The sequence below is a fragment of the Acinetobacter sp. CFCC 10889 genome, assembly GCF_003268395.1.
Lineage (GTDB): Bacteria > Pseudomonadota > Gammaproteobacteria > Pseudomonadales > Moraxellaceae > Acinetobacter.
This window is the reverse complement of the sequence record NZ_LQXQ01000033.1, coordinates 1-44,088: the sequence shown is the minus strand read 5'-3', so window position 1 is coordinate 44,088 and position 44,088 is coordinate 1. Positions and strand designations below refer to the sequence as shown.

The 44,088-nt window shown below is 39.2% G+C and carries 33 protein-coding genes and 1 pseudogene; 19 read left to right on the top strand and 15 right to left on the bottom strand.

The features are described 5' to 3' along the window. A partial coding sequence (locus AVJ19_RS13230; RefSeq protein WP_111860149.1) for an MFS transporter occupies positions 1 to 906 on the bottom strand: 906 nt, incomplete at its 3' end. A gap of 181 nt (positions 907 to 1,087) precedes the next feature. On the opposite strand from AVJ19_RS13230, the gene AVJ19_RS13225 reads away from it, so the two are divergent. Then, the gene (locus tag AVJ19_RS13225; protein WP_111860148.1) at positions 1,088 to 2,935 is read left to right on the top strand and encodes a choice-of-anchor I family protein; all 1,848 of its coding nucleotides are present in this window, start codon (positions 1,088 to 1,090) and stop codon (positions 2,933 to 2,935) included. A gap of 73 nt (positions 2,936 to 3,008) precedes the next feature. On the opposite strand, the gene AVJ19_RS13220 is transcribed toward AVJ19_RS13225, so the two are convergent. Next, positions 3,009 to 3,632: a TIGR00730 family Rossman fold protein gene (locus AVJ19_RS13220; RefSeq protein ID WP_111860147.1), complete on the bottom strand. Its 624-nt coding sequence runs from the start codon at positions 3,630 to 3,632 to the stop codon at positions 3,009 to 3,011. A 357-nt stretch (positions 3,633 to 3,989) separates the two neighbouring features. Between AVJ19_RS13220 and AVJ19_RS13215 the strand changes: the two genes are divergently transcribed. Beyond that, on the top strand, positions 3,990 to 5,579 hold the full coding sequence (locus AVJ19_RS13215; RefSeq protein WP_111860146.1) for a TerC family protein: 1,590 nt from the start codon (positions 3,990 to 3,992) through the stop codon (positions 5,577 to 5,579). A gap of 277 nt (positions 5,580 to 5,856) precedes the next feature. Here the strand turns inward: AVJ19_RS13215 and ponA are convergent, their stop codons facing one another. Next, a complete protein-coding gene (gene ponA, locus AVJ19_RS13210; RefSeq protein ID WP_111860145.1) occupies positions 5,857 to 8,442 on the bottom strand; it encodes a penicillin-binding protein PBP1a in 2,586 nt (861 codons plus the stop codon). Between the two features lie 162 nt (positions 8,443 to 8,604). Here ponA and AVJ19_RS13205 point away from each other — a divergent pair, with 162 nt between their 5' ends. From AVJ19_RS13205 to AVJ19_RS13155, 11 genes are all read left to right on the top strand, one after another. Continuing rightward, positions 8,605 to 9,663, top strand: a complete 1,059-nt coding sequence (locus AVJ19_RS13205) for a pilus assembly protein PilM (protein ID WP_111860144.1) — start codon at positions 8,605 to 8,607, stop codon at positions 9,661 to 9,663. Next, positions 9,663 to 10,295 carry a PilN domain-containing protein gene (locus tag AVJ19_RS13200; RefSeq protein WP_111860143.1) on the top strand — a complete coding sequence of 211 codons (633 nt, stop codon included), beginning with the start codon at positions 9,663 to 9,665 and terminating at the stop codon, positions 10,293 to 10,295. The genes AVJ19_RS13205 and AVJ19_RS13200 overlap by 1 nt, the downstream gene beginning before the upstream one ends. Next, entirely contained in the window at positions 10,292 to 11,092 is an 801-nt protein-coding gene (locus tag AVJ19_RS13195) for a type 4a pilus biogenesis protein PilO (RefSeq protein WP_111860142.1), read from the top strand. Before AVJ19_RS13200 ends, AVJ19_RS13195 begins: the two co-directional genes overlap by 4 nt. A 2-nt stretch (positions 11,093 to 11,094) precedes the next feature. Continuing rightward, positions 11,095 to 11,622, top strand: coding sequence for a pilus assembly protein PilP (locus AVJ19_RS13190; protein WP_111860141.1), 528 nt, complete (start codon positions 11,095 to 11,097; stop codon positions 11,620 to 11,622). 20 nt (positions 11,623 to 11,642) lie between these two features. After that, positions 11,643 to 13,820 (top strand): type IV pilus secretin PilQ, encoded by a 2,178-nt coding sequence (pilQ, locus tag AVJ19_RS13185; protein WP_111860154.1) that lies wholly within the window; start codon positions 11,643 to 11,645, stop codon positions 13,818 to 13,820. 36 nt (positions 13,821 to 13,856) lie between these two features. Then, a complete protein-coding gene (gene aroK / locus AVJ19_RS13180) occupies positions 13,857 to 14,399 on the top strand; it encodes a shikimate kinase AroK (protein ID WP_111860140.1) in 543 nt (180 codons plus the stop codon). 25 nt (positions 14,400 to 14,424) lie between these two features. After that, positions 14,425 to 15,504, top strand: coding sequence for a 3-dehydroquinate synthase (gene aroB, locus AVJ19_RS13175; RefSeq protein ID WP_111860139.1), 1,080 nt, complete (start codon positions 14,425 to 14,427; stop codon positions 15,502 to 15,504). A gap of 13 nt (positions 15,505 to 15,517) precedes the next feature. Continuing rightward, complete coding sequence (locus AVJ19_RS13170) at positions 15,518 to 16,366, top strand: hypothetical protein (protein ID WP_111860138.1); 849 nt, start codon at positions 15,518 to 15,520, stop codon at positions 16,364 to 16,366. A 423-nt stretch (positions 16,367 to 16,789) separates the two neighbouring features. Further along, positions 16,790 to 21,265 (top strand): glutamate synthase large subunit, encoded by a 4,476-nt coding sequence (gltB, locus tag AVJ19_RS13165; RefSeq protein ID WP_171334215.1) that lies wholly within the window; start codon positions 16,790 to 16,792, stop codon positions 21,263 to 21,265. A 73-nt stretch (positions 21,266 to 21,338) separates the two neighbouring features. After that, positions 21,339 to 22,760 carry an FAD-dependent oxidoreductase gene (locus tag AVJ19_RS13160; RefSeq protein WP_111860136.1) on the top strand — a complete coding sequence of 474 codons (1,422 nt, stop codon included), beginning with the start codon at positions 21,339 to 21,341 and terminating at the stop codon, positions 22,758 to 22,760. A gap of 295 nt (positions 22,761 to 23,055) precedes the next feature. After that, positions 23,056 to 23,946, top strand: coding sequence for a metal-dependent hydrolase (locus AVJ19_RS13155; protein WP_111860135.1), 891 nt, complete (start codon positions 23,056 to 23,058; stop codon positions 23,944 to 23,946). 87 nt (positions 23,947 to 24,033) lie between these two features. On the opposite strand, the gene AVJ19_RS13150 is transcribed toward AVJ19_RS13155, so the two are convergent. The 11 genes from AVJ19_RS13150 to AVJ19_RS13100 form a co-directional block, all read right to left on the bottom strand. Further along, entirely contained in the window at positions 24,034 to 24,414 is a 381-nt protein-coding gene (locus AVJ19_RS13150; RefSeq protein ID WP_111860153.1) for a Na+/H+ antiporter subunit G, read from the bottom strand. A gap of 21 nt (positions 24,415 to 24,435) precedes the next feature. After that, positions 24,436 to 24,711, bottom strand: a complete 276-nt coding sequence (locus AVJ19_RS13145; protein WP_111860134.1) for a monovalent cation/H+ antiporter subunit F — start codon at positions 24,709 to 24,711, stop codon at positions 24,436 to 24,438. Next, positions 24,708 to 25,232 carry a Na+/H+ antiporter subunit E gene (locus AVJ19_RS13140; RefSeq protein ID WP_111860133.1) on the bottom strand — a complete coding sequence of 175 codons (525 nt, stop codon included), beginning with the start codon at positions 25,230 to 25,232 and terminating at the stop codon, positions 24,708 to 24,710. Before AVJ19_RS13140 ends, AVJ19_RS13145 begins: the two co-directional genes overlap by 4 nt. Further along, positions 25,233 to 27,038 (bottom strand): monovalent cation/H+ antiporter subunit D, encoded by a 1,806-nt coding sequence (locus tag AVJ19_RS13135; RefSeq protein ID WP_416240583.1) that lies wholly within the window; start codon positions 27,036 to 27,038, stop codon positions 25,233 to 25,235. After that, positions 27,038 to 27,403, bottom strand: coding sequence for a Na+/H+ antiporter subunit C (locus tag AVJ19_RS13130; protein ID WP_111860131.1), 366 nt, complete (start codon positions 27,401 to 27,403; stop codon positions 27,038 to 27,040). Before AVJ19_RS13130 ends, AVJ19_RS13135 begins: the two co-directional genes overlap by 1 nt. Positions 27,404 to 27,406: 3 nt before the next feature. Further along, positions 27,407 to 30,244: a monovalent cation/H+ antiporter subunit A gene (locus AVJ19_RS13125; protein WP_111860130.1), complete on the bottom strand. Its 2,838-nt coding sequence runs from the start codon at positions 30,242 to 30,244 to the stop codon at positions 27,407 to 27,409. 422 nt (positions 30,245 to 30,666) lie between these two features. Then, positions 30,667 to 31,293, bottom strand: a complete 627-nt coding sequence (locus AVJ19_RS13120; RefSeq protein ID WP_111860129.1) for a sterol desaturase family protein — start codon at positions 31,291 to 31,293, stop codon at positions 30,667 to 30,669. Positions 31,294 to 31,451: 158 nt separating this feature from the next. Further along, the gene (locus AVJ19_RS13115; protein WP_111860128.1) at positions 31,452 to 32,450 is read right to left on the bottom strand and encodes an AraC family transcriptional regulator; all 999 of its coding nucleotides are present in this window, start codon (positions 32,448 to 32,450) and stop codon (positions 31,452 to 31,454) included. Between the two features lie 49 nt (positions 32,451 to 32,499). Beyond that, positions 32,500 to 33,882: an AAA family ATPase gene (locus AVJ19_RS13110; protein ID WP_111860127.1), complete on the bottom strand. Its 1,383-nt coding sequence runs from the start codon at positions 33,880 to 33,882 to the stop codon at positions 32,500 to 32,502. 35 nt (positions 33,883 to 33,917) lie between these two features. Continuing rightward, a complete protein-coding gene (locus AVJ19_RS13105) occupies positions 33,918 to 35,411 on the bottom strand; it encodes a UvrD-helicase domain-containing protein (RefSeq protein ID WP_111860152.1) in 1,494 nt (497 codons plus the stop codon). Positions 35,412 to 35,556: 145 nt separating this feature from the next. Further along, positions 35,557 to 36,045, bottom strand: coding sequence for a PaaI family thioesterase (locus tag AVJ19_RS13100; RefSeq protein WP_171334214.1), 489 nt, complete (start codon positions 36,043 to 36,045; stop codon positions 35,557 to 35,559). Between the two features lie 118 nt (positions 36,046 to 36,163). On the opposite strand from AVJ19_RS13100, the gene AVJ19_RS13095 reads away from it, so the two are divergent. From AVJ19_RS13095 to htpG, 5 genes are all read left to right on the top strand, one after another. Then, positions 36,164 to 37,036, top strand: coding sequence for an alpha/beta fold hydrolase (locus AVJ19_RS13095; RefSeq protein ID WP_111860126.1), 873 nt, complete (start codon positions 36,164 to 36,166; stop codon positions 37,034 to 37,036). Between the two features lie 94 nt (positions 37,037 to 37,130). Beyond that, positions 37,131 to 38,498 (top strand): Na+/H+ antiporter family protein, encoded by a 1,368-nt coding sequence (locus AVJ19_RS13090; protein WP_111860125.1) that lies wholly within the window; start codon positions 37,131 to 37,133, stop codon positions 38,496 to 38,498. A gap of 321 nt (positions 38,499 to 38,819) precedes the next feature. After that, the gene (locus AVJ19_RS13085; RefSeq protein ID WP_111860124.1) at positions 38,820 to 39,410 is read left to right on the top strand and encodes an OmpW/AlkL family protein; all 591 of its coding nucleotides are present in this window, start codon (positions 38,820 to 38,822) and stop codon (positions 39,408 to 39,410) included. Positions 39,411 to 39,587: 177 nt separating this feature from the next. Next, positions 39,588 to 39,941 carry a lysozyme inhibitor LprI family protein gene (locus AVJ19_RS13080; protein WP_111860150.1) on the top strand — a complete coding sequence of 118 codons (354 nt, stop codon included), beginning with the start codon at positions 39,588 to 39,590 and terminating at the stop codon, positions 39,939 to 39,941. A gap of 91 nt (positions 39,942 to 40,032) precedes the next feature. Beyond that, positions 40,033 to 41,964: a molecular chaperone HtpG gene (gene htpG / locus AVJ19_RS13075; RefSeq protein ID WP_111860123.1), complete on the top strand. Its 1,932-nt coding sequence runs from the start codon at positions 40,033 to 40,035 to the stop codon at positions 41,962 to 41,964. A gap of 110 nt (positions 41,965 to 42,074) precedes the next feature. On the opposite strand, the gene AVJ19_RS13070 is transcribed toward htpG, so the two are convergent. Next, complete coding sequence (locus tag AVJ19_RS13070; RefSeq protein WP_111860122.1) at positions 42,075 to 43,211, bottom strand: hypothetical protein; 1,137 nt, start codon at positions 43,209 to 43,211, stop codon at positions 42,075 to 42,077. A 722-nt stretch (positions 43,212 to 43,933) separates the two neighbouring features. On the opposite strand from AVJ19_RS13070, the pseudogene AVJ19_RS22790 reads away from it, so the two are divergent. After that, a pseudogene (locus AVJ19_RS22790) lies at positions 43,934 to 44,052 on the top strand (dodecin domain-containing protein); the annotation flags it as partial. Positions 44,053 to 44,088: the final 36 nt, after the last annotated feature.

The following is a 44,088-nucleotide window of genomic DNA, read 5'->3' as shown; positions in this document are numbered from 1 at the left end:
CCCCATTTTAAACGCAACTTGCAACATTAACGGTAAAATAAACGGAATCGCATTACTGCCAAAACGTGCAAAAAAATTGCCCAAAATCCCAATGGCATAGATTTTATTTTTAAATAATTTACTGCGAAATAACGCATTTTGATGGGTATGTGCATGATAAGCATAGATCAGTGCAGCGAGCAAACCTGTGATCAATAAAGCAAGACTGAAACTTTTTGACACTTCACGACTTGCGATATTTTCAATGCCCAAAGCCATACCCACCATCGCAATGACCAATAAAACAAAGCCACTCAAGTCAAATTTCTTCACTGAAGGTTCGGTGGCATTCGGCATGGCTCTAAAGGTCACAAACATGCCCAACAGCCCAATGGGTAAATTGATCAGAAAAATCCAATGCCAAGACGCAAATTCGACCAACCAACCCCCTAAAGTCGGTCCCATCAGTGGTCCCATTAAACCTGCCAAACTCATTAAACTCATGGCAGATAAAAACTGCTCACGGGGAATAATCCGCAACATTGCCAAGCGCCCGACAGGCAACAGCAATGCACCACCAATACCTTGCAGTACTCGAAAGGCAATTAAGACATTAAAATCATTGGAAAATGCACAGCCAAGAGAGGCGAGGGTAAAAATCACAATCGCAGCAAAGAAAGTATTGCGTACCCCAAAACGATCTGCGAGCCAACCACTGAGCGGAATACAGGCTGCAACCGACAATACATAGCTGATGACCACCCCATGCATACGTAAGGGATTTTCCTGCAAACTTTCTGCCATAGAGGGCAGTGCAGTGTTAATAATCGTAGTGTCCAAACCTTGCATGAAAAAGTCGATGGACACCAAAAAGACCAATAGGTAAAACTCAGGCTGTAATTTTTGATGCGATGGCGTGGCGGTCATAGCTCTGCAAAATTTGGATTTTTCAATATTCTAAAGTAAAGCTGATGTGAAATCTGTAGAAAGCATGTTTTGTTTTTTGGTCAATAAACTGCAATTATTTTGTCACTAGGCTGTCATAAAAATTTCATTCAAGTTGCATAAATTACTCAAAATTTAAACTCAACAAAAATGGAAAATTTGAATGAAATTTAAGATTTCAGCACTGTGTTTCGCAATGCTTTCGATGGGGCTCATGGCATGTAATGATGATAACGACAAGCACAATGACAATAATACTCAGCCACCTGTTGTAGAGGAAGTAACCCCTACAACGATTAGTTTAAGCCGTTTAGGCAGTTATGAAACAGGTGTGTTTGAAGAGAGTGCAGCAGAAATTCCTGCTTATGATGCTGCTTCAAAACGGATTTTTGTTGTGAATGCCAAAAAAGGTGTGATTGATGTATTGGATGCTTCAAATCCTGAAAAGCCTATACATATTGGTGAATTGTCTGCACGTGAGCATTTAGCAAACTCAGAAGTTAATTCTGTGTCTGTGAAAAATGGTATTGTGGCACTTGCTGTGCAAGCTGAAAAGAAAACTGATACAGGTATTGTGGCATTTTTTAGTGCCAAAGATTTGAAATTTATTAGTAAAGTCAATGTGGGTGCATTGCCTGATATGTTGACATTTAGCCCTGATGGAAAAACAGTTTTGGTGGCAAATGAAGCTGAACCCAATGATGACTATAGTATCGATCCAGAAGGTTCAATCAGTATTATTGACCTGACAAATATTAATCAACCTATTGCAACGATTGCTGATTTTAAAGCGTGGAATAGTAAAAAGACGGAATTGATCCAGTCAGGTGTGCGTATTTTTGGACCAAATGCAACGGTTGCGCAAGACCTAGAACCTGAATACATTACGATGAGTGATGATGGCAAAACTGCTTGGGTAACTTTACAAGAAAATAATGCGATTGCCAAAATTGACATTACAAGTAAAAAGGTCACAGATATTTATCCACTTGGTTTTAAAGATCATGGACTTGCAGCTAATGCTCTGGATGTCAGTGATAAAGATAAGAAAATCAATATTCAGGCATGGCAAGGTGTGCAGGGCATGTATCAGCCTGATGCAATTTCACATTATCAAGCCAATGGTTCAACGTATTTAGTCACAGCCAATGAGGGTGATTCACGTGAATGGTTGGCAGATGAAACTGCTTATTTTGCAGGAGATGCAAGCAAAGGCTATGTTGAATCCATTCGCATGAAACATTTATTTAATAAAAAAGGTTTCAATGCAGAGGGTGACTATCCTGCACATTTACAACAAATTGTCATCGGTGCAAAAGGTGCAAAACTTGATCCAACGGTCTTTGCGTATTGTGGTGCAACGGCAACTGAAGCGGGTCAATGTCGTGATGATGAGCAATTAGGGCGCTTAAATATTGCATGGAATATGGGTTATGAGATCAATGCTGATGGTTCTCCTAAACTGGATGCCAATGGTTTACTGACATATAACAAGCTTTATGCTTATGGGACACGTTCATTCAGTATTTGGGATGCACAGGGTAAATTGATTTGGGATTCGGGCAGTGAGTTGGAGCGTAAAGTGGCAGAACTGTTTCCGAACTATTTTAATACTGATCATGCGGTTGTGGCATTTGATGACCGTAGTGACAATAAAGGTCCTGAACCTGAAGGTTTGACTGTTGGTAAAATTGGCAAAAAGACCTTTGTATTTATTGGTTTAGAACGTCAAAGTGGCATTATGGTTTATGATATTAGCAATCCGCAAAAACCGATGTTCGTACAATATTTTAATGATCGTAACTTTAAACAAGATCAAGTTTTAACAGACAGTAAAGGTCAGCCGATTTTGGACAAGAAAGGTCAGCAGATTTTGATTGAAAAAGCAGATTTGGGTCCTGAAGGCTTAACTTTTGTGGCAGCGAAAGACTCACCTAATGCTAAACCGATGTTAATTGTGGGGAATGAAGTTAGTGGTTCAACTGCAGTCTATCAGATTAATTTAAAGTAAATTGCTCAAAATATTGATATGTAAAATTAAAAAATCGAGCTTTAGCTCGATTTTTTATGCGTAAAAATTTGGTTTAGATCACAAATTTTTTTGGTGTTTGTAAATTACGAATCGCAGAAAAAATTTCATCTTCAGTTTCACAAACGATCAATTTTGCACGATGCTGTGGTGGTAAAAAACCTTCCTGAACCGCATGATCAAGCTGTGCAATCATATGATTGTAAAAACCATTCACGTTATATAGCATCATTGGTTTTTGGTGTTGATTGAGCTGTCCCCAAGTGGCAACTTCAAGTATTTCCTCAAATGTACCTAAACCACCTGGTAGGGCAACAAAAGCACTGGCACGTTCTGCCATCATGGCTTTTCGAGAGTGCATATTTTCCACAATGTGTAATTCAGTTAAATTTTTATGAGCAACTTCATAGTCCAACATGAACTCTGGAATCACACCAACGACTTCACCACCATGTTCCGTAACAGTATCTGCGACTTGTCCCATTAAACCAATACTTGCACCACCATACACAATACCAAAACCATGTTCTGCAATACCTTGTGCTAGATGGATGGCTTTTTCTTTATAAATCGGGTTATTGCCAAAACGTGAGCCACAATAAAGAGCGATTAAAACCTGTGTTGCTTTATTTTCAGTGGAGAGTGTTGGATCAAGTGGGTTGATTAATGCATTATTCATAAATTATTTTTCACCTTCATCATCTTAAATCTTTATTTTTCATTATGATTCTACGGCATAAATATGACAAGGTTGCATGAAGTTGTGTTTTGTTTGCAATGTTTTGTAATGCTCTGTGTTGAATTTACTTGCGTGGAAAGTGATTTATAGCGATTGTGAAAAAAAAGATGAATTCCTAATGAGTCTTGATATAATTGACATCTGTTTTACAACAAACAAATGAATCAACATGGGTAGTGGTTGTCATCGCTCCGAAAATACATATTCTTCTCATATAACAAAAGCATTCCATCACTTGAATCTAAACTGCATTTTATTCAAAAGCATAATGCCACTTTGCATTAGAGAGGTGCAGTCATGATTTTAGAATGGATGTCTGATCCTTCCGCATGGGTGGGATTAGCAACGCTTGTGGTCCTCGAAATCGTTCTTGGTATTGATAACCTTGTTTTTATCGCTATTCTTGCGGAAAAATTACCACCAGAACAGCGTAATAAAGCACGTATTTTAGGATTAATGCTCGCACTCTGTATGCGAATGGTGCTATTAGCATCTATAGCGTGGGTGATTACGCTGACTAAGCCGCTATTCCATATTTTAGAACATCCATTTTCAGGGCGTGATTTGATCCTGTTGTTTGGTGGTGTATTCCTCTTGTTTAAAGGCACAATGGAGCTGCGTGAACAGTTGGAAGGACATGGACCAATCAAAGAGGAAAATCCTGTACACGCTGCTTTCTGGATGGTAATCGTTCAGATCGTGGTACTTGATGCGGTGTTTTCACTCGATAGTGTGATCACCGCTGTGGGAATGGTGAAAGAACTCTCAGTGATGATGATTGCTGTAGTGATTGCTGTAGGAATCATGCTATGGGCATCAAAACCTTTGATGGAGTTTGTGGGTAAACATCCAACTATCGTGATTTTATGCCTGTGTTTCTTAATGATGATTGGTTTTTCGCTCATCGTGGAAGGTTTTGGTTATCACATTCCAAAAGGTTATTTATACGCAGCGATTGGTTTCTCGGTCATGATTGAGTTCTTTAACCAAACTATGCGTAAAAACCAAGAAAAAACGGTGACTACCACAGATTTACGTTTCCGTACTGCTTCAGCAGTGATGCGTATGCTTGGTGGGAAAAGTATAGCAAATGCGGATGGTCAAAATAATAAACCTGAAGATGTTTTGGCAACACAAGCCTTAGCTGATGAGATTTTTGACTCGGAAAATAGTGCCTATCATAGTGTGATGGTACAAGGTGTTTTAGGTTTGTCTGAACGTCCTGTTAAATCCGTAATGACACCACGCCCAGAGTTGGAATGGTTAGATTTGGATGATGATGAAGCCAGTATTAAAGAAAATTTAATGTCAATGGCACATTCTCGTTTGATCTTGGCACATGGTGAACTGGATAATATTGCTGGGATTGTTCCTACACATAAAGTATTGAACGACTATATTGAAACAGGAATTTTAGATTTTGAAAAACATCTACGTGAGCCTGTGATTGTGCATGAAAATGCACAAGTCTTGATGGTGATGGAGCAATTACGTCAAGCACCTTTACAAATGGCGATCGTACTGAATGAATATGGCTCTATCGAAGGGATTGCGACACCCATTGATGTATTGGAAGCCATTGCAGGCGAGTTTCCTGATGAAGATGAATTAGAAGCCGCAGCCGAAAGCTTGGAAGATGGTTCACTGATGTTAGATGGTTCAACAGATATACGCCATGTGTCTTTGCTTTTAGGGCGTGATTTGGTCGATGAGTCGGAACAATATTCAACTCTTTCAGGTTATATCTTATTTCACTTGGGGCGTTTGCCTGAAAGTGGCGTAAAGTTTGAAGCCGATGGATATATGTTTGAAGTCGTTACGATGGATGGGCATAAGATTGATAAAGTTCATATTGTGGCATTGGAAAAGTCACAAGATGATGATTGATCAAAACTTTTAAACCATGTTCTATTTAATAAACTGCTTCGTGCAGCTTATTTTTTGTTTGAAAATGGGAGATATTCGAAGCTTAGATTTGCTTGTGATGCTACGGTAAATCAGCTTTCCTTAAAAAGAATGATTGGCAAAAATAGATAGATTGAAGTACATACTCATTTTTGTGTATTCGCAGATACTTCTTTAGTCATGCAATTTCCCATTTATTTTGAATAATAAAAAAGAGCGTATATTGAATACGCTCTTTTTTACACCAACTTAGAGAAGTTTATTGCACTTCGTTAATCAGGTTCTCTAAAGAATCATGAGATTCTTGACGAGGTGTAGGGTTTTGAGGACGTGGGGTATTCATTGCAGGTGGTGCTTGACGAGTAGGTGTAAGCACACGTTCTACATCATTATTTTCACCCGGTAGATCATCAAAGTCATTTGATGGATTATGTGTCGGTGCAACAGGTGTAGGACGATAAATCGGGCGTGCAAGAGGTGGAGATGTACGATATTCATCTTTCTTCGCTTGCGTGTTATCTTCACTTGCAAGATGACCACGTTGCTCTCTAGAAATTGGATCTTTAGCATCTTTATCTAAATGCACCCAAGCTGATGGCGTACCTTCAAGGGCTTTACCCATAAAGTTACTCCAAATTGGTAATGCTGCGATTCCACCATATTCACGGCGACCTAGAGTAGATGGCTTATCGAAACCTACCCATGCGATCGTTACTAACTTACCATTAAAGCCTGCAAACCATGCATCTTTAGCATCATTGGTTGTACCTGTTTTACCACCAATATCACTACGACCAATTTTCAATGCTGCACGACCAGTACCGTGCACGATGACATCACGTAAAATATTTGCCATATCATAAGCAGATTGTGATTTTAAAATGCGTTGTGCTTGGCGATATTGGCTTTGCTCTTCTTTGCTCAGTTCTTTTTGCTGTGGTGTTTTAGCTTGTTCATCTAAGCTTTGATTGGTCATTTCAATGACTTCATCATCTGGCGTGGTTGCTTCTGCATCGACTTCTACATCTTTTTCATTGATACAAGAAATACATGCATATTCAGGTTTTGCCTCATAGATGGTTTTACCATACGCATCTTCAATACGACTGATAAAATGGGGTTGCACACGATAACCACCATTGGCAATAGCTGCATAGCCTGTCGCCATTTGTACAGGAAGTACCTGTGGTGTACCTAGTGCAATCGTGAAGTTACGTGGAATTTGATCTTCTTGTAAACCAAAGTCCATCAACAATTGACGAGCACGTTCGACACCAACACTTTGTAATAGACGGACAGATACAGTATTTCGAGATAAATACAATGCTCGACGTAATGGGATCATCCCTAAATAACGACCATCAGAGTTTTTCGGTGTCCAACGTCCGATAGTAATCGGATTATCATTGACCATACTATATGGGGTCATACCACGTTCAAGTGCTAAAGCATAGATAAATGGTTTAATGGTTGAACCCGGTTGACGCCAGCCTTGTAAAGCACGGTTAAATTTGGATTGATAGAAGTTATAACCACCAACAACAGCTTCAATCGCCCCATCATTTGGATTAATGGCAATCAATTGTCCCTGAACTTTTGGCACTTGAACCAATGCCCATGCAGTTTTTTCTTCATTCGGTCTTAAACGGATAATATCTTTCACTTTGACAATTTGTGATGCACGGCTATAACCACCGCCGACACTATTGGCATTACGATATGGACGTACCCATGACATACCAGACCAAGGTACAGTGACTTTAGAACCATCTTGCATTAAGGCATCAAAGCTATTGGCATAGACTTTGACCACCTCAGCAGGATAGGTGTTGGCATAAGGTAAAAATTCATTGAGTGGTTTGTCATGTGCTTCAGGACCACGCCAACCATGACGACGGTCATAGTCCTCTAAGCCTTTTTGCACAGCATCTTCAGCATATTGCTGACGTTTACTATCAATCGTGGTGTAGACCTTATAACCTGAATCTACTGCAAGATCACCAAATTTTTCTACAAGCTCAGAGCGAACCATTTCACCAACATAGGGAAATTTATTGTTAATACCACGATCAGGCATGCTCAAACTTACGGGCTCAGCCACAGCTTTGTTGTATTGTGCTTGATTGATATAGCCGAGTTGTAACATACGCCCTAAAATCCAGTTACGGCGTTCTAAAGCACGTTCAGGATTTGCAACAGGATTGTATTTTGAAGGTGCTTTTGGCAAACCAGCAATCATCGCCATTTGCGCAATGCTGAGTTGGTCTAAGCGCTTGTCATAATAAATTTTTGCAGCTGCTGCGATGCCATAAGCATTTTTACCTAAGAAAATTTTATTGACATAAAGTGTCATAATTTCTTCTTTGGATAAATTTTGCTCAATTTTTCGTGCTAAGAAAACTTCTGTTAATTTCCGCTTTAAGGTACGTTCAGGGGATAAATAATAATTTTTCGCCACCTGCATGGTGATGGTCGATCCCCCAGTTTGTGCTCCCCCAGTGACAGATTCACTGACAGCACGCCCCAAACCTTTAAAACTTACACCGCTATGTTCAAAAAAAGATGAATCTTCAGCAGCGAGGAACGCATGGATAAAGTTTTTCGGAATTTGGTTGTACTCAACAGGTACGGAAAGCTTGCCACCATATTCAGCAATTAATTGATTATCAGCAGTATATACCTGCATAGGTTTAAGTAATGGCGCCTTTTTTAAGGAGCTCATTTCTGGTAAAGATGGTGCAATGTAAAGGTACATTCCATAAAAACCCATCGGGATTGCTATTAAAATAATGATAATCAGCAAAAAAAATGGATGAACATACCCTGATCGAGATAGCTTTTTCATAACAAGTAAGTTTTAATAAGAGCTAATAGCAAACTAATTGATGGTCAGTATAGCTTTTCGTTTAGCAGATTGTTAGATGACTTATTGTATCTATAAAAATTTTAGACCAATTGCAATCAGTTTGTGACGTTTTTTGGGGATAAAAATAATAGGAATTCTATCGTGCTTAGAATAAGTCGTAAGCAAGTTAAGGGGCTTATAGGGGTGGATATCAGTTCAACCTCTGTAAAGATATTAGAACTCTCTGTTAAGAACGGTCGTTATTGGGTGGAAAGCTATGGACTGAGTCCATTGTTAGACGGAAGCGTGGTTGAGAAGAATATTCTTAATCCAGAGGCAGTATCGGATGCTTTAGAGCGTGCGATGAATATTGCTAATCCTCAATCCATGAATGCGGCTGTCGCAGTGACTAACTCTATGGTGATTCAAAAAGTCATCGAAATGGATGCGGACATGAACGATGAAGAGCGTGAAGTTCAAATTCGTATGGACGCAGAGCAGTACATTCCATTTCCATTGGATGAAGTCAGTCTGGACTTTGAAGTTTTACCTGATAAGTTACCTAACCCAAATCGGGTGAACGTGGTACTTGTAGCAACACGTACTGAAAATGTCGATTCACGTGTTGAAGTACTAGAGATCACAGGTTTAACAGCAAAAGTTGTAGACACAGAAAGTTATTGCATGGAGCGGGCTTTTGAAGTGTTCTCAGATACTTTACCTATTGGTGCCAATATGGTGGGGATCTTAGATATTGGACATACCATGACGACACTGTCTGTGATGCAAAACGGTAAGATTATTTATACGCGTGAGCAAGTCTTTGGTGGTAAACAACTCACCCAAGATGTGCAAAGCCGTTATGGTCTATCGTTTGAGGAAGCAGGGCGTGCGAAGAAAGACCGTTCATTACCTGATGACTATGAAACAGAAGTATTGATTCCATTTTTGGAAGCAGTAGTGCAACAAGCAGCACGATCTTTACAATTCTTTTTCTCATCGTCACAATTTAATGAAATTGATCATATTTTATTAGCAGGCGGTAATGCTAATATTCCTGGACTTGCGAAATTATTACAACAAAAATTGGGTTATCGAGTCACTGTGGCAAATCCATTCTTACAAATGGGTTTTTCACCACAAATTGATTTGAAAAAAATAGAAAATGATGCACCTTCATTAATGGTAGCATGTGGCTTAGCAATGAGGAGTTTTGATTAATGGCAAAGATTAATTTACTCCCATGGCGTGAAGAACTAAGAGAACAACGAAAAAAGCAATTTGTTGCGATTAGTATTGGGATCGCTGTATTGGGGTTGATCGTCGTATTATTGGCTTGGATGTATTTTAATCAACGATTAGATGACCAAGAGCAAGCAAATCAATTGGTTGTAAGCACTAACCAAAATTTGGATACACAGTTAAAGACGTTAGATGGATTGCAAGAACAACGTAATGCGATTATTGAACGTATGAAACTGATTCAAGGTTTACAAGGTCAACGCCCTGTTACAGTACGTTTAGTAGATGAGTTGGTGCGTGTTGTTCCACCTGCGATGTATATTACTAAATTTAGTCGTACGGGTGATAAATTTACGATTGAGGGTAAAGCTGAAAGTCCAAATACTGTTGCAGATTTACTCCGTGGTTTAGAAGCATCAGAATGGTATCGAAATGCTTTCATGAATTCGTTCTTGGCAGCAGAAGAAAATAAAAATAAACCAGCGACATCGGTTGTGCCGAGGGCTGAAGAATCTTATGGAAGTTTTGTTGTAAGTGTCGATATTGGGGAAATTGCACAAGCAGCTAAACCTGATGCCGAACAAGCGCAAGCAGCTGGGGGTGCTAAATGAGTCGTCAAGAACTTGATAAAATAGATTCAGTTAAAGATGCACCACAAAAGAAAAAAATGTCAGTCGACAAGTTTTTTCAACAATTTAATACTTTAGATCCAAATAACTACGGAAGTTGGCCTGTATCGGTCAAAATTACCTGTTGGCTGTTTATTCTTTTCGTGGTGTGTGCGGTTGGTTATTTTCTTGTGATCAAGCCAAAGCTTGATGCAATTGATTCAGCACGCGTACAAGAACAAACATTACTCAATGAATTTAAAGAAAAAGACTCAAAACTGAGAAATCTTCAACAATACCAAGCGCAACTGCAACAAATGCAAATGGATTTCACACAGCAGTTAGAACAGTTACCGAAAGAAACTGAAATACCTGGTTTGGTTGAAGATATTAACGTGACTGGTGTAAGTTCTGGTTTGAAGTTTAAAAATATCAAATTGGAAAATGAAGTTCAGCAAGAGTTTTTTATTGAACAGCCGATTTCAATTGAGGCAACAGGTGATTATCATTCTTTCGGTGGTTTTGTGAGCGGTATCGCAGCGTTGCCACGGATCGTCACTTTGCATGATTTCACAATTACTGCAGAAGCAGCAAAAGATGCAAAATCTGATGTACCTTTAGTGAATTACGCTTTGAATGCAAAAACATATCGTTATATTGGTACAGATATAGAGACAACTGCTGCGACAAATACAGCACAAGATGCTAATACAGCTGCAACACCTGCTGCAACAGGTTCAACAACAGCATCTGATTCAAAAAGCTCTTCACAAACAACAAGTACAAAGGGGAGAAAATAAGCATGAATTTATTTAAATTGATCAGCAGTCTTTCTCTTGTTGCTTTATTGGTTGGATGTGATTCACGTATTGACGCTGTTAATCAACAGATGGCAGCGATTCGCAGTCAACCGCCACAACCGATAGAACCAGCACCGACATTTGATGCTGTACCAAGCTTTAATTATTCAGCGCAGCAGTTACGTAGCCCTTTTTTACCAAGTTCATTGGCAAACGAGTTAAAGATTATGTCTGGGAAGCGGGTCTATCCAAACTTCTCAAGACAAGCGCAGCCTTTAGAAAGTTATGCACTTGAAACTTTGAGTTTTAAAGGCAGTATGAAATCAAACTCAGGACAAATAGTTGGTCTAATTCAGACACCTGATAAAGAAGTAGAGCGTGTACAAACAGGCAACTACTTGGGGATGAATCAAGGGCGAATTATTTCAATCACTCCAACACGAATTGATCTTTTAGAGATTGTACCAGACGGGCGAGAAGGTTATATCGAACGACCACGTAGTCTTGTATTGATCGGTCAATTAGATTGAGAATGGATGAAGGAATAAAAATGAAAAATAGCATTAAAAATTTTTGGGGTGGGGACGGCATATTTATGAACACTTATTTACGTCAATTTTCAATGGCGGCAGTATCAATTGCGGTGATGCAAGCGGTTGCAGCGCAAGTGACAATGACCAATGTAGTACCAATGCAATTGCCAGGACAAGGTACAGAAATTCGTGTGATGTTTAATGGTTTACCACCACAGCCACAAGCGTATCAATTAGAATCACCTTCACGATTAGTGCTCGATTTTAATGATACAAAGCAAGGCTTAACTCAAACAGCAATTCCTGTATCTACATCTGAGGCATCTTCAGTGAATATTGCTTCAGATGCGCAACGTTCACGCCTAACTGTTAATTTAAACAATAAAAGTACTTTCACGACGCGTGTAGAAGGCAATACTTTTATTTTAAAAGTAAATAATGCTAATCAAGCAGCTACATTGGAAAGTTTTGCACCAACAGCAGTAAAAGCAGCTCAGGGCGTATCTGATATTGGCTTCCAACGTGGCAATAAAGGCGAAGGTCAAGTCAGTATTAATCTTGCTGGTGTGAATACACCTGTAGATGTTCAACAACAGGGCAGTAAAGTGGTGGTACGTGTACTGGGTAATAAAATCCCAACACACTTGATTCGCCGTTTAAATGTGAATGATTTTGCGACACCTGTGGCAACGATTGATGCACATAATGATGGTAATAATGGGGTCATTACCATTCAGTCAACGGGTAGCTACGAATATATGGCATATCAGGCTGAGGATAAACTTACGGTCAGTTTGAAACGTCCAGAAGATACACGTCCAAACAAACCAGCATCAAGCCAATCTTATACAGGTAAGAAAATTTCCTTAGATTTCCAAGACATCGAAGTACGCCGTGTATTACAGCTTTTGGCTGATTTCACAGGAGTCAATATGGTGGCTGCGGACTCTGTACAAGGTAATATCACTTTGCGTTTAAAGGATGTGCCTTGGGATCAAGCACTTGATATTATTCTTAAAACGAAAAATTTGGATAAGCGTCGCAGTGGTGATGTGATTTGGATCGCACCTGTACCTGAGTTAATTAAATCTGAAGAAGATGAAGCCAAAGCGATTGCACAAAGTATTAAACTTGCACCAATTCAAACAGAATATGTTCAGTTGAGCTATGCCAAAGTAGCGGATGTATTAAAGTTGCTAGAAGATTCTAGAAAAAATATTGGTAATAGGGGGGCTGATGATAGAGGATCGAATACCGACTCTTTAGCTTTAGAAAGCTTACTCAGTTCACGTGGCAGTGTAGTTGCAGATACACGAACCAATACCTTGATTGTTAATGATACTGCAACCAATATCGATAAAGTTCGTAAAATGGTGGACTTACTCGATGTTTCTGTTAAACAAGTGATGATTGAGGCACGTATTGTTCGTGCATCTACAGGTTTCTCTAAAGAAATGGGTGTGAAGTGGGGTATTTTATCACAAGGTGTAACACGTAATAGTGATTTACTTGTTGGTGGTAGTGACCAAACACTTTGGGATTTAAAAACACCAGATGATGATGGTAAATATACAATAGATCGTACAAATGGTAATAATTTAAATGTGGACTTAGGTGTTGCTAATGCAGCAGGTAAGATTGCGTTTGGTTTGATCAGTTTATCCGATTTTATGTTGGATCTTGAGCTTTCTGCTTTACAAGCAGATGGTTATGGTGAAGTCATTTCCACACCAAAAGTCATGACCGCAGATAAACAAAAAGCCAAAGTATCTTCAGGTCAACAAATTCCATATACTACAACAACGAACTCGGCTGCTGGTTCAACTGCGACCACTGAGTTTAAAGATGCATTATTGAGCCTTGATGTAACCCCAAGTATTACCCCTGATGGTAAGGTTCAAATGCAACTCAACATTACTAGTGATTCACGTGGTGATACAGCGCCGAATGGTGAAGTGATTTTAAATAAAAATGAAATCAATACCAATGTGCTGGTAGATAATGGTGAGACTGTTGTGCTTGGTGGTATTTTTGAACAAGAAACATCGAATCAAACCAGAAAAGTTCCTTTTTTTGGTGATATCCCTTATATCGGACGTTTATTCCGTACAGATGCCAAAGTTGAAAACAAACGTGAGTTGTTAATCTTTGTGACACCTCGAATTATTAATGACAGTCGTAACAGAAATCATTAATATACTTTCAATGAAAGCAATTCAATAGGTGACTCCTTGCCAAGCAAAGAGTTTGAAACCCTACCAAATATCTATTTGGTAGGGCCAATGGGAGCAGGAAAAACAACTGTTGGTCGACATTTAGCAGACTTGTTGGGGCGTGAGTTTCTTGACAGTGATCATGAGATTGAACGTAAAACAGGAGCAACTATTCCTTGGATTTTTGAGAAGGAAGGAGAACATGGATTTCGTGCTCGTGAATCCATTGTGATTAATGAGTTGACGACCAAAAAAGATTTAGTGCTTGCCACAGGTGGTGGTGCTGTTACCCAAGCGATCAATCGAGAATATCTAAAACATCGTGGTATCGTGATTTATTTATATACCCCTGTAGAACTTCAATTACAAAGAACTTATCGAGATAAGAATCGTCCTTTATTGCAAGTGGAAAATCCAGAGCAAAAACTTAGAGACCTCCTTAATATTCGTGATCCTTTATATCGAGAAGTTGCACATTATATTATTGAAACAAATCAAGGTGCTGCACGTGATTTAGCACAGCGCATTTTACAAATGATTATTTCTAAAGATATTATTTAATACTGGTTGTTAGGCATAGATATTCATGCAAACTTTACATGTTGAACTTGGTGATCGTCGTTACCCAATTTTCATTGGCAGTCATTTAAATCCTCAAGAATTACTTGAACCTTATATTAAAGGTCAACAAGTCATGTTGGTGACAAATACCACTGTACAAGCATTATATTTAGAACATTATGTTCACTCGATTGAAAAATTAGGTAAAAAAGTTGCAACGTGTGTGTTGCCTGATGGTGAAAAATATAAAAATATTGAGCATTTAAATTTAATTTTTGATGCTTTATTGGAAAATGGTTTTAACCGTGATGCAACAGTACTTGCATTGGGGGGTGGAGTGATTGGTGATATGGCAGGATTTGCTTCTGCCTGTTTCCAACGTGGTGTGTATTTTATTCAAGTACCAACCACTTTATTGTCACAAGTTGATTCAAGCGTGGGTGGAAAAACAGGGATTAATCATCCACTGGGTAAAAATATGATTGGTGCATTTCAGCAACCCCAAGTGGTTTTGGCGGATATGGCACAACTTGGTACTTTACCTCCACGTGAGTTGTCAGCAGGTTTAGCAGAAGTGATCAAATATGCACTGTTGGGCGATGCAGAATTTTTAACATGGCTAGAACAGCATATTGATGGTTTACTTGCGCAAGATGCTGATTTATTAGCAGAAGCGGTTTATCGTTCATGTGCACATAAAGCACGTATTGTGGCAAATGATGAAAAAGAGCAAGGCGAGCGTGCTCTACTGAATTTAGGTCATACCTTTGGTCATGCGATCGAGTCTTATTTAGGTTATGGTGAATGGCTACATGGCGAAGCTGTGGCAACTGGTATGGTAATGGCAGCTGATTTGTCTCAGCGCATGGGCTGGCTCAGTACCGATGATCTGGAACGTACAAAAAAAATCATACAGCGTGCCAAATTACCTATAGTATGTCCTAAAATTCCACTTGATGAATTTTTAGCATATATGTCACATGACAAAAAAGTGTTAAATGGTCAATTGCGTTTGGTGTTGATGAAGCAACTCGGGCAAGCAGTAATTACCAAAGATTTTGATGTAGAGTTGATGAAACAAGCAATTCTCGCTAACCAAGCATAATAAGGTTCAGGCAATGGCAGCAATTCGTTCAAATTGGCAGAATATCCAACAGTATATTTGGTTAATTATGGGGTTGCTGTGCTTTCTTGCTGCACTGATTTTCTGGGCAATCACTGATACCAAAGAGTTGGTTGAAGTAAGCAACCCGATCGAAGAAACTCAAGTGCAAATCCAACCTGAAAAAGTGGCAGCAACGACCCATCTTGGTGCATTAATGGATGAAGTGCGCCCACTTGAAATGACGACACGTGTTGTTGCTTCAGGGAATCATGAGCCTGAATTTCGTGGTACAAAATTTTTTGATGAAAATAAGAAAAATTATATTGTAGAATTATTTAGATCATCAAATGAAGATGTTATTCGTGGTTTTTTGCTTAAACAGGCTGATCGTAAGAATTTGATTTATTTTCGTTTAAGTGCAGAAGATCAGGCAGAACAATATGTAATGGCATATGGTGTTTATAAAAATGATGATCAAGCCAAAGCAGCCTTACAACAACTAACAGTATTAAAACTACCAAATACAATTCAACCACATGTGACTAATTTGGAACAATACGCAAGTTTGGTCAATGATTTAGGTTCAGAAGAGATGCTTGGTGGTAATAAGTTATATAATATCAATTTGAAACCTGCAGCATTGCCGATTATTGATGAGTCATTATTAGCAAAGCCTAAACCTGTTGTACCACCATCTTCTAGTACAACAAGAGTGGTAGCACCAACAACATCGGCTACAACCAATAGAGAAACAGTAGTTACTGAACAAAAACGTACAACGAGTACTTCTGCTACTACAACATCAACCCCAACAACAGAAAGAAAACCAACAACGCATGAAATTAGTGACCCATTTAACTAAAAGGTACTAAAATAGAGCGAATTTGGAGTGAAATAAAAGCATTTGCACAAGAATGGTGCAATGATGTATAAGAGAAGTAGACAAGAAATATTGAATAGAAGCTTTATTTTTATTAGATTTGCGTTGATTAGTGAATAAAAATAAGTTTTGGCATATTTATTGCTTTATTGGTGCACTGGTGAATGAAATTGTCCCTATTTTGGCGCAAGTAGATTGCATCAGTTGATGATTGAAGCCAGTTATATTGCTTTAAATAAGTGCAGAGTTGAGAAGTAAAAACTATTTGCAATTTAATTCAAAACTGACTGGAGTAGAGAGAACCGACAGTGTATGACTAATAAATTAGTCAATACTTTCACTGGTTTTAGATATTAGATTTTTTGCCCTTATGGGCCTTTGTTAAAAGAAGGGTACGCTATGCACATGCCATCGCCTAATACTGTAGCTCCCGCTCAAGGTTTATACCAACCGGATGAGTTTAAAGATAACTGTGGTTTTGGTTTGATCGCCCATATGCAGGGTGATGCAAGCCATGATCTCGTCAAGACCGCAATTCATAGTTTAAGTTGCATGACGCATCGTGGTGGTATTGCTGCAGACGGTAAAACCGGTGATGGTTGTGGCTTACTCTTGGCAATGCCAAAAGCATTTTTCCGTGAAGAAGCAAAAAAAATCAGTGACATTACCCTGAGCGAAATTTTTGCAGTTGGAACAGTATTTTTAAATTTAGATCCAGCCATTGCGGCACATGCAAAACAAATATTGACCAAAGAGATTGAAGAAGAAGGTTGTCGTGTCATCGGTTGGCGTGTAGTTCCAACCAATAATGATGCATTGGGTTCGATTGCAATGCAGTCTTTACCTGCGTTTGAACAAATTTTTGTCAATTGCCCAATGGGTGTGACTGAAGCAGAATTTAACCGTAAATTGTTTATGGCACGTCGTCGTGCTGAGCAAAAAATTACCAATGATCCATACTTTTATGTGACCACTTTATGTTCAACCGTGATCAGTTATAAAGGTTTGATGATGCCTGCTTATATTGCAGATTTCTATACAGACCTTGCGGATGAGCGTTTGGATTCACATATTGTGGTATTCCATCAGCGTTTCTCAACCAATACTTTACCACGTTGGCCATTGGCACAGCCGTTCCGTTATTTGGCACACAATGGTGAAATCAACACCATTACTGCAAACCGTAACTGGGCAGCAGCACGTACCCCTAAATTTGAAAATCCACTTTTACCAGGCTTAACTGACTTAAATCCGATTGTGAATCGTACAGGTTCAGATTCTTCAAGTATGGATAATATGCTTGAAATCTTGGTCGGTGGTGGAATGGACTTGTTCCGTGCGCTGCGTATGCTTGTTCCACCAGCATGGCAAAACGTGGAAACTTTAGATGCTGACTTACGTGCTTTCTATGAGTTCAACTCAAAACATATGGAAGCATGGGATGGTCCTGCAGGTCTGGTCATTCAGGATGGTCGTCATGCGATTTGTATGCTTGACCGTAATGGTTTACGTCCTGCACGTTGGGTGATCACGAAGAATGGTTATATTACACTTGCATCAGAGATCGGTGTTTGGGGTTATGAACCTGAAGATGTGGTATCCAAAGGTCGTGTTGGTCCAGGTCAAATCCTTGTAGTAGATACCTTTACAGGCAAAATGCTTGACACTAAAGATGTCAGCAATCACCTGAAAAAAATGCGTCCATATCGTGAATGGTTGCGTGAAAATTCAGTGCGTGTGCAAGGAAGCCCTGAGCTTGAAGAATATTTATGTGATCAAGGTTTAAAAGGTGATGCTTTAAAATCTGCACAAAAAATGTTCATGGTCACCTTTGAAGAACGTGACCAGTTACTACGCCCAATCGCTGAGAGTGGTCAGGAAGCGGTAGGTTCGATGGGTGATGATACGCCAATGGCAGTATTGTCACGCCAAGTACGTCATGTGACTGATTATTTCCGTCAACAGTTTGCCCAAGTGACTAACCCGCCGATTGATCCATTACGTGAATCGATTGTGATGTCATTGGAAACCTGTTTGGGGCGTGAGCAAAATGTATTTGAACAAGGTCCTGAACATGCAGACCGTTTGATCATTTCAAGTCCTGTCTTGTCTAATTCAAAAATGCACCAAATTCGTACACTCGGTCGTAAGGGTTACGAAATTGCAGATATCGATCTGAACTATGCTGAACATGAAGGTTTAGAAGCAGCAATATCGCGTATTTGCGAAGAGGCAGCACAAGCGATTCGTGATGGCAAAACGCTATTGGTGATTTCAGACAAGAAAATCCGTGAAGGCTTCTTACCTGCCAATGCTGCGATGGTGACAGGTGCGATTCACCACTATTTAATTGAAGTGGGTTTACGGACTGATGCCAACATTATTGTTGAAACGGCTTTGGCGCGTGATGCGCATCAGTTTGCGGTGATTTTAGGTTTTGGTGCAACTGCGATCTATCCATATTTAGCTTATGACGTGATTAATGATTTGATTGCTAAAGGTGAATTGTTGGGCGATCCAATCCATGCACAAGCTAATTTCCGTAAAGGTATTGAAAAAGGTTTATTGAAAGTTCTCTCGAAAATGGGGATTTCAACAGTTGCATCGTATCGTGGTGGTCAGTTATTTGAAGCGGTCGGTCTTTCTGATGAAGTGGTTGCAAAATGTTTCACAGGTGTGCCAAGCCGTATTAAAGGTGCGACTTTTGTTGACCTTGAAAATGATTTGAAAAAATTAGCAGATACTGCGTGGAAATCACGTAAGCCAATCGAACAAGGTGGCTTGCTGAAATTTGTATTTGATAAAGAATATCATGCGTTTAATCCTGACGTGATTAATGCTTTGCACAAATCAGTTCGTTCAGGCAACTATGCTGATTTTAAAGAATATGCAGAACTTGTAAATACACGTCCGATTGCAACCATTCGTGATTTATTAAAACTGAAAACAGACAATTCAATTCCATTGGAATCGGTTGAGTCTGTTGAAGAAATTTTGCCACGTTTTGACTCTGCGGGCATGTCTTTGGGTGCGTTATCACCTGAAGCACATGAAGCGATTGCGATTGCGATGAACACCATTGGTGGGCGCTCGAACTCAGGTGAGGGCGGTGAAGATCCTGCACGTTATGGCACAATCCGTAATTCAAAAATCAAACAAATTGCATCAGGTCGTTTTGGTGTAACGCCTGCGTATTTAACTTCTGCAGAAGTGTTGCAGATTAAAGTCGCACAAGGTGCAAAACCGGGTGAGGGTGGTCAGTTACCGGGTGGTAAAGTGAATGGCTTAATTGCACGTTTACGTTATTCTGTGCCGGGTGTGACCTTGATTTCACCACCACCGCATCATGATATTTATTCAATCGAAGATTTATCACAATTGATTTTTGACTTAAAACAAGTCAATCCGCAAGCGATGGTTTCAGTGAAATTGGTCTCTGAGCCGGGTGTGGGTACGATTGCTGCAGGTGTTGCGAAAGCCTATGCTGACTTCATTACCATTTCAGGTTATGACGGTGGTACAGCGGCTTCACCATTATCTTCAATTCACCATGCAGGTTCGCCTTGGGAATTGGGTCTTTCTGAAGCACATCAAGCGTTACGTGTGAATGATTTACGTGGCAAAGTCCGTGTGCAAACCGATGGTGGTTTAAAAACAGGCTTAGACGTTGTGAAAGCAGCGATTCTCGGTGCGGAAAGTTTCGGTTTTGGTTCTACACCAATGATTGCTTTGGGTTGTAAATATTTACGTATTTGCCACTTAAACAACTGTGCAACCGGTGTTGCAACACAGCAAGATCATTTACGTCAGGAACACTACATCGGTGAACCTGAAATGCTGATCAACTTCTTCCATTTCATCGCAGAAGAAACGCGTGAATGGTTGGCAGCATTGGGTGTGTCATCATTAAAAGATTTGATTGGTCGTACTGATTTACTCGAAATGTTACCGGGTGAAACTGAAAAACATGCCAACCTTGATCTTAGTGCATTGTTGGAATCGCATCCTGCGGCAGAAGGTAAAGCACAATATTGCCAAGTTCAAGGCAATGCGCCATTTGATAAAGGTGTTCTTGCTGAGAAAATGGTGGCAGAAATGTTGCCTGCGATTGAGGCAGGTACAGGTGGTGAATATTACTTTACAGTGGGCAACTGTGACCGTTCGATTGGTGCGCGTATTTCAGGTGAAATCGCAAAACGCTATGGTAACTTGAGCATGGAAGCGCATCCTGTGAAAATGCATTTAACAGGGACTGCGGGTCAGTCTTTAGGGGTGTGGAATGCGGGTGGTTTGCATATCAGCCTTGAAGGTGATGCAAATGACTATGTCGGTAAAGGTATGGCAGGTGGTCGTGTGTCGATCTTCCCACCAAAAGGTTCACCATTCCAAACCCAAGAAACTGCAATTATTGGTAACACCTGTTTATATGGTGCAACAGGCGGTAAACTATTTGCAGCAGGTACAGCAGGCGAACGTTTCGCAGTGCGTAACTCAGGTGCATTTGCGGTGATCGAAGGTGCAGGCGACCATTGTTGTGAATATATGACAGGCGGGATCGTGACTGTACTCGGTAAAGTTGGACACAACTTTGGTGCAGGGATGACCGGTGGTTTTGCTTATGTACTTGACTTGGATAATGATTTTGTAGATTACTACAACCATGAATTGATCGAGTTAAACCGTATTTCTACAGAAGCGATGGAAGAGCACAAAGAATTCTTACTTCGTATCTTGGATGAACATATTGCTGAAACGGGTAGTGCTTGGGCGTATAAGATCCGTAATGAGTTTGATTTTTACAGCCGTAAATTCTGGTTGGTAAAACCGAAGGCTGCAAATTTACAGACTTTGTTAAAAACAACCAAAGCTGATCCACAATAATTCTACTACTGCTGATATATAGGCAGGCACAGCAGATCAATCAAACTGTTTGTGCCTACCCACGGAGAGAGACATGGCTGAGCGCCTAAATAATGACTTTCAATTTCTGGATGTCGCACGCCAAGACCCTGAGAAGAAAGATCTCAATGTCCGCAAAGCAGAGTTTGTGGAAATTTATAAACCTTTTACGGCGGAAGTGGCAGCCAATCAAACCCATCGCTGTTTAGGCTGTGGTAATCCCTATTGTGAATGGAAATGTCCTGTACATAACTACATTCCAAACTGGTTAAAACTGATCGCAGAAGGACGTATTTTCCAAGCAGCAGAATTATGCCATCAAACCAACACATTGCCTGAAGTCTGTGGTCGTGTCTGTCCACAAGACCGTTTGTGTGAAGGTGCATGTACCTTAAATGACGGCTTTGGTGCTGTAACCATTGGTAATGCAGAAAAATATATCAATGATACTGCATTTGCCTTGGGGTGGCGTCCTGATATGTCGTCTGTGAAATGGACGGATAAAAAAGTCGCAATCATTGGTGCAGGTCCTGCGGGCTTGGGCTGTGCTGATATTTTGGTACGTAATGGGGTTAAACCTGTAGTTTTCGACAAACGTCCTGAAATTGGTGGTCTTCTGACATTCGGTATTCCTGAATTTAAAATGGAAAAAGATGTGATGAAGCGTCGTCGTGAGATTTTCTCAGGCATGGGCGTGGAATTCCGTTTAAATACTGAAATTGGTACAGACATTACCATTGACCAATTGCTTGCAGATTACGATGCGGTGTTCATGGGCATGGGTACATATACCTACATGAAAGGCGGTTTTGCAGGTGAAGATCTTGATGGTGTCGTTGATGCACTTGATTTCTTAATTGCCAATGTTAACCGTACCCAAGGTTGGGAAAAAGATCCATCTGAGTACATCAGTGTAGAAGGTAAAAAAGTCATCGTTTTAGGTGGTGGTGATACCGCAATGGACTGTAACCGTACTTCGATTCGTCAAGGTGCAACTTCAGTAACCTGTGCATACCGCCGTGATGAAGAAAATATGCCGGGTTCACGCCGCGAAGTGAAAAATGCGCGTGAAGAAGGCGTTGAATTCCAATTTAACCGCCAACCGATCGAAATTGTCGGTGAAAATGGCAAAGTTACGGGTGTAAAATTCGTGACGACACAGTTGGGACAACCTGACAGTCGTGGTCGTCGCAGCCCTGAACCTGTACCTGGTTCTGAAGAAATTTTGCCAGCCGACTCAGTTTTATTGGCTTTCGGTTTCCGTACGAGTCCTGCAGATTGGTTTGCAGGCGCAAACATTGGCTTGGATGGTTCAGGTCGTGTGGTTGCAGCGGAAAAGCAAGAATACAAATTCCAGACATCCAATCCGAAAATCTTTGCGGGTGGTGATATGGTGCGTGGCTCTGACTTGGTGGTAACTGCCATCTGGGAAGGTCGTCAGGCAGCAGAAGGTATTTTGGATTACCTTGACGTGTGATTGGAAGATCACGTTTAAATTTCAAAGACCCATTTCCAAGACCCGCAGCAATGCGGGTTTTGTTTTTTACGATGAAATGCAGGGTAAGATGTAAATAAATATACACTTTAAATATTTATAATTTATATTTAAATTCAATAATTTACTGTTGTATTTTAAATGAATTATTTGTTAGTAAATTGGCTAAAATGACTGAATTAACTTTTCTGCCAATTGTGTGATTATTTTGGCAATATACAATTTTGAGTGATCTGTCAGTATAGGTTTTAGTTCCAACAAATGTAGGATTATCCCGATGACAGTTGCACAAGTGGCGAAAGAAAAATCATATTTAAACCGCCCAAAAGCGATTGGGATTAAAGTACGTAAGCCTAGCTTTAACCCGAAAAATATTCGCAGACATTTCTTTGCAAATTCTCCAGTAATGTCACATTTGCTCACAGCATTGTCTTCGACATTCCCGATCGGGGAGCAGTTCTTTGTGCACAGCGTACGAAATGTGCGTGAGAAAATTACTGATGAAAAATTGCAGGCACAGATTGCGGCATTTATTGGTCAGGAAGCGATGCATTCCAAAGCGCATTCCGATTTTAATGATGCATGGCGTCGTGATGATTATAATTTAGATAGTTTCCAAGCTTGGTTAGGTCGCCGTGATGCTTTTATTAAAAGTGTGCATCCAAAATTACAGCTTGCAGTAACTGCGGCTTTTGAGCATTTCACAGCATTATTGGGTGGTTATATTTTACGTCATCCTGAAGTGTTGCAAACTTTGGATGATGATGCGATCAAGCTGTGGGTTTGGCATGCGATCGAAGAAATTGAACATCGTGCAGTGGCTTTTGATGTATATCAAACGATTTATCATGATGATAAAACTCGCCGTACTGTGATGCGTAATGTGACTACAGGTTTTGCAAGTTTGACTTTTTATTCTGCAACACGTTTGTTTATGCAGGATTGGAAAAAAAGCTTACCGAAAGTGCCGCAAAATCTTTATGGTATTTATATGATTTCTAAGATGTTGATTTCATTGATTCCTGAGTATTTGTCTTATTACAAAGCAGATTTTCATCCTGATGAAATTGATTATTCAAAAATCGTGGCTTATTGGAAAGAAAAACTTGCTGATGAGTATGGTATGGAAAGTTTCCAAGAAGATGTACATCCACAACTTTACAGCTAATAAATTTACTGTAAAAAAGCAATGTTGATCATTGGCTTTTTTATATAGAGAAAATTTAAATACGTTGTTTGATTATTGAGTAATCAATCAAATTTCATCATCAAATTGTTTAATTTTACGTTGACGTTGCCAAGGTAAAGGGCGATCGAGTGCTTCAGGTACATCGCCTGAGGTGGAGCGTAAGCGTAGGTGGATTGCTGCTTGTGCAATGAGATTGGCAGATACAGGCGCAGTGACAAAAGAAAATAGGGTAATTAACAATTCTGCAAATCCAAAACGCCCTTGAAAAGCTGCATAAATCATGGCTGCCAATAAAAAACTGCCCAAACCTAAAGTACTAGATTTGGTTGGGGCATGCAGACGCATAAATAAATCAGGAAGTTTTACCATGCCAATTCCACCGACTAAGAGGAAAAATGCGCCGATGATTAAAAAGAATGAAACGATGATTTCCATGATCAGTTGCATATTCATTTCCATTTTTTGCTCCTAATCAATCACATGACCAGTGGTGAAGTAACGTGCTAATGCTGCGGTTGAAACAAAGCCAAGCATTGCGACCAATAAAGCACCCTCGAACAAATTGGTACTTGCCCAATAGATTCCGAGTAATACCACAAGACAAGTCGCATTTAGAAATAAGGTATCGAGTGCAAGCAAACGATCAACAATCGATGGACCGATGATTAAACGATGCAGACAAAATAGCATTGAAATAGTCAATGCAACTAAGCAAATTCCTAAAGCATAAGGCAAAATGGTCATGCATCATCTCCTTGTGTTGCGTTAAAAATGGCAATTAAAGGGGTTTCATAACGGGCTTTAATGTCTTGAATTTCAGCTTCAGGATCATCTGAACTGAGTGCATGTACCAAAATATCACCACGTTCTTGGTCAATTCCTGCAGTGACAGTACCAGGTGTTGTGGTAATGATCATTGCAAGTAGGGTATTGACATGTTCATGATCGGTTTCTAAAGGTACACGATACCATTTGGGGTGTAGATTTTTTGTTGGACCAAGCACTTGTTTTGCAACACGAATATTGGAAATAAGAATATCCCACAACACGACAAAAAATAGTTTAGTTGCCAGTACCCAGTGGATATTCGGTGTGCGTACAATAAAAGGTTGAATCAGTTTAGGGATAATGATCCCTAAAACTAAAGCACAAAAAATATCAAACAACTCAAAACTATGTCCAAGCATGAGCCAACTTATAGCCACGACTAACGTCACAAAAGGATGGGGAAAACAACGGTCAAGGAATGAAACTTTATTGTCCATTTATTGCTCCTCCATTGGCTTGAGTTTGCTGTCATCGAAAGGTGTTAACTCTTGCGTTTGTTGCTGAATTTGGCGCTGTTTATAGTCAGAAATATGTTCACCTTGCATGGTTTTAGGTGAAACAATGTAAGGAATGAGATGTGCATTGGCATCAGGACTTTCACCACCATACTTGGTTTCTGGTAAATAGTTCGGATCAAAAGGTTGCACACTAATCACGTTATTTTGAATATCTGTTTTTAAAATGGTTTGTTGATACAGTTCAGCATTTTTTAGCTGCTTCGCTGTTAACTCCAAATAATGCACGATTGGTTGAGCACACAGCACATACATGATCAAACCAAACAATAAAACATAAATAGTTTTATCATTTCGAGCGGGTGCTTTTTCAGGTAATTGCTGATAAGCCGCAAAAGCATCTTCTTTAGGATTATCTTCAGGTTTTGTTGCACGCCAAAACAGCACAAAACCTGCTCGTGTGAATGCTAGAATACTGAGTAAGCTGACCAATAAGACAATGATAATAATCCACAATTGATAAGGTGAATCTGCGGTTGCTTGTAAGATTAAAACTTTGCCTAAGAAACCACTAAATGGTGGTAAACCTGCCATCATTAAAGCAATGATAAAGAAAGTGATTGAGGCAGCTTTTTCTTGCTTCATTTTGGGTGCAATTTTCAAATGATCTTTGAATGCGCCACGCTGTGAGGTGATCCAACCACAGAGTAAATAGAAGGATGCAGCGATGATGGTACTGTGTACCATGTAATACAAACCTGCTGACCATGCAGTTTCATTAAGTAAAGCAATCGCAACTAAAATCGTTCCAACTGAAGACAAAATCATAAAACCGACAAAACGTCTTAAACGTTCAGCACCAATTGCCGAAATTGCACCATATAAAGAAGTGACTAAACCGATGATGAGCAAATAATTACTGAAAATTTGCTGTGCCCATGCATCCTGAAAAACAGTACCATTGACCCTTAAAATTGCATAAATCCCGACTTTGGTCATGATGGTAAATAATGCTGCAACAGGCGTTGCTGCTACTGCATAGGTTTTGGGTAGCCAAAAACCAACAGGTAACATCGCTGCCTTGATACCAAAGACAACAAAGAGCAATAGTCCGCCTGCAACTGCTAAAGTATGTTGATCATTTTCCAATGTTGGAACGATCCGTGCCACATCTGCCATATTGAGGCTGCCAACGCTGCCGTAGATCATCCCTAAGCCAATGAGGAACAGTGCTGAAGCTAAAAGGTTAATGGTGACGTAATGAATACCAAGTTGGAAACGTGCTTTACCTTGTCCATGTAATAACAAGACATAAGATGCCATCAGCAAAATTTCAAAAAAGACGAATAAGTTAAATAAATCGCCAGTTAAGAATGCACCACACACACCCATGAGAAGCAAATGTGACATGGCATGAAAATAGCGTCCACGTTCATCCCATTCTTTACTTGCAAACCAAAGTAGGGGCGTGGCAAGCGCATAGGTCAGTACCAACATCAGGGCGGATAGGCGATCTAAAACCAGTACAATACCAAAAGGTGCAGACCATTCACTGAGTTGGTAAACAAAAATTTGCCCAGTATTGGCTTGGTATAAATAATACAGCGCAGTCGCAAAACCTAAAACAGCAGAAATTAAACTGATACTACGTCGCCATGGTTGACGCCAGTCATTTGCTAAAGAGCCAGAACCAGGATTGCCCAGTAAAATCAGAATAAAACCTGTAAAAGCAGGAATTAAGATACTAAAAATAGGCGTATGAGATAGCCAAAAATCAAGAAAATTCATTATGGCGCATCCTCACGAGAGTCAAAATTGCTTGGCTCATCTTTGGAGTCCACATGATCTGTCCCTGATTCATAGCGACTACGTAATGCCAATTGTACAATATAGGCGGTGGTGGCAAAACCAATGACAATCGCAGTTAACACTAAAGCTTGTGGTAAAGGGTCTGTTACTTTACTAGCGTTGGTGAGTACAGCGGGTGCATTGATATTGATACGCCCCATGGCAAATAAAAATAAATTTACAGCATAGCCGATCATGGCTAAGCCCAATACCACAGGAAATGTACGTGCACGCAGCAATAAATAAATCCCTGTTGCCACCAATAGACCGATGGCTGAAGCGAGTAAAAATTCTAAACTGATCATGGGTTACTCCTTGGGTACAGGGCCAGAAATACTCGAATTTCGAGAATCGCCAAGAACAGAAATGAGCAACATGGTTGCACCAACCACACAGATATAGACACCTAAATCAAAAGCGGCTGCTGATGCGAGATGGAATTTCCCAAAAATACTGGTTTCTACATAAATATGTGCACTGGTCAAGAAAGGACGTCCCCATAACCATGCAGCAAGCCCTGTTAAACCAGCAATGACTAAGCCTGCGCCAATCCAAACTTCATATAGACGACCTGATTTTGCACGTAATAATTGCTCAGCTTTGTCTTGACCTAAGCCAATGTATTGAATCACCAGTGCCATTGAGGTAATTAAGCCCGCAATAAATCCACCACCCGGCAAATTATGTCCACGAAGGAAAATATATAAACTCACAACCAAAGCTAAAGGTAATACCCATGAAGCAGTCATACGAAACATCAATGGTGAAGGATTAAAACGGAAAGTCAAACCTTGTGTCATGGTTGTACCATGTGCACGCATCCCGTCCATCAGACATAGTGCACCAATGGCGGCAATACCAAGTACGGTAATTTCACCGAAGGTATCAAAGCCACGGAAGTCAACCAAGATGACATTGACAATATTTGAGCCACCACCTAAAGGTATAGATTGCTGTGCAAAGAACCAAGAAATCGAATTATGATCACGGGTTAGAATTAACCATGCAATCCAACCCACACCTAAGCCACCACCAATTGCTAAAATAGCATCACGCCAACGGCGTGTACGGCTTGATTCATATGGTGTAAGTTGTGGTAATAACGATAAACTCATGAGCAATAATACAGTGGTTACCACATCAACAGTAATCTGCGTCAATGCTAAATCTGGTGCAGACATAGTTACAAATACCATGGTCACCACTAGACCAATAGCACCACTGATCAGGACTGCTTTGATACGTTCATGATGAAACCACAACATCATCCAACATGCTGAGAATAATAAGAGCCACAGCACAATCGCGATAGCAGGTGCATAGGTGAGTTCACGCGTTCCTGTACTGAGTCCTTGATTCAGCATTGGTGTGGCAACCAAGACTATACTAAATGCCACGATCCAAAATAAATATGTTTGCAACGAGCCTGTTTCGGTAGAACGTTTAATTTTTTGTGCAAAGCGTAATAAATATTTAAGAAAATTTTCAAAAATTAAATAGCCTTGCAAGCGTCCAAGTTTGGGATCAAGGTCAATTTCACGAATACGACTGCCTTTTGCCAAAGCGAAATAAAAGATCACGCCACCAACGAGGGCAATTGCACTCATAAGCAAAGGCAAATTAAAACCATGCCAAATGGCTAAATGGACGCCTGAAAAATCTGCCAATTGTGTGCTGGCACGTGTGCCCGCATTGACAATATTTTCAACCAAGAGAGCAGGAAATAAGCCGACTGCAATACATAAAATCGCCAATAAAATTGCAGGTAGACGCATACCAATCGGGGGTTCATGTGCATCTTTATTGGGAACATCTTTGCCCAAATCACCATCGAAAAATACGCCGTGTACCAAACGGGTCGAATAAGCCACTGCAAATAGACCTGCCAAAGTCGCCACAATTGCAGCGAAAACAACGTAAGCTCCTGATAAATTTGCCAACAATTCAGTAAAGAACATTTCTTTGGACAAGAAACCATTGGTCAATGGAACGCCTGCCATTGAAGCAGCCGTGATCATGGTCAATGTGCCAGTAAACGGTAATAGCTGCCAAACGCCACTGAGTTTTCTTAAATCCCGTGTGCCTGATTCGTGGTCAATAATTCCTGCAATCATGAACAATGCAGCCTTAAACGTTGCATGGTTAATGATGTGGAATATCGCTGCGGCAACCGCAAGTGGCGAACCAATTCCCAATAAACAGACGATCAAACCAAGATGACTGATGGTGGAGTAAGCAAGTAAACCTTTTAAATCTTCTTTGAAAATGGCAAAGAATGCTGCCATGCACAGGGTAAACAGACCGATTGTGGTGACAATATTATGAAACAGGGCAGAACCGACAAAGATGGGTAATAAACGTGCCAACAGGAAAATCCCTGCTTTGACCATGGTCGCCGAATGTAAGTAGGCTGATACAGGTGTTGGTGCAGCCATGGCATTGGGTAGCCAAAAATGAAACGGAAACTGCGCACTTTTGGTAAATGCGCCAAGTAAAATCAGTAATAAAATTGGTACAAACAGATGACTGTTTTGAATGGTCTCTGTCATTGTTAAAATTTGGTCAATTTGATAGGTTTGGGTGACTTGCCCCAATAACACAAAACCACCCAGCATGGCTAAGCCACCCATGCCTGTAATGGTCAACGCCATACGTGAACCACGTTGTGCAGCGTCATAATTGCTCCAATAACCCACCAATAAAAAGGAGGAAATACTGGTCAGCTCCCAAAATACCAATAAAATAATCAGGTTATTTGACAGTGAAATGCCCAACATGGCTGCCATAAACAGCATGAGCAAAAAATACAATTTACTGAGAGAGTTTTTAGGGCTGAGATAAAAATAAGCGTAAATATAAATCAGTGTACCGATGCCAGTAATCAGCAGGGCGAAAATCAAACCGAGCGCATCAAGGCGGAAACTTAAATCAATCCCAACTTGTGGCAACCATTGCCAGCTTTGAGAAATTACAGCACCTTGAAAGACTTGCTTTGCCTGAGTCAGTAACAAGATGAAACTGGTTAAACTGACTCCAATCGCCCCTAAAGCTGTAGCCCCTCGCGAGACATGTTTCAGCCATGAGACAAGGGTCGTGCCGAGTATGAGCGGTAGCAATATGATAATCGGTAGCACACGTATATCCATTGTCGTGAATAGGTCATGGAACCTATCGTGAATCTTATCTTTCAAGGATTTGAGGAAAGCAAAGAACCATCCAATAACTTAAATCTTGAAAGCCGAAATATTGTAGAAAAACAAAAAAATAAGTTGTGTTGCGCAACTTGATAAAACGATTGAAAAATCGATATGAATTGAAAAATTTAATTCATATTGATTTTTTTATCTTATTACATGAAGAGTTGAACATCAATTTATTTTGTCAGTTTTTACACAAACACAGAGGATTATACGTCTTATACGACATTTGTTTTGTGGGAAAATTATTCAACAAAGTCTAAGTCAAGCTGATGTGTGACAAGTTGGCAATTTGTGCAAAGATGAATACCACTTATGGAATATTCATCATTTGAGAAAAGAAAGTTTTTCGTTAAAAGCTTGCACAGACATTAAGCAAGTGCAACTTCGATCCCCTTTTTAGTATTTTGAATATCCTGTTGGGTATTTTGCTCAATTTGAGCAAATGCTTTGGGAAATACACGGCGTGCTACGCGATTCACCCGTTTTTCCAACCATTGTGGCATGTCAATCGCCAATGGATTGGTTTCAGTTACAGAAGCATCCGTCATGACTCGAGTGCCCATGATGTAGTCGAACCACGGTTTAGTCACACACCAATTGGCATTTTGATTGCTGGTCATGTGATGATCATAGTGCCAAGGAATACGTTTTTTGGCGTACTCAGGGTCTAAGTGTGATTTGGCATGGGTTTTCCAATAGTTCCAAATGCCATAATACAGACCTGCGGTAAAAAATGGTGCAACAGGCAAAAGTGGTGTAGCCGCTACGGTTAAGGCGATCAATGCAGTTTTTTCATTATAAATTTCAGCATTTTTAAACATGGATTCAGCATAGCCTTCATCATGAAAGCCATTTAAACGAGCACGTTTATGATGTGCAATATGCGTGAAGAAAGGACTGTTACGATGTTTCATTGGAAACTCATGTAACCAAACTTTATGGGCATACCATTCAAATCCATTTGCTGCCAATAAGCCTAAAGGAAAACCTAACATTGCAAATACCTAAACATTAAATTGATTTTTATGTAGTTTAGAATGAGTTTTTATTTTTCTTTTGACTGAAATGGCAGCGGATAAATTGCCGATTCAGTCAAATGTGAATTGCATAGGATAAAAGTTTTAGGTTTGAAAATATTTTCGGCATAAAGACATTATTTCTGTTTACGTTGCCGATAAGTACTCGGTGTTTCACCTGTCCAACGCTTAAATGCCCGAGAAAATGCCGAAGGTTCAGAAAAACCTGTTAAATAAACAATTTGATCTAAACTTTCTTGAGTGTTTGCCAATAACTTACGGGACAGTTTTTCCCGATATTGTGCCAAGATTTTTTCATAACTGGTTTGAATCATCTGTAAATCCGCCCGTAAAGTTCTTGGGTTTTTTCCAAGTCGTGCTGCGATTTGTTCCTGATCAAACTGACCTGACTCTAAAATTCCACTGGCTAAGATATTTTCGATGTCAGTGATTAACTGATACTTTTCTAAAATTTCGAGTTGTTGCTCAGCCATATTTTCATGAATTTTCAACAACTCAGGTTCAGCTGCAGGTGAGGCTAGATTTAATAAATCAGCATTAAAATAGATCGCACCTTCGTGACAACCCAATTGAACTGGACAGTGCCAAACAGCTTCATATTCTTCTGCATGAAGTTCAAGTGGATAAGCTAACTCAATCCGTTGTACCTGAAAATTTTGCTCAGATATATATTTAAAAAACTGAATCAATAAATTGATCGCACAGTCTTGATAATGTCGTACAGCATGATTAAACCCTGTCAGTTTTGCGATGCCATCTTTTTGGGTCAAACTCAGTGAAAAAGCATTGCTCAGCACCGCTTGATACTTAAGGGTTCGTACCAAGCCTTCGCCAAAAGTTTCACTGCTGAGAAATAAATACTCAATCACTTGCCCACGAAAAACAGGCATTTCTGCACCCACATGCAAGCCAATATAAGTATCTTGGCTGATTTGTTCTGCTGCCTGCCAAAAGCGTTGCTGTGTTGAATTGGCACGGCGAATACTTTTATCAGGCATTTGATCGGGCAAATGTACACTGGCAAAAATGGCGGCCGTATCAAGCTGCATCTTTTGCATGGCTTGATAGGTCATCCATAAAAAAATGCCTGCATCACTGTTTTTTTGTTGTTTCATGTACCACTATATGAATGTAGAGTTGTGTCTAATGTAAAAATTGTTGTCACTAAAGTAAAGTTTCCTGTGAAGTGCGATCATCATCAATATGCAATAATTCACGTAATTGTTGCTGTTCTTGTGCTGACATTTTTTGAAATTGTGCAAAACATTGATCTACGACTGACACAGTTTCAGGCATCACATCAATTGCAGTATGTTCAGGTGTTTTCTCATGTAAATTTGCATAAAGTTGTGCTAAATCCGCATGATATTCCTCAAGTTTAATCTCATGAATACGTTGTTGGTCGAGCTGAAAACATTGCATATTTTCAGTAGGCTCTAGTAAATGTTCGTGTAGGGTACTGGCAATAATTTGAATTTGTGGGAAAGCCTGATGTAAACGTGGCAAAATAATTTGCGCATGATCTTGGTCAAGTTCCGCATCAATATGATCAATTAATAAAATCCCATCTCCTTCTAAACACGGATACAAACTTAAAGGATTGAGTAAGCATAAACGCCGTACTACATCACCGACTAAGGCAATCCAGTTTTTGGTGCTATTGGATAGTTGTAAAAAAGGTAAGGTTTTATGGTTATAAGTCACCATTAACTGTAGTTTTGGTTTGTATTCAATAAAAATATCAGTTATTTCAGGTATTACCGTATTTAAACTACTTTTTAGTGCTTGCAAACTCGGTGAGTGTAAATGTGTACGTGCTTGAAACAGTGCATTGTGAAAATCAGCTGTACGGTCGGAGGTATCATCAGATGCTGTTGATGAAGTATTTTCTTTTAAAATTTGCTGAAATAACTGTGCCGATTGTGCATTTTCAATATCACTCACCTCCCGAAACCACTCAAAAAAGCGTGCAAAAGTGGTAAATGGAATCGCTGTTAACTCATAGGCAGCGGTAGTTTGCATCACTGCGGGATTATTTTTACTGAGTAAGTTAATTTCATTAATAAAACGCTCAGCAGGATAATAGGCGATTAAAGGTAAACCCTGCAAAGGATCTTGTTGAATAGCTTTTAGATATAAACCGACCAATTGTTCAAGCTGTTGTAGTTCTGGGCGACTAATACCGATGCCATTGGCATTTAATGTTTTATACAGTTGCCATGAACAAATCGAATGATCTTGTGTACTTGAATCACTACTTTCAGGCAATGTACCTAATTCAGCTGGAATTTTAATGGAAATATCAAGTTTGGATTGCAAGCGATTTTGCATAATATCTTGATCAAGCATGACCACGCCAGGGGTGCGTAGGTCTTTAAAGCGAGCTGCAAACCATGTTAAAGACTGGTAAATATTTTTTAAAATCGCTGTTTTACCTGAAGCTTGAGTACCTAAAATTAATGCAATGGGTTGTTGCTCAGGGTGCAATTCTAATTTTAAATCTGCAAAATGATACACATGGCGCAGATGGATTGAGAGAAGTTTCATAATATACCTGCAAATATTTACTAGAATTTTAAAACTTATGCAGTTGCTTGGTGTTTTAACGGAGTTTTGATTTTTAACTGTTGAATCAGATCATAGATATGATGAATATTTAAACTCAGTTTTGCACGGGTACATGCCACGTAGAGTAAACGCAGTTCTTCATCACTGATTTTATGTTCAAGTCCATTGATTTTAAATTGGTAATCATCCTCGATATGCACACGATTCCACTCCAAACCTTTGGCTTTGTGTGCAGTCGAAATGACATAATCAGCTTGCTCTATTGGGGTGATTTTGGCAAGTGCTTTTTTTAGAGGTTCTGTACCATGATCATCAACCAATTTGACTAAAGGCTTGATATCACTACCATCATTTGTTTCACAATATTCATGTACATCATGCCAAGAATTAAACCAAGCCAGTTCAGGAACATCTGTCACACGTTTACCTTGCTTCAATAAACTAGCCGCATCAACAAAACGATTCAGGCGAGCATGGTCCGCTTGTAGACTCACTTTGTCGCCTTGCACCAAACCTGACAATAACAATTCCATCGCTCGTGCATTGGTACGACATAAAATTGCATCACGCATTTTGGTATGTGGTTTGTTGACCACAGTAGATTTAAGGTCTGGATTACCAAGTAAGGGCACGGTTTCTTTTAATGCGCCCAAAAGGCTGTTGGCAACCTCAGCAACAGATTCACCAAAACGGAATGAAGTGGTCAGACGTGACTCAGGTAAAGGCATTTGTTGCATAGCATTGACTGCACCACGCCATGCGTAAATTTGTTGATGGGCATCGCCTACATAAATCACTTGGGTACTACGTTGACGCAATAAAATACCCAGCATCAATGGATCAGCATCTTGTGCTTCATCAAACAAGACATAATCAGCAGGAATGATCGGGTCAGACAAAGCCCATAATTTTAAATAAATATCGTGTCTAATACCTGCTTGATGATTTTGATCTATGGATTCTAACCACCGCCGTTCAACCGCAGGATAGAGATGTTGTTGCAGACTTTCGACATCATCAGGATGCAGCCAACTTGGAGCTTGGATATGGCGAGGTGCAGGATATTGTGAACTGGTTGAGCAGAAATAACTGACTGCATTGGCAACAAGACTTGCCAAGCGACTTGGCATGAGTGCATATTTTTCATAACGCCCGCCCATCATACGGCGCAGCGTAATGGGCATTAAATGATATTCTTTGGCAATAAAACTTGGGCTAAGTCGTGGTAAACGCAACTTGTCCGTCACGCCTCGTGGAACACTACGAAATGCTAAAGAATGAAATGTACGACAGTCAACATTACGATGAAATTTATGTTGTGCTTCAGTGGCAATGGCTTTGTTAAATGCCAAATACATACCACGACGCTGCGGCATTGCATCACTGATCAGTTTTAAAGTCGTGGTTTTCCCTGTGCCTGCATAGGCAATCACTTTAAAGGATTGTCCTTTTTGCGCTTCAGCAATCGCAAAACTTTGTTCTGAGGTCGGTTTAAAAATATCAGGCACAGTGTTAAAAAATCTTTTAATGATGCAAAAATGGAATACAGCATCATAGCAAAAATTAACCAAGAAGAATGCTAAAATTTGATGAGTGCAAATAACGCTGAATAATACTGAAAGTAATATTTTTTAATTCATAATAAATATCAAATTATTGCTGAAAAGCACGAGGTTTTTTTCTACGGATATAAATGGTTTTATGGACTTCAGCGATCCTTGAGCCTGATTCATCAAAAATATTCAGCACATAAGTACGATGTACAGGTGCAAAATTTTCAGCCAAAGCTTTGACATGTTCGATTTCTGCAAAATCTAAACGAATGTCAGCAGAAACTGTACTGCGACCAGGCAGTAAAAACTGAATAGTTGCAGATTTGTCCCACACAATATATTTATCACCCAAATGATGCATCAAGATCAACATATAAAATGGATCGATCATTGAATACAAACTCCCCCCAAAGTGTGTACCCACAATATTTTGATTTTTATGGGTTAAAGGCATTTTGACACGGACATAATAATTTTTTAGATCAATCTTTTCGATCTCAATACCTGCACCTTTATAAGGTGAATAATGGTTGAGAAAGAATTTAGAAATAAAAGGGATTGTCTGTAGTTTCTTGATAACATTGATCATGGTCAATTCTAGTTCGATATTTTTAGCCCATAATAAATAATCAATTGTGATGTGACATTGATCAAAATACGCAGTACAGTCATTGCAAAGTCAATGTGAAAACAAAAAAGGTATTCAAATGCAAGCACAAACTCATTGGGTTTCAACGCAAGACCAACAAAAACTTTTTGCAAAAACATGGGGTAAGCCTGAAAACCCTGCATTGGTTTTGGTACATGGCTATCCAGATAATCAAGAAGTATGGGAGCCGATTATTGAACAGTTGGTCACAGAATTTTACATTGTGACCTATGATGTGCGTGGTGCAGGGCAGTCTTCAGTTGCCAAACGCATCCGTGATTATGCTTTACCCCGTTTGTCTTTGGACTTGGAATGTGTGGTGAATGCACTGCTGCCGAATCGTACTTTTCACTTGGCAGCACATGATTGGGGTTCAATTCAGACATGGGAATCTGTCACTGAAACAAAATTTAAAGACCGAATTTTATCTTATACCACTATTTCTGGACCTTGTTTGGATCATGCAGCATTTTGGATGCGAGATCAATTTGCCAATCAAAAGTCAAAATTCTTTAAACAATTGATTAAGTCTTGGTACATTGTGGCATTCCAACTCCCAATCCTTGCACCAACCGTTTGGCATTTCTTTAATCCAGAACGTTGGGGTATGCTACTCAGCCAAATGGAAAAAACCAAAGGTTTGCCACTGAATCAAAATATTTCCAAAGATGGTGAGCATGGGATAGCGTTGTATCGTGCCAACTTTGCGCCACGTCTGATCAAGCCACGTCAGCGTCATGCAGTATGTCCTGTACAAGCTGTGGTGCTAAAGCGAGATAAATTTGTCAGCCCTGAATTAATCGATGAAATGCCAAAATGGGTGACAGATTTTGAACGGGTAGAAGTAGATGCAAACCATTGGGCGGTATTAAGTCGTCCACAAGAAATTGCAGGTTATATTGCTGCATTTGCGAATAAAAAGCACAAGTAATATTGTAAAAATAAGTTGAATAATAACTCGATAAAAGGGGCAGTTTTACGCAGATTCTCTGTTAAAATGCCCCTTTTTCTATTCATCTCATCTTATGATCGCAATTATAGCTGCTATTGTAGTCATGTTTGGACTATCTCTAGCTCGTGTGCCTGTGGTTTTTGCTTTAATTATTGGTGCAATGACAGGCGGACTTTTAGCAGGGCTTGGCTTACAAGGAACTTTAGAAGCTTTTAATAATGGTTTAGGTGGCGGTGCGAAAATTGCACTGGCTTATGGTGTGCTAGGTGCTTTTGCTGTTGCTTTGGCAAAATCGGGTTTACCTGATTTGTTGGCATATAAACTGATAAAAATGCTCAAAGCTGATGCCAATGTCTCAGCTCAGAAAACAGTAAAGTATGTAATTTTCTTTACCATTGTTTTGGCAGCAATTTCTTCACAAAACTTAATTCCTGTTCATATCGCATTTATTCCTGTACTCATTCCACCTTTACTAAGCGTATTTAACCACTTGAATTTAGACCGTAGGGCTGTTGCATGTTTGCTTACTTTTGGTCTATGTGCGACGTATATGTTAATTCCTGTTGGATTTGGTGCAATTTTTCTCAATGATATTTTGGGGCAAAATATTAATACTTTTGGTAAGCCTTATGGCTTCACTATTAGTTATGATCAAATTCCGAAGGCAATGGCAATTCCTGTATTAGGCATGTTTGTCGGTTTATTATTTGCATTATTTGTCAGTTATCGTAAACCAAGACATTATCAAGATGTTCAAGTTGAAGATAAATCACAGAAAATATCTGATGCCGTGAAAGCGGGACAGGATGGAAAACCTCAGATTGCAACTTTTACATTGATTATGGCATTTTTTGCAATCATAGCCACATTGTCAGTACAGTTATATTCAGAATCCATGATTTTGGCAGGTTTAGTTGGTGTTGCGATCTTAAGTTGTGCAGGCATTTTTAAATGGAATGAGGCAGATGATGTCATTGTTTCAGGTATGCGAATGATGGCTTTGGTTGGCTTTATCATGATCTCTGCGCAAGGTTTTGCTTCCGTGATTGAAGCCACTAATCAGGTTCCAGCATTGGTACAAGCATCAGTTGAGTGGATTGGTAACAGTAAGGCTTTAGCAGCATTTTTAATGCTTTTGATTGGTTTGTTAATTACTTTAGGCATTGGTTCTTCATTCTCTACAGTACCGATTTTAGCGATTATCTATGTACCTTTATGTATTCAATTTGGTTTTAGCCCTATGGCAACCATTGCCATTATTGGTACTGCCGCAGCTTTGGGTGATGCGGGTTCACCAGCTTCAGATTCAACATTAGGTCCAACATCAGGCTTAAATATGGATGGACAACATGACCACATGAAAGACAGTGTTGTTCCAACCTTTATTCATTTTAATATTCCATTACTCATCTTCGGGTGGATTGCAGCAATGGTGCTTTAAGTTTAAATATATTCTTGGCATATATGATGACTTGTTTTATTATTCTTATTTATAAAAATGAGAATTATTTTCAAAAAGAAGTCATCATTTAATATAAAAATTAAAATAGTATAATTTCATTATAATGCTATTAAAATGATTATGAAGTGTAGTTACTGTATAGAATTAAAACCAAGTATATTGCTAAGGATTAAAATATAATATTTAATTTTTCAGTGACTTAAAAATAATATTACAAAATATTTTAAAATGAGACTTGCATCAAATATAATTGATGTGTTTAATATTTAATATAATTATTTTTTTACTTGGGGTTGAAGAATGTTAAAACAAATTGCTCTTATTTCATTAATGGGGATGTCAACAGTCGCTTTTGCTGAGGCTGGTTTTCAGGTAAAAGTCGGTGGTTCTTTGATTTCACCAACACAAGATACAAGTACTGCATTAGGTGTTGTTAAAGCAGACAATGAATTGGCATTTACACCGTCTGTAGAATATTTTTTAAATGATAATTTTTCTGCTGAATTGTTATTGGCTACACCAATTGGTCACGATGTATTACTTGATGGTGGAAAAGCTGCAAAAATTAAACACCTACCACCAACAGTAACATTCAAATACAACCTTAAAAACTCTTCACCATTTACACCTTATATTGGTGTGGGTGGTACAGCATTTGTTGCTTGGGATGAATCTGGTGCAGCAAAAGATGTAAAAGAAGATTTTGGTTTTGCTGGTCAAATTGGTGTGAATTTTAAACCCGCTGATGCAAAAAACTGGGGTGTTTACTTTGATGCACGTTATGCTCAACTTAGCCCAGAAGTGACTTTAATTGATGAGTTGGGTGGTGGTAAATTTGATTTAGACATCGACCCTATTGTTTATACACTGGGTTATAGCTACAAATTCTAAGTTTTAGAATATAGCGATTATGTGTGAAAACCTCAGATGCGTCTGGGGTTTTTTATTGTAGTCTGAATGGAAATAAGTGTATAAAAATAACCAGATTGGGATAAAAGATCATATTCAAAATCAGATAATTTTCTTATGCTGATTGAACATGAATTGGAAAAAGAGCACTGTCAAATGATGAGATTATTTTTATATAGCACGATGTTTTTCAGTGGCATGTTTTTCGTTTCCAATGTTCATGCAGCCAGTTTTAAATGTGAGAATGCACAAACACAAACACAAACAGAACATACCGTATGTGAACATCGAGTGTTAAATGATGCTGATGTCAAAATGGCAACCACCTACAATATTATTCGCCGTTTGGTACCAATGGGTACACGTGGTGCAATCCAAGACCAACAAGTGAAATGGTTGCAACTGCGTGATCAGTGTCGAGACAATGTCTCTTGTTTAACTGATGTGTATAAAATGCGTCAGCAAAAACTCGATATATATATGGAACGGGTTTATAAGCAAGGACCATTTTAATTATTTTTTAATTTTCCTATTGAAATATTCTTAAGTCACTCCATTTCTAAAGCATTCAATAAAAAAGTGTTATGAATTTAAGGAGTGATTTATGAGTGAACAGAATCCACAGCAGACAGCGCAAAAACATAGCTTCCAAGCGGAAGTGGCTCAACTTTTACATTTGGTGACCCATTCTCTTTATTCAAATCCTGAAATTTTCCTCCGTGAATTGATTTCCAATGCGTCAGACGCATGTGACAAATTGCGTTTTGAAGGGATTAACCATCCTGAATATTATGAAAATGATCCTGACCTGCATGTCCGTGTTAGCTTAGACAAAGATGCGAAAACCATTACCATTTCAGACAATGGGATTGGCTTAACTCAACAAGAAGCGATTGATAACCTCGGTACGATTGCCAAATCAGGCACCAAAGACTTTATGTCGAAGCTGTCAGGCGATCAAAAAGCTGATGCGCAATTGATTGGTCAGTTCGGTGTAGGTTTCTATTCAGGCTTTATCGTTGCTGAAAAAATTACGGTTGAATCACGCCGTGCGGGTGAACCTGAGTCTGATGGTGTACGTTGGATCAGTGGTGGTACAGGTGATTTCGAAGTTGAAGTAATCAATAAGGCTTCACGTGGAACAGATATTATTTTGCATTTGCGTGATGACGCACTTGAGTATTTAGAGTCTTATAAAGTTAAGCAAATCATCAATAAATATTCTGACCACATCAGCTTGCCAATCGAAATGCAAAAAGAAGTATGGCAGGAAGAAGAAGTTGCTGAGGGTGAAGAGCCTAAAGGCGGTCAATATGTGAAAACTGATGAGTGGGAAGCGATTAACTCTGCAAGTGCTTTATGGACACGCAATAAATCAGAAGTAACCGAAGAGCAATATGTTGAGTTCTATAAGAATTTAACCCATGACTTTGAAGCGCCATTGGCTTGGGCACATAACCGTGTCGAGGGCAGCACTGAATACACTCAATTGCTTTATATTCCAAATAAAGCAGCGAGTAATATTTTCACGCGTGAAGCCAAAGCAGGCATCAAACTGTATGTGAAACGTGTATTCATCATGGATGAAGCGGATAATCTGATTCCAAATTATTTACGTTTCGTACAAGGTGTGGTGGACAGTGCTGATCTTCCACTCAACGTCAGCCGTGAGTTATTGCAAGAAAGCCGTGATGTGAAAACCATTCGTGAGGGCAATACCCGCCGTGTTTTGACCACTTTGGATGGCTTAGCAAAATCTGAAGATGCAGCGGATCAAGAGAAATTCAAAACTTTCTATGCTGAATTTGGTTCAGTGATCAAGGAAGGTTTGGGCGAGGACATGGGTAACCGTGACCGTATTCTTAAACTTTTACGCTTCTCTACTTCGACCAATGATGAAGTTTCAACTTCACTTGAAGCCTACAAAGCACGTATGAAAGATGGGCAAAAAGCCATTTACTACGTGACTGCGGACAGCTTGGCAGCAGCGAAAAACTCACCACAACTTGAATTGTTCCGTAAAAAAGACATCGAAGTATTGTTAATGGCGGACCGTGTTGATGAATGGGCAATGGAGTTTGTTCATGAGTTTGATGGTACACCGATGCAAAACGTGGCAAAAGGTGCAGTCGATCTTGGTGATTTGCAAGATGCTGAAGAGAAGAAAGCCCTTGAAGCAGCGGCAGAGCAATTTAAACCTGTGGTCGATAAATTGTCTGATTCACTCAAAGCCAAAACCAAAGAAGTCCGTGTAACGACTCGTCTTGTTGATTCTCCTGCGTGTTTGGTGACAGGTGAAGGTGAGCTTTCACCACAATTGGTGCGTATGTTGAAACAAGCAGGGCAAGCAGTGCCTGAGTCTAAACCGATTCTTGAAATCAACCCTGAGCATCCTTTGGTGAAAAAATTGGAAAGTTCAGCGCAGTTTGATGATTTAGCCAATGTGATTTTCGATCAAGCCGTGATTGCAGAAGGTGGTTTACCTGATGATCCTGCGGAATATGTAAAACGTATTAACAATTTATTGCTGAAATAAGTCGTAAAATGTTGCTGGAGAGCCTATCGTAACGATAGGCTTTTTATTGGGCTTAAAAGTGGATAAGTCTAAACTTATCCACAATTGTTTAAATATTTACCCATATAAACTTAAAATAATGCCTCAAGCCGTACCAAGGCACTTGGATAATGGCCCTTGTCTTCACGATGATCATTGAAATAGTTTAGGTCACCTTGCACATAGAACCATTCACGCCATACAGGTTGACGCCATGACACAAAAGGTCCCCAACTGTTTAGACGCAAATCATCATTATTATAAAAACCACCGGTATACATACCGTAGTTAAAACGATTACCTTTAAAGAATTGATGCTGACGATAGGTACGGTTATCCCAAGTTAAATCATCATCTTGTTCATCGGCATAGGTGATATAGAACTGATTAGATAAAAAAGCCTGATCTGGACGAGCATGAGTCAGTTCTAGGTTTGTCCGTAAATAATTTTCACTGTCGATGCCATAGCGATAAATTTGTTCAGCATGAAAAGTGAAATCATTCCCCAATTCCCAGTCCTTTTCAGCTTTTAATCGGGCGTAAATATCATCGCCAGAACGAATACCTAAGTCAGCATCGACATCAAAAGGTAAGCGTTTAGACAGTTGTGACCAACGCAGCGCAATGGAACTGTTGTCATCTCGGATACGTTTACTGTCTACGGATTTATCAGGATCCCCACTTGGGTTTTCATTGGTAATTGCAATATTGTTATTAATTTCATTGTCTAGTGAGTCATCACCAAATACAAGGCTTAAGCGATTTTCTAAGGCAGGCAGTTTAATTTTGCCTCGAATACGGGGCTTGATTTCATAACCATCATGCTCATTCCAACGGTTATCGAGCAAAATTCGTAAGGTCGCAGAAGCAGGCTCATCGGGATCAGTTTCACCAAACCAGTTGTTCATGCGAGTGGCTGTACGATCTGCCCAATTGCGAATGCCTTTTTGTTGTTGATCCACCCATGTGGCATTTTCAGTATCTTGAGTCGGTGGAACAGTGATTTCATCTGATTGAGCAGGTAAAACAGTTGGTGTCATATCCAATAATTTAGGGATATATTCTAAAACATTAAAATCACTCTCAAGCTGAGGTGATGGAATATAAATGGGTACAGTCGTTGTTGTATTGGAGGTTTCATTTTCAGCATAGCTATATATGCTACTAAAACAGCCTAATAGCAGTATAGCGGCTTGATAAAATGGAACTGGGTATATGATTTTTTCCATAACGTTCCGTCTTTGACTATTTAATTTAAAATAAATGACTTAATACAGAGCTTACTGTTGGTTTGATGGTTGTCTAAAAATTATAGTTGATTTTTCAAGGAAATCATCGGCATGAATGCACAAGTTGCTTTCTCGTTACAAAAATTAAAATTTAATGACATTTTGGGGTACGAGATGAAAATATGTATCTGAAGCAAAGAAAGAGTGCAAAAGCAATAATAGTAGATGTCAGAAACTAAAAATCCTCCATAAAGGAGGACTTCTAGTCTTATAAAATAAGAAAATATAAAAAGAAACTTACAGCGCACGAATTCGTTAAAACTAAATTCTGAGATATAGAATATATCAAGTTGGCTGATATGGATAGTCCCGAAAGTAATGAACACAATAAGTTGAATGGCATCAAGTGACAATTTTTATCAATTATTAAGCAAATTTAAAAATATATTTAAAATGCATATTATAAAAAAATGCTTGATTTCATAGCATTTTTCATTAAAAAATACTTTTAAAGTTATTGTTATTTAACAAAATTTTGTTAAAAACTGACCGAAAATTGTCATAAAATAATTAATTCATTTGTCTAATAAATAAACAACTCATATATATAAGATGATAAAACATGCGTATATCTAGGTTTATGTGACGATATTATGGTGAAATAATGCTTGTTTTTTACTCTAAATTAAACAATTCTAGAAATGGTTTATACGGGCATTTAGAAAGTCACTGAAACTGTAAAAATATACAAGGTGCTTGGATCAATGAAAGAATATTGATGAAGGGCAGTAAGATCACAAAGTATTATGTAAATCTTAAAATTAGTTTCTTGGTAGAATAAGCCGTTTCATCCTGATTTAAAAAAACGGTGGTGTAT

Excerpts from the sequence above, each read along its gene's own strand:
- AVJ19_RS13100 (WP_171334214.1), bottom strand. The coding sequence starts at position 36,045 with ATGATCAATGTTATCAAGAAACTACAGACAATCCCTTTTATTTCTAAA.
- pilQ (WP_111860154.1), top strand. The coding sequence starts at position 11,643 with ATGAAAAATAGCATTAAAAATTTTTGGGGTGGGGACGGCATATTTATG.
- aroB (WP_111860139.1), top strand. The coding sequence starts at position 14,425 with ATGCAAACTTTACATGTTGAACTTGGTGATCGTCGTTACCCAATTTTC.
- AVJ19_RS13195 (WP_111860142.1), top strand. The coding sequence starts at position 10,292 with ATGAGTCGTCAAGAACTTGATAAAATAGATTCAGTTAAAGATGCACCA.
- AVJ19_RS13115 (WP_111860128.1), bottom strand. The coding sequence starts at position 32,450 with ATGAAACAACAAAAAAACAGTGATGCAGGCATTTTTTTATGGATGACC.
- AVJ19_RS13200 (WP_111860143.1), top strand. The coding sequence starts at position 9,663 with ATGGCAAAGATTAATTTACTCCCATGGCGTGAAGAACTAAGAGAACAA.
- AVJ19_RS13110 (WP_111860127.1), bottom strand. The coding sequence starts at position 33,882 with ATGAAACTTCTCTCAATCCATCTGCGCCATGTGTATCATTTTGCAGAT.
- AVJ19_RS13095 (WP_111860126.1), top strand. The coding sequence starts at position 36,164 with ATGCAAGCACAAACTCATTGGGTTTCAACGCAAGACCAACAAAAACTT.
- AVJ19_RS13120 (WP_111860129.1), bottom strand. The coding sequence starts at position 31,293 with ATGTTAGGTTTTCCTTTAGGCTTATTGGCAGCAAATGGATTTGAATGG.
- AVJ19_RS13135 (WP_416240583.1), bottom strand. The coding sequence starts at position 27,038 with ATGAATTTTCTTGATTTTTGGCTATCTCATACGCCTATTTTTAGTATC.
- htpG (WP_111860123.1), top strand. The coding sequence starts at position 40,033 with ATGAGTGAACAGAATCCACAGCAGACAGCGCAAAAACATAGCTTCCAA.
- AVJ19_RS13080 (WP_111860150.1), top strand. The coding sequence starts at position 39,588 with ATGAGATTATTTTTATATAGCACGATGTTTTTCAGTGGCATGTTTTTC.
- AVJ19_RS13160 (WP_111860136.1), top strand. The coding sequence starts at position 21,339 with ATGGCTGAGCGCCTAAATAATGACTTTCAATTTCTGGATGTCGCACGC.
- AVJ19_RS13125 (WP_111860130.1), bottom strand. The coding sequence starts at position 30,244 with ATGGATATACGTGTGCTACCGATTATCATATTGCTACCGCTCATACTC.
- AVJ19_RS13215 (WP_111860146.1), top strand. The coding sequence starts at position 3,990 with ATGATTTTAGAATGGATGTCTGATCCTTCCGCATGGGTGGGATTAGCA.
- AVJ19_RS13085 (WP_111860124.1), top strand. The coding sequence starts at position 38,820 with ATGTTAAAACAAATTGCTCTTATTTCATTAATGGGGATGTCAACAGTC.
- AVJ19_RS13130 (WP_111860131.1), bottom strand. The coding sequence starts at position 27,403 with ATGATCAGTTTAGAATTTTTACTCGCTTCAGCCATCGGTCTATTGGTG.
- AVJ19_RS13170 (WP_111860138.1), top strand. The coding sequence starts at position 15,518 with ATGGCAGCAATTCGTTCAAATTGGCAGAATATCCAACAGTATATTTGG.
- AVJ19_RS13155 (WP_111860135.1), top strand. The coding sequence starts at position 23,056 with ATGACAGTTGCACAAGTGGCGAAAGAAAAATCATATTTAAACCGCCCA.
- AVJ19_RS13150 (WP_111860153.1), bottom strand. The coding sequence starts at position 24,414 with ATGCAACTGATCATGGAAATCATCGTTTCATTCTTTTTAATCATCGGC.
- AVJ19_RS13090 (WP_111860125.1), top strand. The coding sequence starts at position 37,131 with ATGATCGCAATTATAGCTGCTATTGTAGTCATGTTTGGACTATCTCTA.
- AVJ19_RS13140 (WP_111860133.1), bottom strand. The coding sequence starts at position 25,232 with ATGGACAATAAAGTTTCATTCCTTGACCGTTGTTTTCCCCATCCTTTT.
- AVJ19_RS13220 (WP_111860147.1), bottom strand. The coding sequence starts at position 3,632 with ATGAATAATGCATTAATCAACCCACTTGATCCAACACTCTCCACTGAA.
- AVJ19_RS13070 (WP_111860122.1), bottom strand. The coding sequence starts at position 43,211 with ATGGAAAAAATCATATACCCAGTTCCATTTTATCAAGCCGCTATACTG.
- AVJ19_RS13190 (WP_111860141.1), top strand. The coding sequence starts at position 11,095 with ATGAATTTATTTAAATTGATCAGCAGTCTTTCTCTTGTTGCTTTATTG.
- ponA (WP_111860145.1), bottom strand. The coding sequence starts at position 8,442 with ATGAAAAAGCTATCTCGATCAGGGTATGTTCATCCATTTTTTTTGCTG.
- gltB (WP_171334215.1), top strand. The coding sequence starts at position 16,790 with ATGCCATCGCCTAATACTGTAGCTCCCGCTCAAGGTTTATACCAACCG.
- AVJ19_RS13225 (WP_111860148.1), top strand. The coding sequence starts at position 1,088 with ATGAAATTTAAGATTTCAGCACTGTGTTTCGCAATGCTTTCGATGGGG.
- AVJ19_RS13145 (WP_111860134.1), bottom strand. The coding sequence starts at position 24,711 with ATGACCATTTTGCCTTATGCTTTAGGAATTTGCTTAGTTGCATTGACT.